This is a genomic window from Acidobacteriota bacterium, from assembly GCA_012729555.1.
In the GTDB taxonomy this organism is placed as follows: Bacteria; Acidobacteriota; UBA6911; order UBA6911; family UBA6911; genus UBA6911.
Genome location: JAAYCX010000012.1, coordinates 113186 through 168813, shown reverse-complemented (window position 1 = coordinate 168813; position 55628 = coordinate 113186). Strand labels below are relative to the sequence as shown.

Annotated in this window: 50 protein-coding genes and 1 pseudogene (2 of these 51 running past the window's edge); 27 read left to right on the top strand and 24 right to left on the bottom strand. The window is 67.2% G+C overall.

Annotation, left to right across the window (positions count from 1 at the left end):
* Both GXY47_03690 and GXY47_03685 read right to left on the bottom strand, forming a co-directional pair.
* On the bottom strand, positions 1-1183 hold the 5' portion of the coding sequence (locus GXY47_03690; GenBank protein NLV30235.1) for a TolC family protein. The gene continues 125 nt to the left of window position 1, outside the view; only the first 1183 of its 1308 coding nucleotides appear in the window; it begins with the start codon at positions 1181-1183; its stop codon lies off the left edge, out of view.
* A gap of 52 nt (positions 1184-1235) precedes the next feature.
* The gene (locus tag GXY47_03685; GenBank protein NLV30234.1) at positions 1236-2186 is read right to left on the bottom strand and encodes a tetratricopeptide repeat protein; all 951 of its coding nucleotides are present in this window, start codon (positions 2184-2186) and stop codon (positions 1236-1238) included.
* 223 nt (positions 2187-2409) lie between these two features.
* Here GXY47_03685 and GXY47_03680 point away from each other — a divergent pair, with 223 nt between their 5' ends.
* Complete coding sequence (locus GXY47_03680) at positions 2410-3138, top strand: hypothetical protein (protein ID NLV30233.1); 729 nt, start codon at positions 2410-2412, stop codon at positions 3136-3138.
* A gap of 62 nt (positions 3139-3200) precedes the next feature.
* Here GXY47_03680 and GXY47_03675 read toward each other — a convergent pair whose 3' ends face one another.
* Complete coding sequence (locus GXY47_03675; protein NLV30232.1) at positions 3201-3554, bottom strand: hypothetical protein; 354 nt, start codon at positions 3552-3554, stop codon at positions 3201-3203.
* 200 nt (positions 3555-3754) lie between these two features.
* Here GXY47_03675 and GXY47_03670 point away from each other — a divergent pair, with 200 nt between their 5' ends.
* Positions 3755-5143, top strand: coding sequence for a M23 family metallopeptidase (locus GXY47_03670; protein NLV30231.1), 1389 nt, complete (start codon positions 3755-3757; stop codon positions 5141-5143).
* Between the two features lie 11 nt (positions 5144-5154).
* On the opposite strand, the gene GXY47_03665 is transcribed toward GXY47_03670, so the two are convergent.
* From GXY47_03665 to gpmA, 4 genes are all read right to left on the bottom strand, one after another.
* A complete protein-coding gene (locus GXY47_03665; GenBank protein ID NLV30230.1) occupies positions 5155-5922 on the bottom strand; it encodes a fumarylacetoacetate hydrolase family protein in 768 nt (255 codons plus the stop codon).
* Positions 5919-7142: a pyridoxal phosphate-dependent aminotransferase gene (locus tag GXY47_03660; GenBank protein NLV30229.1), complete on the bottom strand. Its 1224-nt coding sequence runs from the start codon at positions 7140-7142 to the stop codon at positions 5919-5921. The genes GXY47_03665 and GXY47_03660 overlap by 4 nt, the downstream gene beginning before the upstream one ends.
* Positions 7143-7220: 78 nt before the next feature.
* Positions 7221-7475: a ferredoxin family protein gene (locus GXY47_03655; GenBank protein NLV30228.1), complete on the bottom strand. Its 255-nt coding sequence runs from the start codon at positions 7473-7475 to the stop codon at positions 7221-7223.
* A gap of 127 nt (positions 7476-7602) precedes the next feature.
* On the bottom strand, positions 7603-8349 hold the full coding sequence (gene gpmA / locus GXY47_03650; protein NLV30227.1) for a 2,3-diphosphoglycerate-dependent phosphoglycerate mutase: 747 nt from the start codon (positions 8347-8349) through the stop codon (positions 7603-7605).
* Between the two features lie 114 nt (positions 8350-8463).
* Here gpmA and GXY47_03645 point away from each other — a divergent pair, with 114 nt between their 5' ends.
* The gene (locus GXY47_03645; protein ID NLV30226.1) at positions 8464-9018 is read left to right on the top strand and encodes a hydrolase; all 555 of its coding nucleotides are present in this window, start codon (positions 8464-8466) and stop codon (positions 9016-9018) included.
* Here GXY47_03645 and murJ read toward each other — a convergent pair.
* Genes murJ through GXY47_03630 form a run of 3 tightly spaced genes read right to left on the bottom strand, consistent with a single transcriptional unit; the run spans position 9015 to position 13804 of the window.
* Positions 9015-10652 carry a murein biosynthesis integral membrane protein MurJ gene (gene murJ, locus GXY47_03640; GenBank protein ID NLV30225.1) on the bottom strand — a complete coding sequence of 546 codons (1638 nt, stop codon included), beginning with the start codon at positions 10650-10652 and terminating at the stop codon, positions 9015-9017. The two genes, GXY47_03645 and murJ, sit on opposite strands and share 4 nt — an antisense overlap.
* A 3-nt stretch (positions 10653-10655) precedes the next feature.
* Entirely contained in the window at positions 10656-11762 is a 1107-nt protein-coding gene (gene mraY / locus GXY47_03635; GenBank protein ID NLV30224.1) for a phospho-N-acetylmuramoyl-pentapeptide-transferase, read from the bottom strand.
* Positions 11759-13804, bottom strand: a complete 2046-nt coding sequence (locus tag GXY47_03630) for a hypothetical protein (GenBank protein ID NLV30223.1) — start codon at positions 13802-13804, stop codon at positions 11759-11761. Before GXY47_03630 ends, mraY begins: the two co-directional genes overlap by 4 nt.
* A 218-nt stretch (positions 13805-14022) precedes the next feature.
* Between GXY47_03630 and GXY47_03625 the strand changes: the two genes are divergently transcribed.
* Positions 14023-15027: a P1 family peptidase gene (locus tag GXY47_03625; protein ID NLV30222.1), complete on the top strand. Its 1005-nt coding sequence runs from the start codon at positions 14023-14025 to the stop codon at positions 15025-15027.
* On the opposite strand, the gene GXY47_03620 is transcribed toward GXY47_03625, so the two are convergent.
* Positions 15015-16160 carry a hypothetical protein gene (locus GXY47_03620; protein NLV30221.1) on the bottom strand — a complete coding sequence of 382 codons (1146 nt, stop codon included), beginning with the start codon at positions 16158-16160 and terminating at the stop codon, positions 15015-15017. The two genes, GXY47_03625 and GXY47_03620, sit on opposite strands and share 13 nt — an antisense overlap.
* Positions 16161-16356: 196 nt before the next feature.
* On the opposite strand from GXY47_03620, the gene GXY47_03615 reads away from it, so the two are divergent.
* A complete protein-coding gene (locus GXY47_03615; GenBank protein NLV30220.1) occupies positions 16357-16812 on the top strand; it encodes a GNAT family N-acetyltransferase in 456 nt (151 codons plus the stop codon).
* On the opposite strand, the gene GXY47_03610 is transcribed toward GXY47_03615, so the two are convergent.
* Together GXY47_03610 and GXY47_03605 are read right to left on the bottom strand one after the other, a co-directional pair.
* Entirely contained in the window at positions 16813-17940 is a 1128-nt protein-coding gene (locus GXY47_03610; GenBank protein NLV30219.1) for a DNA topoisomerase IV subunit A, read from the bottom strand.
* Between the two features lie 59 nt (positions 17941-17999).
* The gene (locus GXY47_03605; protein ID NLV30218.1) at positions 18000-19538 is read right to left on the bottom strand and encodes a DNA topoisomerase VI subunit B; all 1539 of its coding nucleotides are present in this window, start codon (positions 19536-19538) and stop codon (positions 18000-18002) included.
* 283 nt (positions 19539-19821) lie between these two features.
* On the opposite strand from GXY47_03605, the gene GXY47_03600 reads away from it, so the two are divergent.
* The 3 genes from GXY47_03600 to GXY47_03590 are packed head-to-tail and all read left to right on the top strand — an operon-like array spanning position 19822 to position 22808.
* Positions 19822-21423 (top strand): hypothetical protein, encoded by a 1602-nt coding sequence (locus tag GXY47_03600; protein ID NLV30217.1) that lies wholly within the window; start codon positions 19822-19824, stop codon positions 21421-21423.
* Between the two features lie 8 nt (positions 21424-21431).
* Positions 21432-21968, top strand: a complete 537-nt coding sequence (tsaA, locus tag GXY47_03595; protein NLV30216.1) for a tRNA (N6-threonylcarbamoyladenosine(37)-N6)-methyltransferase TrmO — start codon at positions 21432-21434, stop codon at positions 21966-21968.
* Positions 21969-22001: 33 nt separating this feature from the next.
* Positions 22002-22808 (top strand): 1-acyl-sn-glycerol-3-phosphate acyltransferase, encoded by an 807-nt coding sequence (locus GXY47_03590; protein ID NLV30215.1) that lies wholly within the window; start codon positions 22002-22004, stop codon positions 22806-22808.
* Here the strand turns inward: GXY47_03590 and GXY47_03585 are convergent.
* The gene (locus GXY47_03585) at positions 22805-29611 is read right to left on the bottom strand and encodes a BamA/TamA family outer membrane protein (GenBank protein ID NLV30214.1); all 6807 of its coding nucleotides are present in this window, start codon (positions 29609-29611) and stop codon (positions 22805-22807) included. The two genes, GXY47_03590 and GXY47_03585, sit on opposite strands and share 4 nt — an antisense overlap.
* An 82-nt stretch (positions 29612-29693) precedes the next feature.
* Positions 29694-29963: a hypothetical protein gene (locus tag GXY47_03580; GenBank protein ID NLV30213.1), complete on the bottom strand. Its 270-nt coding sequence runs from the start codon at positions 29961-29963 to the stop codon at positions 29694-29696.
* 137 nt (positions 29964-30100) lie between these two features.
* Between GXY47_03580 and GXY47_03575 the strand changes: the two genes are divergently transcribed.
* Both GXY47_03575 and GXY47_03570 read left to right on the top strand, forming a co-directional pair.
* Positions 30101-30625, top strand: a complete 525-nt coding sequence (locus GXY47_03575; GenBank protein ID NLV30212.1) for an N-acetyltransferase — start codon at positions 30101-30103, stop codon at positions 30623-30625.
* Positions 30626-30805: 180 nt separating this feature from the next.
* A complete protein-coding gene (locus tag GXY47_03570) occupies positions 30806-32407 on the top strand; it encodes a radical SAM protein (protein ID NLV30211.1) in 1602 nt (533 codons plus the stop codon).
* A 40-nt stretch (positions 32408-32447) separates the two neighbouring features.
* Here the strand turns inward: GXY47_03570 and GXY47_03565 are convergent, their stop codons facing one another.
* The 3 genes and pseudogenes from GXY47_03565 to GXY47_03555 all read right to left on the bottom strand — a co-directional run bounded on the left by GXY47_03565 (position 32448) and on the right by GXY47_03555 (position 34623).
* On the bottom strand, positions 32448-33899 hold the full coding sequence (locus GXY47_03565) for a diguanylate cyclase (GenBank protein ID NLV30210.1): 1452 nt from the start codon (positions 33897-33899) through the stop codon (positions 32448-32450).
* Between the two features lie 200 nt (positions 33900-34099).
* Entirely contained in the window at positions 34100-34525 is a 426-nt protein-coding gene (locus GXY47_03560; protein NLV30209.1) for an ester cyclase, read from the bottom strand.
* Positions 34522-34623, bottom strand: a pseudogene (locus tag GXY47_03555) (hypothetical protein). The gene GXY47_03560 and the pseudogene GXY47_03555 overlap by 4 nt, the downstream one beginning before the upstream one ends.
* Positions 34624-35410: 787 nt before the next feature.
* On the opposite strand from GXY47_03555, the gene GXY47_03550 reads away from it, so the two are divergent.
* Genes GXY47_03550 through GXY47_03530 form a run of 5 tightly spaced genes read left to right on the top strand, consistent with a single transcriptional unit; the run spans position 35411 to position 38347 of the window.
* The gene (locus tag GXY47_03550) at positions 35411-36049 is read left to right on the top strand and encodes a sigma-70 family RNA polymerase sigma factor (protein ID NLV30208.1); all 639 of its coding nucleotides are present in this window, start codon (positions 35411-35413) and stop codon (positions 36047-36049) included.
* The gene (locus GXY47_03545) at positions 36046-36543 is read left to right on the top strand and encodes a zf-HC2 domain-containing protein (GenBank protein NLV30207.1); all 498 of its coding nucleotides are present in this window, start codon (positions 36046-36048) and stop codon (positions 36541-36543) included. The genes GXY47_03550 and GXY47_03545 overlap by 4 nt, the downstream gene beginning before the upstream one ends.
* 10 nt (positions 36544-36553) lie before the next feature.
* Positions 36554-36811, top strand: a complete 258-nt coding sequence (locus GXY47_03540; protein ID NLV30206.1) for a hypothetical protein — start codon at positions 36554-36556, stop codon at positions 36809-36811.
* Complete coding sequence (locus GXY47_03535) at positions 36808-37332, top strand: DUF3106 domain-containing protein (GenBank protein ID NLV30205.1); 525 nt, start codon at positions 36808-36810, stop codon at positions 37330-37332. The genes GXY47_03540 and GXY47_03535 overlap by 4 nt, the downstream gene beginning before the upstream one ends.
* A gap of 28 nt (positions 37333-37360) precedes the next feature.
* Positions 37361-38347 carry a hypothetical protein gene (locus tag GXY47_03530; protein ID NLV30204.1) on the top strand — a complete coding sequence of 329 codons (987 nt, stop codon included), beginning with the start codon at positions 37361-37363 and terminating at the stop codon, positions 38345-38347.
* A gap of 9 nt (positions 38348-38356) precedes the next feature.
* Here GXY47_03530 and pepF read toward each other — a convergent pair whose 3' ends face one another.
* A complete protein-coding gene (gene pepF, locus GXY47_03525; protein ID NLV30203.1) occupies positions 38357-40192 on the bottom strand; it encodes an oligoendopeptidase F in 1836 nt (611 codons plus the stop codon).
* Positions 40193-40307: 115 nt separating this feature from the next.
* Between pepF and GXY47_03520 the strand changes: the two genes are divergently transcribed.
* Together GXY47_03520 and GXY47_03515 are read left to right on the top strand one after the other, a co-directional pair.
* Complete coding sequence (locus GXY47_03520; protein ID NLV30202.1) at positions 40308-41315, top strand: phosphotriesterase-related protein; 1008 nt, start codon at positions 40308-40310, stop codon at positions 41313-41315.
* On the top strand, positions 41312-41974 hold the full coding sequence (locus tag GXY47_03515; GenBank protein NLV30201.1) for a SagB/ThcOx family dehydrogenase: 663 nt from the start codon (positions 41312-41314) through the stop codon (positions 41972-41974). Before GXY47_03520 ends, GXY47_03515 begins: the two co-directional genes overlap by 4 nt.
* Positions 41975-42024: 50 nt before the next feature.
* Here GXY47_03515 and GXY47_03510 read toward each other — a convergent pair whose 3' ends face one another.
* Positions 42025-42600, bottom strand: coding sequence for a flavodoxin family protein (locus GXY47_03510; protein NLV30200.1), 576 nt, complete (start codon positions 42598-42600; stop codon positions 42025-42027).
* Between the two features lie 338 nt (positions 42601-42938).
* Between GXY47_03510 and GXY47_03505 the strand changes: the two genes are divergently transcribed.
* The 3 genes from GXY47_03505 to ilvD are packed head-to-tail and all read left to right on the top strand — an operon-like array spanning position 42939 to position 46987.
* Entirely contained in the window at positions 42939-44906 is a 1968-nt protein-coding gene (locus GXY47_03505) for a (Fe-S)-binding protein (protein ID NLV30199.1), read from the top strand.
* Complete coding sequence (locus GXY47_03500; GenBank protein ID NLV30198.1) at positions 44893-45108, top strand: hypothetical protein; 216 nt, start codon at positions 44893-44895, stop codon at positions 45106-45108. The genes GXY47_03505 and GXY47_03500 overlap by 14 nt, the downstream gene beginning before the upstream one ends.
* 34 nt (positions 45109-45142) lie before the next feature.
* Positions 45143-46987, top strand: a complete 1845-nt coding sequence (ilvD, locus tag GXY47_03495; GenBank protein ID NLV30197.1) for a dihydroxy-acid dehydratase — start codon at positions 45143-45145, stop codon at positions 46985-46987.
* Between the two features lie 18 nt (positions 46988-47005).
* On the opposite strand, the gene GXY47_03490 is transcribed toward ilvD, so the two are convergent.
* Complete coding sequence (locus GXY47_03490) at positions 47006-48010, bottom strand: hypothetical protein (GenBank protein NLV30196.1); 1005 nt, start codon at positions 48008-48010, stop codon at positions 47006-47008.
* Between the two features lie 199 nt (positions 48011-48209).
* Here GXY47_03490 and GXY47_03485 point away from each other — a divergent pair, with 199 nt between their 5' ends.
* The 5 genes from GXY47_03485 to GXY47_03465 all read left to right on the top strand — a co-directional run bounded on the left by GXY47_03485 (position 48210) and on the right by GXY47_03465 (position 52737).
* Positions 48210-49622, top strand: coding sequence for an MBL fold metallo-hydrolase (locus GXY47_03485; GenBank protein NLV30195.1), 1413 nt, complete (start codon positions 48210-48212; stop codon positions 49620-49622).
* A gap of 57 nt (positions 49623-49679) precedes the next feature.
* A complete protein-coding gene (locus GXY47_03480) occupies positions 49680-50207 on the top strand; it encodes a YeeE/YedE family protein (protein NLV30194.1) in 528 nt (175 codons plus the stop codon).
* Positions 50208-50218: 11 nt separating this feature from the next.
* Complete coding sequence (locus GXY47_03475; protein NLV30193.1) at positions 50219-50776, top strand: YeeE/YedE family protein; 558 nt, start codon at positions 50219-50221, stop codon at positions 50774-50776.
* Positions 50777-50778: 2 nt separating this feature from the next.
* The gene (sulP, locus tag GXY47_03470; GenBank protein NLV30192.1) at positions 50779-52458 is read left to right on the top strand and encodes a sulfate permease; all 1680 of its coding nucleotides are present in this window, start codon (positions 50779-50781) and stop codon (positions 52456-52458) included.
* 72 nt (positions 52459-52530) lie between these two features.
* Positions 52531-52737 carry a dodecin domain-containing protein gene (locus GXY47_03465; GenBank protein NLV30191.1) on the top strand — a complete coding sequence of 69 codons (207 nt, stop codon included), beginning with the start codon at positions 52531-52533 and terminating at the stop codon, positions 52735-52737.
* On the opposite strand, the gene GXY47_03460 is transcribed toward GXY47_03465, so the two are convergent.
* On the bottom strand, positions 52734-53579 hold the full coding sequence (locus tag GXY47_03460; protein NLV30190.1) for a 4Fe-4S binding protein: 846 nt from the start codon (positions 53577-53579) through the stop codon (positions 52734-52736). The genes GXY47_03465 and GXY47_03460 overlap by 4 nt on opposite strands.
* Before the next feature lie 200 nt (positions 53580-53779).
* Here GXY47_03460 and GXY47_03455 point away from each other — a divergent pair, with 200 nt between their 5' ends.
* The gene (locus GXY47_03455; GenBank protein ID NLV30189.1) at positions 53780-54193 is read left to right on the top strand and encodes a rhodanese-like domain-containing protein; all 414 of its coding nucleotides are present in this window, start codon (positions 53780-53782) and stop codon (positions 54191-54193) included.
* A gap of 5 nt (positions 54194-54198) precedes the next feature.
* Complete coding sequence (locus GXY47_03450) at positions 54199-54858, top strand: endonuclease III (protein NLV30188.1); 660 nt, start codon at positions 54199-54201, stop codon at positions 54856-54858.
* A 19-nt stretch (positions 54859-54877) separates the two neighbouring features.
* Here the strand turns inward: GXY47_03450 and GXY47_03445 are convergent, their stop codons facing one another.
* Together GXY47_03445 and GXY47_03440 are read right to left on the bottom strand one after the other, a co-directional pair.
* Positions 54878-55627, bottom strand: coding sequence for a hypothetical protein (locus GXY47_03445; protein ID NLV30187.1), 750 nt, complete (start codon positions 55625-55627; stop codon positions 54878-54880).
* Positions 55624-55628 carry the final stretch of a response regulator gene (locus GXY47_03440; GenBank protein NLV30186.1) on the bottom strand. It continues 1081 nt past the right edge of the window, so 5 of the gene's 1086 nt are visible here — the last part of the coding sequence; its start codon lies beyond the right edge, outside the window; it ends in the stop codon at positions 55624-55626. The genes GXY47_03445 and GXY47_03440 overlap by 4 nt, the downstream gene beginning before the upstream one ends.

Here is a 55628-nt window from a genome sequence, read left to right as displayed (position 1 = left end):
CCATCTCCTGGTCGCTCACCCGGCCCTCGGCGAAAAGCGCCTCGTCCAGCGCCTGCAGCTCCCTGGCCGTCTCGAGGTCCTGGCGCGCCAGGTCCGCCGCCCCGCGGGCGATTTCGAGCGCGCCGAGCGCGCGTTCGATCTCCACCTTCAGGTCCGACTTCAGCCCCTCCAGCCGGTGGCGTTCCCCCTCCTCCTCGAGCCGGCTCCGGGCGACGCGGGCGGCCGTGCGCGACCCGGTGAACAGCGGGACCTCGATCGACAGCCCCAGGAGGTAGTTGTGCCGCTCGAAGCGCCGGTAGTAATCCTCGTAGTTGTTGGAGCGGCTGAACAGGGCGTATTCGGTGACGAAGTTCATGCGCGGGTGGCGCTCCCCCTTCTCCGCGGCCGTGTGGAATTCCCTGGCCCGGACGGAGGCCTCGGCCTCGAGGATCCCGGGCGAGGAGCGGACCGCCCGCCGATAGATCTCTTCGGCCGGTTCCCCTTCGAGGGGATTTTGGACCAGGGGGTCACGGGTCTCGATGGAGACCGTGTCCGCGGTCCCGGTCAGGGCCCGCAGCTCGGCCTGGAGCACGCGCGCCTCCTCCCGGGCGACCAGCAGGTCCTGCCGCGCCGCGGCGGAGGCGGTGCGGGCGACGGCGGCGTCGACGGGGCGCGCCTTCCCCCCCTCGAGCAGCGATTCGGTGGCCTCCTGCCGCCTGAGCGCTTCCTCCAGGCGGCGCCCGGCCAGCGCCTGGACCCTGCGCGCCTGGTGCAGCCGGCCGTAGCAAAGGGCGGTTCGGGCGGCCACCTCGTTCCGGACGCGCCCGGCGGCGAACTCGCCCGCGCGCTCGGACTCCTTCGACTCCTTGACGAGGTTGGAGTTCTTGGTGCTGAAGAGGGACTGGCTCCCGATGATCTTGAATATGGAGGGGGCACTTCCTTCGATGCTGAGCGGGAAGCCGTTGTTGTAGGCCAGCCCGGTTCCCGCGGTCACCTGCGGCCGGTCGAGCGAGCGGCTCTCGCGCACCGACTCCCCCGCCTGGAGCGCCTGCGTCCGGGCGAGCAGCACCTCCGGGGAGCGCTCCAGGGCCAGGCTGACGGCCTGCTGCAGCGTCAGCGCCCGCGTCCCGGCCGGCGTTTCGGAAGGGTGGGCCCACGGCAGGCACAGGGCAAAAACAACAAGGGTTCCCGACAATCTCTTCATGACTTGACGCCTCGGATGTGTGTTCCGGAAACAGGTCCGCAATCGGGGAAGTCTATTTGATTTCCGCCAGTGCGTCCCTGGCCCTGGAATATTCGGGGTTGAACCGGAGGGCGGTCTCGAACGCCGCGCGCGCCCCGGCGGTCTCACCCCGGGCGAGGAGGCACTGGCCGATCCAGTAGTGCACCTCCTCGTGGGAGGGGTCCCCGTCGTGGAGGGGGCCGGCGGCGAGAGCCGCGAGGCTCCGCTCCGCTTCCTCGAGCTGCACGCCGAGCCTCACCCGCGCCGATGCCACCAGGAGCGCCGAGCTTGTTGATTTCGGATCCAGGCCGAGGGCCTTCAGGCCGGAATCCAGGGCCCCCCTGTAGTCCTTCCGGTCCAGCCGGTACCCGGCCAGGTCCCTGTGGGCGCTGGTATGGTGCGGGTAGTCGACGGTCGCCCGGAGCAGGGAGGTCTCCGCCTTCTCCCAGTCCTTGTTTTTTACGTGAAGGGTCGCCTCGGCGATGAATTTCTTGGCGGGGTCGATTCCGGCGATGGCTTTTGCCTCCGCCTCCGCCTTGTCCTTCCCCCCGCCCACGATTCCCGGGGCCTGGAGGTAATATTCGAGAAGATCGAACCGGACGTCGATGTCTTCGGGCGCAAGGTCCCTGGCGGTTTCGAACTCCCTCACCACCTTCCGGGCCAGCGAGAAGGCGGATGTGAAAAACGCCCGGGAGGCCCGGTCCCCGTAGGCGCGTCCGAGCCAGAGATGGTAGCGCGCGTTGCGCGGCTCGATCTTCACCGCCTCTTCCAGTTCCCGGACCGCCTCCTTCCACTCGCGGAGCCGGGTGTGGGTCCGCGAGAGCCAGAAGCGGATCTCGGCGTTTTTCGGATCGGACCGGGCCAGGTCCCGGAGCAGGGTCGAGGCCTGCCGGTACTCCCCCTTCCCGTAGTGTTCCTTCGCCTTTTCAAATCCTTCGCGTGCGACGGCCACTCCCGGAAGGAGGGCCATCAGCAGCAAAAACATGAGGGGCCTCATCGTCTCCTTCCTCTCCTCCCTTGACTTGATGGATTGCGGGACGGGGGAATTCCGCCCGTGTCCCTGTCATCATACCTATACCCCAATATTTGCGGCCGGTTCAAATATATCTTCCCCCCTCCTCTCACCGGAGGATCCCGGGCGGGAGCGGGCGGAGGAGCGGCGGAATGGCGCTTGTTTCGCGGCGCCGGCCGTCCTATCCTGAAACCCTATGCTCCTGGTGGTCGCTGCACTCGAAGAGGAACTGAAGGCGGGGATGAGGCTCTGCCGCGGGCTGGAGAGCGCGTCGGGCGGTCGACTGCGGCGCGGTACGCGGGACGGGAGGGCGGTGGGCTTCCTGCGGGCGGGCGTGGGGCCGGAAAAGGCGGCCCGGAACCTCGCGGCCGCGCTGGAAAAAGTCCGTCCCGAGCGGATCCTCGTGGTGGGCTACGCCGGGGCGCTCGATCCGGACCTGAAACTGGGGAGCCTGGTGGCCGCGACGCGGGCGATCGAACTCAGCCTCGACGGGGCGGACCCGGACTGGAGCAGGGTCCGGGCCGGGGGGACGTTCGACCTCGCCGACGCCCAGGCGCTCCTCTCCGCGGCCGCCGGAATCGGGGCGACGGCCGGGACGGTCCTCACATCTCCCCACGTTCTGGGGAACCCTGCGCACAAGGAGATCCTGTTCCGGTCGTTTCACGCCTCGATCGTGGACATGGAAACGGCCGCCCTGGCCAGGGTGGCCGCATGCGCCGGTGTGCGCCTGGGCTGCGTCCGGGCGGTCAGCGACGAGGCCCGGGACACGTTTCTGCAACCGTTCGCCTTCGATCCCTCCTCGGGGGTGGGGGACCGGGTGAAAACCCTCCTGCGCACGGGAATGGGCCGCACCTGGCGGCAGTGGAGAGAGCACGCCGCGGTGGCCGGGACGAGCCTTGAGAGGTTTCTGGATCGGTATCTGTAGCCGCTGAGGTCCGGGAAGCAGGGACAGTCTCGGGACTGTCCCCCCGTATTCGATCGCTGCGTCTATTCCATCCCCACCCTGGTCGATTCGATGAAAAACACGTTCCCCATGGCGGGGAATTCCTTCTGCTGGACGGTCCCGGTGACCCGCACCTTGAGCCCCTGGGGGGGTTCCTCGGCGTCTTCCGGGATCGAGGCCCAGACGTAGTTGTTCCCCGACGAAAGCTTGAACATCTTGAACGAGGCCATGGGAGTCCGGGTGTCCGCCATCCCCACCACCACGACCTCCTGTCCGATCCGGTCGGCGATGCTTTCCTGAAGATCCTTGACCGCCACCGTTCCCGAAGGGGTCGAAGAACAGCCCAGCGAAACCAAAATCCACAGGCCGAGAAAAACCGCCGTTGAAAGCTTTTTCATCGCACTGCCTCCTTGCATAGAACCTGATCCGAGAGCACGCTTGTGCGTTGTCGGCCCATCATACACTGATTGCAGAGCTTGGAGCAATCAACTTAACCGCGGCGGCTTTCGGGCGGGCGCTTTCGCTCCTGCGCCCCTGCAACCGGGGGCCGAGGAGTGGTACACTGGGCCGGTCAAAACAAGGGGAGGGCTGTGAAATCATGGCGGATGCGGCAATGCGAGGAGGGCGTTCCCTCAAACCGGTGGCTTTGATCGTCTGTGCGTGCCTTCTGGCCGTTCTCGCCCAGGGCATTTTCCGGGTCGGGGGAACACCCGATGTCCGTATTCAACCGGCGATGAGCGTCATCGGCAAGAGGACGCCCGTGACGGTCGAGATCGCCGAGCCGCGGAGGGGACTGTCGCGGGTCCGGATCGAACTCGTGCAGGGGGAGCATTCCGCGCCGCTGTTCGAAAAAGCCTACACCCCCGCTTCGCAGATTCCGTTCCTGGGATCCGGGACCGTGCGGGATGTGATCGGGGTCGACGCCGGCCGCGAGAGCCTTCCCGCCCTGACCGGGGGGGAAGCGACCATCCGCGTGACGAGCGAGCGGGCCCCGACCTGGCTCCGGCACCCGGATCCCCATGTCGAGGAACTGACCCTGCCGGTCCGCCTGACTCCACCGTCGCTCCAGGTCCGGTCGTCCCAGACCTACGTCCGCCAGGGGGGGTGCGAAGTCGTCGTTTACAGCGTCGGGGAATCGGCCGTGCGTGACGGCGTGCGCGCCGGCTCCTGGTGGTTCCCGGGATTCCCGCTTCCGGGCGGGGGGGCGCACGACCGGTTCGCGCTCTTTGCCGTCCCCTATGACATGGACCGGCCCGAGGTCCGGCTGGTGGCCGAGGACGCCGCGGGGAACGCGGCGGAGGCGGGTTTCATCGACCGTTTCTTCCCGAGGCCGCTGCGGACCGACACCATCCAGGTCTCCGACCCCTTCCTCGACAAGGTGGTGCCGGCGATCGTTTCCCGGACCCCCGAGTTCCGGGAGCGGGGGACCCTGCTCGAGAGCTACCTGGCCATAAACCGCGAGATGCGCGACGCGAACCAGGAGACGATCCTGGCCCTGGCGCGGAAGACCACCCCCGGTTTCCTCTGGCGCGGGGAATTCGTGATGATGCCCAACAGCAAGACGACGGCCTCGTTCGCCCAGCGGAGGTCCTATCTCTACGAGGGGCGGGAGGTGGACGTCCAGACCCACCTGGGTTATGACCTGGCTTCGGTCAGGCGGTCACCGGTTCCCGCGGCCAACTCGGGAGTGGTGCTCTTCGCCGGCTACCTGGGGATTTACGGCAACGCCATCGTCATCGACCACGGGTACGGTCTCCAGAGCATCTACGCGCACCTTTCGTCCATGGATGCCGGGGAGGGGCAGGAGGTGTCGCGGGGAGACGTCATCGGCAGGACGGGGGAAACCGGGCTGGCCGGAGGCGACCATCTCCACTTCAGCGTGCTCCTGCAGGGGCTTCCCGTGGATTCGATCGAATGGTGCGACAGCCACTGGATCGAGAACCGGATCGCGCGCAAGCTGGGCGCCGCCCTCCCCGGCGAACGGTAGGCGCGGCTTTTTCAGGCGCCTGCGGCGACGCTGCTGCACAGCGTCCCGATTCCGGGGATCTCCACCTCCACCCGGTCCCCCGGGTGGAGCGCCCCGGTGCCGCCGGGGGTCCCGGTATAGATGAGGTCTCCCGGCATCAGCGTCAGGTACCGGCTGGCATAGCTCACGATCATCGGCGGGTCGAAGAGGAACTCGCTGAACCGGCCCGACTGCACCACACCGCCGTTGACCCGGGTCTCGATCCCCCCGTTTCTCCAGTCGAAGTTGGCCGCCACGACCGGTCCCGCGGGGGCGAAGGTGTCACACCCCTTGGCGCGCCACCACTGCAGGTCGTTTTTCTGCCAGATCCGGGCGCTGACATCGATGCCGCAGCTGTAGCCCAGGATGTAATTTTCCGCCTCCCCGGGGGAGACCTGCCGGGCCATCCCCCCGATGACTATCACGAGTTCCCCCTCGTAGTGCACGTCGTGGGCGTCGGGGGGGATCCGGATCACCCCGCCGTGGGGGAGGAGGGCCGAAGGGGGTTTGAAAAAGATCTCGGGACTGGCGGGTGCCGAGGTCCCCGGGGCATGGTGGTCGAGGTGGCTGCCGTAATTCAGCCCCACGGCGAGGATCTTGGTCGGTTCGGAGGGGCACAGGATCTCGACCTGGTCCAGGCCGACCGGTGGGTCCGTCTCCACGCATTCGTCGCACGGCCCCATGCGCAGGGCCCGGACCGCGCCGCTCTCCTCGACGCCGGTCATGACTTTTCCCCTGTACCGGTAGCGCAGATAGTTCATGGTTCCGGCTCCGACCGTCCCGGGCCGCCGGCCGCCGGGGGGTCCGCTTCGAACAGCCCGGGGATGGAATCCTCGAGCACTTCCGGTTTCTGCACGAAACAGAAAACCAGGTGGTGCGGGTCCATATCGTAAAACCATCCCGGATGGACCAGGAGGCCCCTTTCGCGAAGGAGCCTTTCCGCGGCCCGTTCCTCGTCCATGTCGCCGATGCCGAGCGCGACGTAAAACCCTCCCCGCGGCCGGACATAGCTGCAGCGGCCGGAACAGGCGGCAAGCAACGCCTCCGTCCGGCGCCAGCAGTCCCGGATGCGCATTCCGAATTCGAATCTCACCGCGTTGCCCAGCTGGAAGATGCCGGGCGCCGCCGCCTGGACGGTTTCGTTGACGGGGAGGAAGGTGTCGGAGATGAGCTCCAGGGAGCGGAGCGCCTGGCGCACCTTCTCCCGGTCCCCCGACAGGGCCATCCACCCGAATTTCATCCCCGGCAGGGCGAACATCTTGGAGAAGCCGTTGAGGGTGATCACCAGCGGCGCACCGCTCGAGGCGGGGCGGGGGAGCGGCGCCGGCGCCAGTGATCGCTTTTCCGGAAGGAGGGCCTCGCTGAACACCTCGTCGCTGATGATGGCCAGGTCGTGCCGGCGGGCGATTTCGGCGAGCCCCGCGATCTCCCCGGCCGATGCCACGTGGCCGGTGGGATTGTGGGGGGAGATCAGCACCACCGCCCGGCTCCTCGTGGAGATGCTGGCTTCCAGGTGCTCCAGGTCGATGCCCCACCCCTCCTCTTCCCGCATGCGATAAGGGACCAGGTTCACGCCGCCCATCAGGGCGATGTAGTCGAAGAGCGGATAGGAGGGGCGGGGACAGAGGATTTCGTCCCCTTCGTCCGCCAGGAGTTTGAAGCAGTACCAGTAGGCGAGGCTGGTCCCGGGGGTGACGAGGATCGAGTCGGGCGGGAGGGCGCAGCCGCTCCTCTGGTAGAACTCCGAGACCGCTTCACGCGCCGCCGCCTGCCCGAAGGAGTCGGGCCGGTAGACGGCGGAGCGGCGTGACGCCTCCACGAGGATCTCCTCCAGCAGGTTCTGGGGGAAGACGTAGCCGCATTCGTTGAGGTTGCCCGACACCAGGTCCACGACGGGCCGGCCCGAGGCCCGTACCTCGTCCCGGACCCTGTAGAGGGCGTTGGATTCCCCGCGGATCCTGCGCGCGATGGTGGAGAACATTTCAGGGATCCAGAAAAGGGATCTTCCCGTTTCCGAGAGACAAGGGAAGACCCCTGACGGCCGGCCGGAGCCCGGGGGCTATTTCTTGAAATGGTCGCGGTTGGCGGCGATGGAGGCCTGAGAAGGCTCCGGGACTTCCTCTTCCGGGAAGATCGCGTTGACCGGGCAGACGGCTTCACAGGCTCCGCAATCGATGCATTCGTCGGGATTGATGTAGAGCTGGGTGCACTCGTCAAACCCCCCCTCGTCCTTGAGGGGATGAATGCAGTCCACCGGACAGACATCCACGCAGGCCAGGTGTTTGTCGCAGATCTCGATGATTACACGACTCATAAATTTTCTCTCCTTGTTGTTTTGCCGCCGGTTGGAACCTCAAGGCCGGGCATGGGGGTCTCGGCCCCGCCCGCGGCCTCCGTTGTCCGCGAAATGATATTACACAATTTTCGCCACCGGTAAATCGTCAATTCTTCTTCGCCTGGTTGGCCACCGCCTCGGCCGCCTTCCTGGCGGCTTCCGGGTCTCCCAGGTAGTAACGGCGGATGGGCGTCATGTCGTCGGTGAACTCGTATACCATCGGGATCCCGGTGGGGATGTTCAGCCCCACGATCTCGGCCTCCGGTATGTCGTCCAGGTATTTGACCAGGGCGCGCAGGCTGTTGCCGTGCGCCGACACCAGCACGCGCCGTCCGGAGCGGACGGCCGGAACGATCGTCTCGTGCCAGAAGGGGAGGACGCGTTCGACCGTGTCCTTGAGGCACTCGGCCATGGGGATTTCCCCCGGGCCCAGCCCGGCGTAGCGCGGGTCGCGCGCCGGGGAGCGCTCGTCCCCCGGATCGAGCGCCGGGGGACGGATGTCGTAGGAGCGACGCCACACGTGGACCTGTTCCGCCCCGAACTTCTCCGCCGTGGCCACCTTGTTGAGCCCCTGCAGGGCGCCGTAGTGCCGCTCGTTCAACCGCCAGCTGTTGAAGACCGGGATCCAGCAGAGGTCCATTTCCTCCAGCGCCAGCCAGAGCGTCCGGATCGCCCGCTTCAGCACGGAGGTGAACGCCTGGTCGAAGACGTAACCTTCGGCACGGAGCAGGCGGCCTGCTTCGACGGCCTCCCGGGTCCCCTGCTGGCTCAGGTCCACGTCCGTCCAGCCGGTGAAAAGGTTCTCGCGGTTCCAGACGCTCTCTCCATGCCTCAGCAGTACGATTTTTTTCACGGGCATCCTCCTTGTACAGGGACAGATTAATCGATCCCTCCCCTTTTGTCACCCGCCGCCGGGCATATGTGGTATTTTCGATGGAAACGGGGCGATAAAAAAAGGGGGGAGGCGATGTCGGAACTTCTGGACCGCGGGCGCAGCGTACTGGTGGTCATCGATGTTCAGGAAAAGCTCTTTCCCGCCGTCTTCGACCACGAGCGGGTGCTGCGGAAGATCGATCTGCTGATCGCGGCGGCGAACACGTTCGAAATCCCGGTCGTTCTCACCGAGCAGTACCCCGCGGGGCTCGGTCCCACCATCGGGGAGATCCGGGACCTGCTCCCCGGGACGCGGGCGCTGGAAAAGACTCATTTCAGCTGCGTCTCCAGCCCGGGGTTCAGCGAGCATATCTACGGGCTCGGGCGCAACCAGATCGTGCTGGCGGGGATCGAAACCCACGTGTGCGTGGCCCAGACGGCGCTGGAGCTCGATTTCCAGGGGGAGAGCGTTTTTCTCGCGGCCGACGCCACCTCCTCCCGGAGGCCGATGGACTTCGAAATCGGCCTGCGGAGGCTGGGCCGTTCCGGCATCGCCGTGACGACGGCCGAGTCGGTGGTGTACGAGTGGCTGCGCCGCGCCGGTACCGAGGAGTTCCGGCGGCTGCGGAGCAGGCTCAAGGAGGGTTAGCCGGCCCGGAACGGCATCCTCTTTCGCACCGCCCGGACGATCCGGACCGCGTCCGGCGTGCCCAGCGCGGCCGCCGCGGCCAGGTAGAGGGACCCGAAAACGGCCAGGACCAGGGAGCCCGAAATATAGGGCGGCAGCTCCCGGAGCCACAATTTGAGGGCGTACGCCGCGGCGGCGGCGGCCAGCGCGGCCCCCGACAGCCGGGCGGCATGGGGGAGAGCCAGGCTGGCCCGGCCGATACGCCGGATGAGGGCCCGGCGCAGCAGCGAGAATTCCACCCAGGCCGCGAGCCCCGCCGCCGCCGTCAGCCCCACGAGCCCCACCCGGGCGGGGAGGCCGAGCCATGCGGGGACCGGGAAGGCCAGAAGCCATCCCACCCCCGCCGCCGTCGAGATCCGGATCGCGGCGTAGCGAAACGGCGTCCGGGTGTCCCCCAGCGCCCAGAAGGCCGAGGTGTACAGGCGCCCCAGGGTCGCCGCCAGCAGCCCCGTGGTGTACCCGGCCAGCACGGCCCAGACGAAGCGCGTGTCCTCGAGGGTGAATTCCCCGGTCTGGTAGAGGAGCCCGATCACGCTGTCGCCGAGCGCCAGGAAGGCCGCGGCCGAGGGGACCACGAAAAAGGCTACGCGCTGGAGCGCCCGGTCCAGGCGGAGGCGCAAACCCTCCGCGACGGTATCCCGGGCGCCCAGCTGGCTGGACATTTCGGGCAGTTCGGCGCTCGAAATGGACATGCCGAACAGGCTGACCGGGATGAGGTAGAGGGTCTGGGTGTAGGCCAGCGCGGCCACGGCCCCCGTCGGCAGGAAGCTGGCCAGGACGGTGTCTATGGCGCCGCTCACCTGGTTGACCCCCCGCGTGGCCATGCCGGGGATGAAGTTGCGGATGACGGTGCGCACCTGGGCCGATGCGACGTCCCACTGGAAATGGATTTCCCCGGCGAGGCGCAAAACCGCCGGAAGCTGCACGCCGAACTGCAGGAGGCTTCCGGCGACCGAACCCCAGGCCAGGTATTCCGCCAGGCGGTAGGGGGCCTCCCGCCCGCCGAATCCGACCAGGGTCCCGATCATCGCCAGGTTCCAGAGCACCGGCGCCGCGTAGGGGAGGAAGAAGCGGCGGTGGCTGTTGAGGATTCCCAGGCACCAGGCCGAGAGCACGAGCAGGCCGATTCCCGGGAAAACGATGCGCACCATGCGGATCGTGGCCTCCCGCTTTTCACCCGAGAACCCCGGGGCGATGAGGTCGATCAGCAGCGGGGTCGCCAGCATCCCTGCCAGCACCAGCAGCGACATGGCGAGCGCGAGGAGCGACCCGACGACGCGCGCTACGCGGGCGGCCTCGCGGCGGTCCCCGGAGGCCAGCAGGCGGGCGTAGACCGGGATGAAGGAGGAGGAGAGCGCCCCTTCCCCGAAAAGGTTCTGCAGGATGTTGGGGATCTTGAGCGCGGCCTTGAACGCGTCGGCGGCGGCCGAGTTGCCGAAGTAGTGGGCGAAGATGCGCTCCCGCACCAGGCCGACGACGCGGCTCGACAGGATCCCGGACCCCACCAGGAGGGCGTTTCGGCCCGAACCCGCCTGTCCCGGGGGGGGGAGGTCCGGCGGGGAAGGGGGCTGCGAGGGGGATCTGTCGGTCGGCATGGGTCAGCGCAGTTTCAGGGTGGCAAGGGCGGCCAGGGCCAGGATCCCCGATACGATCCAGAGCCGGATCACCACCTTGGTTTCGGCCAGCCCGTTGTGCTGCATGGCGTGGTGCAGCGGCGCCCGCATGAATATCCGGCGGCCGAGCCACCGGATCCCGATCTTGTCCTGGATCTGCGAGGTGGCGGCCTCGGCCACGAAGAGGCCGCCGAGGATCAGGAAAAGGGCCTCCTGCTTGAGCATCACCGAAAGCACCGCGATCGAGCCGCCGATGGCCATCGACCCGGTGTCCCCCATGAAGATCTGGGCCGGGTAGGCGTTAAACCAGAGAAAGCCTATCCCCGCCCCGGCGAAGGCGGAAGCGAAGACCGCGAGTTCCCCCGTCCCCGGGTAAAAGGGGTAGTTGAGGTACCGGGCCCAGATGGCGTTGCCGAGGAGGTAGCCGAAAAAGCCCAGCACCCCGATGGCGAAGACCGAGGGGACGATGGCCAGGCCGTCCATCCCGTCGGCGATGTTCACGGCGTTCCCCACCACGACCACGAAAAAGAAGACGATGGGGAGGTACAGCCAGAGGGAAGCGAACAAGGGGGCCTTGAGGAACGGGACGTAAAAGGCGCCCGCCTGGCCGGCCGGCAGCGGTGACCACGGGCTGGCGAGAAAGAGGGCCAGCCCCGCGGCGAACCCCGCCTGCAACAGCAGTTTCCTGGTTTCGCTCATCCCCCCGTCGCCCGAGCGCGCCCTCGTTTTGGCGATGTCGTCCGCCAGCCCGATCCCGCCGAACCAGACCATTCCCGCAAGCACCGCCAGGAGATACAGGTTGGACATGTTGCACCAGAGGAGGCAGGAGACCAGGACGCACCCGGCGACGATGGCCCCCCCCATCGCCGGGGTCCCCGTCTTGTCGAAAGCGGAGGAGACCCCCGTGTTCCGCCACTGGTCCACCATGCCCCTGCGGTGCAGGTACCGGATCACGAGCGGCGTCAGCGCGAGCGTCAGGATGATGGCCGTCAGGGCGGCGCCGATGGCCCTGGCCGAGATGTATTCCACCAGGCGCAGGAAGGAGAACGGTTCGAAGTTGGGGTGGAGGTATTTTCCGAGAAGATAGATCATGGCCTGAGCCCCTTCTCTCTTGCCCTGGAAAGGGATTCCATGAGGCGGCGGTAGGTCGATTTTATCTCAAAATGGGGCCGGAAGTCGGTGGAGGTCAGGATGAACCTGGGGATCTCCGTTTCAAGCGCCTCGGGGTCGGATACCTCCCCCCGCTCGACCAGGAGATAGAGGCCGCGGAGCGCCGCCGCCCGCATCTTCCAGAACCGGGTGTCCCACAGCCTGAGGAGCTCGGGGAGGGCGTCCCTCTCGCCGCCGATGACGCCGAGGGCTTCCGCGGCGGCCGTGCAGACGTCCAGGTTCCGGTTCCTGAGATTTCCCAGCAGCGCGCGCACGAAGCGCTCGCGGCTCGAGAGGCGGCCCGCGAAGTGGGCGGCGGCACGGGCGGCTTCGGCCTGGACCTCGAAGTAGGGGTCTCCCAGGGCCTCGAGCAGGGCCGCCTCGATTTCGGAGTCGAGCGCGTCCATGCGGATCAGGGCGGTGACGATGTTGCGCCGGATGAAGCCCACCTGTTCGAAATCCCCCCCGAAGCAGCGCTTCAGGAAAGAGACCGGCTTCCTTTCCCTGAGCAGGGTCACGAGCGCCGGCGCTTTTTCCCGCGCGTGCAGCAGTCCCAGGAGTTTGACCCCCAGGTTGCGTTCGGGCCAGGAGGGGTGGATCAGCAGCGCGCTGGCCCGGTTCCCGTAAAATTCCAGGTCCTGCGGGCGCCCGACGACGGTTTCCGGGTTGTAGAGATGGGGGCGGGAGCGCTCCGCCTTTTCCAGCATCAGCAGCAGCGCGCGATTGCCGGGAAGGTGCTCCTCCGCTGGCCCGATTCCGGGAAGGGGGGCGCCGGACGCGGCTTCGGCCGCCCCGCCGTCTTCGGCGCGGATCATCCGGGCGATCCTGGCGAGCGCATCCCGGTTGAGGAACTCCCGGCTCCGGTGCCGCAGCCGTTCCAGCCTCTCGTCGTCCAGCGCAAGCGAGGAGATCGCCTGCGCCAGGGCCCTGCCGTCGAGCCATTCATCGAGCCTGCCGTCGACCGGAGCGATCTGTTCGTAGAGGATTTCGGCCCCCCCCGCCCTCTCCATGCTGCGCGCGTTCATCACCTGGTGGTTCCCGGGGAGATTGGACTTGGGGATGATGAGGGCCGGGAGCCCCATGGCCGAGATCTCGTTGAGGCTTCCGGCGCCGGCGCGGGCGATCACGAGATCGCTCGCCGCGTACAGGTTTTCGATATTGTAAAAATAGGGGCGATGAAGGTAGAAGGACTCGATCTGCCCGAGTTCCTCGCCGTCGTACAGGCGGCGCAGCCTCGCTTCGGTGTCCGCGGCGGCGTCGTATTGACGGCTCTTCATCAACCCGGTGCCGTGGATGATGAAGAGGCGGTCCCTGTAGGGGAGGAGGTGACGGAGCGCGTCGACGAGGGCCCGGTTGATGGTCCGCGACCCCTGGCTCCCCCCGAAGACCAGGACCACCTTGCGGTTTTCGGGAATGGCGAAATCGATCTTCTGCAGCGCCTCCTCCCGGCCGACCGCGGTGATGCGCCTCCGCAGCGGGTAGCCCGCCAGCGCCGCCTTGGCGGGAAAGAAGGAGAGGGTCTCGGGGAAGGTGACCAGGATGCGGTCGGCGAAGCGTCCCATCAGCTGGTTCAGTTTGCCCGGGACAGCGTTCTGCTCGTGGATGAAGACGCGGGAGCGGCCGAGGCGCAGTTTTCGGAGCACCGCGGCGGCCATGACGATGGGGGCGGAGACGTAGCCCCCGGTCCCCACGATGACGTCGGGGCGGAACCGGCAGAGGATCCAGAGGGACTGCAGGACGCCGATCGACAGGTTGGCCAGAAAGGGGAGGAGGGAGGGGGAGAGCGTGCCGGGGAAACCGGATGCCCGGACGTACTTTATCGGCATCCCCTCGCGCGGGACGACCTGCTCCTCGACCCTTCCCCTGACCCCGACAAAAAGGAAACGGGTGTTCCCGGAATCGAGGGCCGATCCGATGGCCAGCGCCGGATTGACATGACCCGCGGTCCCGCCGCCGGTCAGAAGAATGCGTCTGATTTCCTGCATTCCGTCCATGCCTGATGATTGGAAAAGGGTCCCCCGCCCGCGTCCCGCACGCCGACTTGTGATGGAACCCCAGTAATCTACCAAAAACGGCGGGTCAAATCACCGTGCAACCTTAAAAAACTAAGGGAATTATGCATAATAGGGTGTGGCCGGCGTCACACCGTTCCGAATATCGTTTTCGGGGTGGTCCCGGACCTTCGGCCGGCCGGGAGGCATCCATGAACCAGAGGGTTCGTTCGCTGACCGACATCGACGGCCTCAGGGTGGGGCACCACACCTGCGCCGGCCGTCCCACGGGCTGCACCGTCATCCTGTCGGACCGGCCGTTTACGGCCGGGGTCGATGTCAGGGGGGGCGCCCCCGGCAGCCGTGAGTTGGAGCTGCTGCGCCCCGAAAACAGCGTCGGGCAAATCGACGCGATCTTCCTGGCGGGGGGGAGCGCGTTCGGGCTCGAGGCGGCGGCCGGAATCATGCGCGGGCTCGAGGAACGGGGGCGCGGTTTCGCCGCCGGAGAGATCCGGGTCCCCATCGTCTGCGGCGCCATTCTCTTCGATCTCCAGCTGGGGGACGGCGGGATCCGCCCGGACGCCGCGGCGGGATACGCCGCCATGCAGTCAGCCGATACTGATCCGGTCGGGGAGGGGAATGTGGGCGCGGGCGCCGGCGCCACGGTGGGGAAGATGTTCGGCCCCGGCCGGGCCATGCGCGGGGGGCTCGGGTCGTGGTCGATCGAGCGCCCGGACGGGCTGAAGGCGGGCGCCCTGGCGGCCGTCAATTCCTTCGGGGATGTCGTCGACCCCGGCTCGGGCCGGATCCTCGCCGGGGCCCGGACGCCCGACGGCAGGGGACTGGCCGACAGCATGGAGGCGCTGCGCCGGGGGGAGGAGCCGCCTCCCCCCTTTGCCGGGAACACGCTGCTGGCGGTCGTCGCCACCAACGCGGACCTGTCCAAATCGGGCTGCACCCGCGTCGCCCGGATGGCCCAGGACGCCCTGGCGCGCTGCATCCGCCCCGCGCACATGCCCTGGGACGGGGACACCGTCTTCGCCCTCGCTACCGGGACCCTGGGGCGCACCGCCGATGCCGGCACTGTCGGAGCGCTGGCCGCCGACGCCCTGGCCACCGCGATCCTCCGCGGCGTGCGCGCCGCGAGCTCATGGGGCGGCTGTCCCAGCGCGAGCGATTTTGGGGACAGTGGTGACTGTCCCCTTCAATACCGGTAGATGGCGGCCGCGCCGGTCCTGGTGGGCATCTCCTCCCCGGGGATGACGACCACCTCTCCCTTCGTCCGGAGAACGTGTTCGGCCAGGTCGTCCAGGACGTCGTCGGTATCCGGGTCGGACATCGCGCTCGCCCTGATTTCGCCGGTGCCGGAGAGGATCCGGCCCGGCACCTGGAGGTGCGCCTCGACCAGCAGCGTGGCGATGCGCCCCTCGGCGGCCGCCGCTGCCAGCGCCGGCAGGTCGTCCGATCCCTGCCTGCGGGACTTCGCCTCCTGGTAATCGCGGATCAGGGCATCGATCCGCTTCTGGTAGAGTGGCTCCATCCTGCGCAACGATTCGGTCCGCAGCTGTTCCGGGGTCAGGGCGTCCGGGTTGGTCGTGATTCCCGCCTGCAGGAGCTGGGGGTTGCGGCTGACCGACCGGAACAGCGTGTGATACTCGGGGAGCGCGGCCAGCATCAGCGGCAGGCCGGAAGGCTGCGAGTAATGCTCCAGGATGCCCCTGTCGATGACGCGGAAGAACCGCTCCGTGTCGGTGTCGACCTCGTCCTTCCTCGAGCCATGCCCGTGGCGCATGGGCGTGCCGCCGCTTCCCTGTCCGTAGGAGGCGACCGTCTGGTGCGGTTCGGTCAACTCCTCCCCCAGCGCCTCGGTAAGGGTCGAGGGCACGTTTTTCAGTTCCACCGCATCCAGCGCGTCCCGGTTTCCCTCGTAGAGGCTGGCCTCCCGCCGCGTCAGGCACAGGACCTGGTAGCGGTCGGCCGACTGCGCGATCCGCAGCAGCGGCTTGATGTGAAAGCTGTCGGCCACGATGAGAAGATCGGGGACCGGCTGCTGCAGGTCCAGCGCCTGGAACATTCCGGGCGCGGCGAAGAGCGCTATTCCCTCGGTCCTTCCGCTCCAGAAATCATCGTCACGGGAGAGTTTCTCGAACGGCTCCATGATCGGTTTCACGTCCCTGGCGGGGTACAGCCGGCACAGCGAGGCGTCCATCTCCCGGAGCAGGTTCCGGTACCGGACCGGGTCCTGCTGGTTCAGGGGCCGATGCCGGTGAGTGGACTGATAGAGGGAGACGCAGGGGGATTCGTGCCGCGCCGTCAGAAGGTTCAGGTGCTGCGGGGTGAAACGATGCATGATGCCTCCTTTGTGTGGACCGCACGCTTCGGGCGAAGCCGGGGGCGACATTGCCGTTGACTGTATTCTACCAAAGATGGCGCTGCGTACCCCGTGCAAAAGGAGGGGGCGCACGGGCGCGGATTCGGGCATAATAGCCGTCCAGACCCGGGCCGGGGCGCCGGCCGCACCGGGTGTGCAATGGAGGTGGCCATCGATGGAATTCGAGGTTCGCAGGGCCGGGCCCGGTGACGCCGGGACCCTGGCGGCGTTTCAGGCCGCCATGGCGCTCGAGACCGAAAGGAAGGTTCTGGACCCGGAGCGGGTGGAAAAGGGGGTCGGGCATATCCTCGATCACCCCGAACGGGGGTATTACCTGGTGGCGGAAGCGGGCGGGCGTCCCGTCGGCTGCCTGATGGTGCTCTACGAATGGAGCGACTGGCGCGACGGCGAGGTGCTCTGGGTCCACTCGGTGTACGTGGTCCCCGGTTTCCGGGGCGCGGGCGCATTCAGGGAGATGTTCGGCCGGGTGAAGCGGGAGGCCGGGCGGCGGGCGGACGTCCACGGGATCCGGCTCTACGTGGAGCGCGACAACCGCACTGCCGCCGCCGTTTACCGGCACTGCGGCATGGACGACGGGCACTACCGGCTGTTCGAATGGATGAAGGAATAGCTACGGCAGAAAACGTTCCGGGTGGCTGAGCTTCTGGGGCAGGTACTCGTCGATGACGTAGTTGAGCCCGTGCTTGGCCAGCGCCTGCTGTTCGGCGCGCACCCCCATCTTGAGCATCTGCTCCATCGCCTTGATCCAGGGCCGGTAGTGTTTGATGAAGGGGTCGTTCTTGATGGCGTCCCGGGCGCGCTTGATATCCACGTCCTTCAGCGGGTGCGTGGGGAGCTTGTAGTCGAGGACGTCCTGCGGCGTGATCCCCAGGAAAGTGGCCTGGGGAACGCAGAAGAACTCGTTGAGGTGCGCGGCGTTGCCGCTCCCCACCTTGAGGGTGCGGTAGATATTGGTGATCCCGTAGGGGTCGCCGTCGACGAAGACGTAGACCGGGATCCGCTTGAAGTCGGCCAGGCGGCGGATGAAGCGGCGGCAGGCGCGCGTGGGCACCCCCCCCATGCTCACCAGGACGCAGTTGGCCTGCTTCCAGTAGTTGTGCTTCACCAGGCGCTGGAACATCCCCGCGGTCTCGATGGCGAGGATGAAATCGGCCTGGGTCTCGAACTCGAGGTCCTCCACGGAAATGGGGATGCTGTAGGCGCCCGACCCGAACCGGGTGCAGTCGATCCGCAGCGTCTGCCCCGTGTCGCGGTCGCGGTCGATCACGACCAGGCGGCCGGCGACGTCCCCCCCCTTCTCCTCGGGGATGAAGCCGAGCTGCTCGCGGTTGACGCCGAAAAAGGCTTCGACGTCGTCCATGACGGTGTCCGATTCCGGCTGCTCGGTAAAACGCGCCTCCTCCCAGTTCTTGGAGACGTAATAGGCCTCCCGCTTGGTCGCGATGTCGTCGTTTTCCACCAGCTCCTTCGAGAGCGCCACCATGCGCAGGGTCTGGGCGAAGGTCTTGACGGTGTTCACCGTGAGCGTCCGTTCCTTCTTCTGCCCCTTCATTTCGAAGAATCCGCGTTCGGGCTGGTAGCGGACGTTCGAAAGGGAGCGGACCGGGAGCTTCATGGTCGGTTTTTTGCGCGCCAGGACCTTGCGGCGGATATCCTCCGCGGAGGTTACGATCGCCTTGAGGACCTGCCTGCCCGACGCCGATGCCGGTTTCTTCCCGGTTTCGGATTTCTTCGCCATGATGTGGACTCCAGACAACGTTCGTGTTTTCGGCTTCCGGTTGCGGAAAGGCCCGGCCTTCACCGTTCCTTGGAACGGCTCCGCTCGAGGACGTCGACCAGGGTGGTGACGACCTCCCGCTCTTCGTTCTCCGAGAGCGCCAGGATTTCCCGCAGGGCGATGCCGATATGCGGGATGTATTTTTCGATGTACGACTTCTTCTTTTCCTCTTCGGCCGCCCGCCGGTGGGCGCGGATGTGGGTGGCGAGCTTCCGCCCGCATTCCTGCAGCGCCAGGCGCAGCTCGCGCAGGATTTCGGGATAGGGGGCCACCGATTCCTTGCTCTCCGAAGTGAAAGGGACCCAGACGGAAGCCATGTGCACGAACAGCGCCACGGGCCCCGTCGGGAGCGCCCCCTTGGACTGCGGCAGGCCGTAGCTGCGCCAGTCGATGCCGAGGACGGCCTTGGTGATGGCGCAGGCCGACTGCTGGTATTGCAGGGGGACGCGGTTGGCGAAGCGAAGCAGGTCCACCAGCTCGTCCCCCGGGAGGCGCCCGCCGTAGGCGAGCCCGACCTCGATCTGGAAGGGGTTGCCCCGGTAGACCGCCGGCGCGCGCGTGATGGCGGTGAAGAAGTCGGCGTCGATCTCCTTCCGGAGGCCCGCCAGGATCTGCTCCTCCCCGATGGGGGAGAGGCAGTTGGTCGCCGGGCTCATGATCTTCACCCCGTTGATCGCCTTGTAGAGCCGCTCGGTCTCCTGCCCCTGGAGGGTGTGGGGGTTGGCGCTGGGCCGCAGCCCGGCCGCCTTGCAGATCTCCGCCGCGATTTTGGCGCTCACGCGCGAAAAATCCTTCTGCAGGGCGGCGCCCAGCTGGCGGGCGGAGGTTTCCTTCATCATCCGGATGAGCACGCCGAGTTCCACCCCGTAGGGGTGGGGCCTGATTTCGCGCGGCTCCGGCGGCAGCAGGTCCGAGCCCCGGACCAGGTGCATCGGTTCGTCCGCGTCGGGGGGGGTGTAGAAGATTTCGCAGTGGGGGTTGGCGATGGCCGTCTGGCGCACGTAGTCCTCGACCGAGTGCCGCCCTTTCTTGTAGGTCCCGATCAGCTCGATTTCCACCCGGGTCCCGTGCGGGGGCTCCCAGTCGATGATCCGGTCGGTGATGATCTGGGGCGTGTTCTTCCGGGTGTCGATCTGGATCTCGTAGTAGTGGGCGGGCTTGCCCGCGCCGGTGCGGGAGGTGATGACGATCGATTTCCCGGTGGTGAGCAGCCCGTACATTCCGGCCGCCGAAATGCCGATCCCCTGCTGCCCCCGCGCCTGCTTGAGAGTGTGAAACTTCGATCCGTACAGGAGCTTGCCGAAGATCTTCGGGATCTGCGCCTTGACGATCCCGGGCCCGTTGTCCTCCACCGACACGCGGAAGCGGTCCTCTCCGACCTGCCGGATGGCGATGCGGATCGAGGGGAGGAAGCCCGCTTCCTCGCAGGCGTCGAGCGAGTTGTCCACGGCCTCCTTGACGGCGGTCAGCAGCGCCTTCTGCGGGTTGTCGAATCCCAGCAGGTGCCGGTTCTTGCTGAAAAATTCCGATATCGAAATTTCACGCTGGCGCTCGGCCATGCTTTCCGCGGTCTGGCGCTTGCGGGTCCCCGCGGCGGCGGCTTGAGTCTCGGTCACGGCAACTCCCCGGTTTGGAAAGGCACATCATAGAGAATCCGATCCTTCATTGCAACCTCGCCCGGGGCGATCCCCGCTCCCGGACGCGGCCCGATTTTGCCCTGCCCGGGAAGTCGGGATGAGGTATGCTGGAGGCATGAACAAGTCGACTCTTGCGCTGGCGGCCGCCGGCGTTTTCGTGACTTTCCTGGAGGGGTCCATGCCCGATCTCGAAAAATTCCAGGCCATGACCGACCGATTCGCCCCGGTGGAGATTTCGGCCGACCTGTCCCCCCTGCCCGAGGGGGAACGCCGGGCCCTCGGCCGGCTGGTGGAGGCCGCCAGGGTCATGGACTCCCTTTTCCTGCGCCAGGTCTGGGCCGGGAACGAAACCCTGCTGCTCGACCTGCTCCGCGACCCGACCCCGCTCGGGAAGGCCCGGCTGGACCATTTTCTGCTCAACAAGGGGCCCTGGTCCCGCCTGGACCACAATGCGGGCTTCATCGCGGGGGTCCCCCCGAAGCCCGCCGGGGGCGGCTTCTATCCCGTGGGCTCGACCAGGGAGGAGGTGGAGGCGTGGCTCCGGTCGCTGCCGCCGGGGGAGGAGTCGGAGGCCAGGGGCTTCTTCACCGTGATCCGGCGTGCGCCGGGCGGGGGACCTTTTACGGCCGTTCCCTACAGCCTGGAGTACCAGGGGGAACTGGCGCTCTGCGCCGGGCTGCTCCGGGAGGCCGCGGCGCTTACGGCCGAGCCCACCCTCAGGGCATTCCTGGAAAAGCGCGCGCAGGCTTTTCTGGACAACGATTACTACGCGAGCGACCTCGCCTGGATGGAAATCGAGGGGGCGATCGAACCGACCATCGGACCCTACGAGGTCTACGAAGACGAGTGGTTCAACGCCAAGGCCGCCTTCGAGGCCTTCATCGCCGTGCGCGACGAGGAGGAGACGCGGAAGCTGGGGCGCCTCGGGGCCGAACTGCAGGGGATCGAGGACCACCTCCCCGTCGATCCCCGCTACCGGAACCCGAAGCTCGGGGCGATGGCCCCCATCAGGGTGGTGAACCTGGTCTTCGCCTCCGGGGACGGCAACCGCGGGGTGCAGACGGCGGCCTTCAACCTTCCCAACGACGAGCGCGTCATCCGGGAAAAAGGGGCCAAGCGCGTCATGCTCCGGAACGTGCAGCGGGCGAAATTCGACAAGGTGCTGGCCCCCATCGCCGCCGTCGTGCTTGCTCCCGAGGACGCCAAAAGGGTCCGTTTCGAGGCCTTTTTCACCCACACCGTCCTGCACGAGCTGATGCACGGCCTCGGCCCGCACCGGGCGGTGGTGGACGGCGAGGAGATCAGCGTGCGCCAGGCCCTGTCGGACGCCTACAGCGCGATCGAGGAGGCCAAGGCCGACGTCTCCGGCCTGTTCGCCCTCGGGCATCTCGCCGACAAGGGGGTGCTCGGCCGGGGGCTCGAGGAGAGCGTTTACGACACCTTCCTCGCTTCCGCCTTCCGCTCGATCCGCTTCGGGATCAACGAGGCGCACGGGCGGGGGATCGCCGTCCAGCTCAACTTCCTCCTCGATTACGGCGCGTTCGAGACCGCGGGGGACGGCACCTTCCGGGTGAACCGCGAAAAGATCCGGGATGGGGTGCGGGCGCTCACGCGCGAGATCCTCACGATCGAAGCGGAAGGGGACGCCGCCCGGGCGCGCGACCTGCTCGGGCGGCTGGGGGTCCTCCGGCCCGAAGTCGGGAGGATGCTGGATCGGCTGAAATCGATCCCGGTGGACGTCGCGCCGGAATTCGTTACGGCCCGGCGGCTCGAGGAGGAGTACGGGCGGGAGGGGAGGAAGGAATGAGACGGCCTGTGGAAGAGTACACTATGCGCCCGATCGGGCATATCCGGAGCGCTTACACCGAAACGAGCCAGGTGCCGAAGGGGCTGGGGGCCGAGCACACCATGGAGGGGGTCCTCGAGCTCCTGCCCGAATTCGCCGCGGGCCTCGAGGATATCGAGGGTTTCTCCCACCTCTGGATCCTCTGGGTCTTCCACCGGGCGGACGGGTACTCGCTCGTGGGGGGGACGCCCACCGACGGGAGGGAGCACGGGGTGTTCGCCACGCGTTCCCCCCACCGGCCGAACGCGATCGGGCTTACGGCGGTGCAGCTGATCCGGCGCGAAGGGGCGCGTCTCGTGCTGGGGGGGGTCGACATGCTCGACGGCACGCCGGTGCTCGACATCAAGCCCTACACCTCCAGCATCCCCATGGAGCGGCTGCGCCGCGGGTGGCTGGAGGAGGCGGAGAAGGCACGCGAGGCGGAGAAGGCGCGCGAGGCGGAGAAGGCGCGCGAGGCGGAGAAGGCGCGGGAAGAGGAGCGGGCCGGGGCCGGGTCGGCGCCATAGGAGCGCGCCGGCGGCTGTGATACATTCTTCCGGATGAAAAAGGCAAGGGCGAGGACGTATACGATCTGGTGCTGGACCGGCTGCGGGCTCAGCACCGCCTTCTGGGCGACGGTGTCGCTTCTGGGGAGCCTCCTGTCCCGGGGCGGCCGCATCCAGCACTTCTGCATGCGGCGCTGGTCCCGCGACAACCTCTGGCTCAGCCGCGCCCGCGTGGAGATCGAGGGGCTGGAACACGTCGATCGCCGCCGGCCGCAGATCTTCGTGGCCAACCACAGCGGGCTGCACGACATCCTGTCGCTCGCGGCGCATCTGCCGATCCAGTTCCGCTGGATCGCCAAAAAGCAGCTTTTCAGCGTCCCGTTCATGGGATGGCACATGCGGCGTTCGGGCTACATCCCCATCGACCGGGAAAATCCCCGCGAGGCGGCCAGGAGCATCGTGGCCGCGGCCGGGACGATCGCCGGGGGGGTCAGCGCCATCGCCTTCCCGGAAGGGACGCGGAGCCGGACGGGGGAACTGGGCCCCTTCCACGGCGGGGCCTTCGCCCTGGCCCTGCGCGCGGGCGTCCCTCTGGTCCCGGTGACGCTCGACGGCAGCAGCCGCGTGATCGTGCCCGGGACCCTCGAGGTGAACCCCGGCACCGTCATCCGTATCCGGATCGACCGCCCGATCGACCTGGCATCCTACTCGAGGGGGGGAAAGCGCCGTCTCATGGAGGACGTCCACTCGATCATGGGGCGCAACCTCGCGGACCTCAGGCGCCGGCGCGCTCCCGGGGAGGAGGGGCACGACCCCGTCTTCCGCTGGGTCCACCGCGGCCGGGGAAAGGATGCCGGCTAGAACGCCTGCCCGATGCTGAAGAAGAATTCGCCCCCGCTCTCGCCCGTTTTCCGGTCGAGCTTGAACCCGTAGTCGAACCTCAGGGGGATCGACCGGATCTTCAGCCGGAGCCCCGCCCCGGCCGTCTTGCGCAGGGTGAAATCGAAGTCGGTCAGTTTCCTGTAGACGTTGCCGATGTCGAGGAACGCCACCCCCTGGAGGATGCCCACGATCGGGAAGCGGAGTTCGTTGTTGAGCAGGAACATGGCTTCCCCCCCGCTCGGCCGCAGGCTGCCGTCCGGCTGCTCCTCCACCGGCCCCATCAGGTCCTGCTCGAACCCCCTCATGGTGGTGCCGCCCCCGGCGAAGAAGCGCTCGGGCGCGATCAGCGATTTTTTCCCGAAGGGGGACGTCAGCCCCAGGCGCAGCGCCGCGGCGTAGACGAAGTTCGTCGGCAGCGGTTCCCCCTTTCGGTCCACGATCGGTTTCCCCAGGTACTTGTCCAGGGGGAAGTAGCGGAAATACTGCCCCGAGTAACGGGCGAAACCGACCTCGGACCCGAGCCAGCGGGGGCCGAATTCGAACGTCTGGGAGGTGAACTCGCCGCGCGTGGGGTCGAGCACGCTGTCGCGCGTGTCGCGGGTCAGGGTCCCGGTCAGCCGGGCGACGGGGTCGCTGGCCTGGAAGAGGATCGGGTCGGGCGGCAGTCCGTTCCAGCGGACATGGTCGTAGCGGTAGCCGTAATCGAGGCGGAACTCCCGAGGAAGCTCCCGCTCCTGCATCAGGGAGAACCCGATCCGCTTCGCCGAGAAGAAGGAGCGGGTCTCCTGCTGCCAGAACGCGCTGGCGTCCATCTTGAGGTGGAGCCGGGTCACGAAGGGCTGGTGATAGTACAGCCGCCCCTCCTTGAGGTCGGAGTCGTAGCGGAGGCGGAGGCCGAGGTTGGTCGCCCGCCCCAGGAGGTTCAGGTGCTGCGCCTCCACCAGGCCGCCGACGCCGCGGTCGGTATCGTAGAAGAGCCCGTACTGCAGGCGGTAGGGTTGGGTCTCGCGCAGCCGGACCCGCACCCGCATCTCCTTTCGCTCCGGGGCCGGCGCCTCGGAGGGGAGTTCCTCCATCTGGAAATCGACGGTCGTGTACACCCCCGTGGAGTACAGCCGCCTCCGGGCTTCGTTGATCTTTTCGTAATCCAGGGGGTCGCCGACCCGGAAGTCGATCTGCCGGGTGACGAATCCCGGCCGGGTGTCCCGGTTCCCCTCGATCACGATATCGCGGATGACCGACTGCCGCCGTTCGGTGATCTGGAAGTTCACGTCGGCCCGGGTCCTGGAGGTGTCCTGGACTACCCGGAAGGTGATGGTGACGTCGTTGTACCCCCGGCCGTGGTAGAGGTTCTCCATCTCCCGGACCGATTCCCTCAGCGAGTCCGGGTTGTAGACGCTGCCGCTCGAGGTGGGGATGACCATCCAGAGTTCGTCGTAGCTGAAGACCTTGTTGCCGGAGAACTCGAGCTCGCCGATCACGAACAGCGGCCCCTCGGTAACCGCGATCACCGTTTCCCGTGCGGCCGGCCGGAACTGCGGCGGGGAGACCTCCGCCTGGAGGTACCCGCGGTTGCGGTAGTAGCGCCGGAGAAAATCGGCCACCTTTTTCGGGTTGACGTAGATCTCGCGCTCCAGGTCGGCGTCCTCCACGAGTTCGCCGAGGGCGCCGGGGGAAATCCCCTTTGCCCCCGGGAAGGAGAGGGGAATCTCGGCGTACCGGGGGCCGGAGTCGATGGTGAACCGGACCTGCTTCCGCCCGTCCGCCTCCGCCATTTCAGCAGCGACCGTGGCCTGGAGGAAGCCGCTTTCGGTCAGGGAGCGGCGGATGACGAGCGCCGCCTCGTCCAGTCTTTCGGCCTCGAAAACCCCGTCCGCCCACGCCCTGGCGACCTGCTCGCGTACATCCTTGCCTAGGGGGAAGGAGCCGTAGTCGAACTGCACCACCGGCCCGGGGTCGATGCCGACCTTCAGGTCGACGGTCCTGTCCCCGGTTTCGCGCTGGAGCCGGATATCGGCTTCCAGGCGGTCCTGGCTGAAGTAGAAGTCGTGCAGGCGGTCCAGCCCTTTCTGGACTTTCTGAAACTCGTACCGGTCGCCCGCCTTGTTCTTGAACCGGTCCATAAGGTCCTTTTCGGAGTGCGCCTCCTCCCCCTGGAAATGGACCGATCCGATCTCGAACCGGGCCGCCTGCCGCCGCGCCCCGCGGCGCGCCCCCGCGCCCCCGAAGCGGAGGTCATGGCGGAACTCGAAGCGGTAGCTGTTGTCCTGCTGCTTGGTGGCCTGGGTCGAGAGGCGCCGGCCGATATCGTACTCGGCCGCCCAGATCTGGTCCCCCCCGTTGACGAGGTTCATGGAATAGACGAGGCTGAGGTCGCGCGTGACGTCCTCCCCGATCGTCAGGCGGGCCCCCGGGTTGGATTCCGAGGCGATCAGCCCCGGGTCGATCCGGAAGGTGCTCAGGTGGAGCGCCTTGCGCGCCTCGTTGGTGACTCCCGCACCCGCCTGTCCGGCGATCAGCGACAGCGCCTGGGTCCGGGCCATCTGCATTTCGCGCCCCTGGGTCTCGGCGATGGTCTTGCCCGTGAGGAGGAGCGAGAGGATGTCCCTCTCCGAAAGCGGCGGGTCGGAAGAGAGCAGGGTGGACATCCGTTCGGGGTTCCCGATCAGCTGGAGCGTGATCTCGTAGATGTCGATCTTCGTCTGCGCCTGGATGTTGAATTCCGGTTCGATGCGGCTCTGGTTCACCAGGGTGATCACCCCCCGGTTGATGTAGTAGCTTTGCTGGTTCAGGACGATCTCCCCCCCCTCGCCGAGGGTGACGCGGCCGACGACCGAGGGGTCGGCATAACTTCCGACAAGGCGGAGATTGGTGGCGGAGGCTTCGACCCTGGCGATGTTGTTCTGCACCAGCAGCGGGGTCGAGGTGCGGACGGCGATGTCGAACCGGAGCCGGTCCAGGAAGGGATTGGGTTCCTCGTCGAGGGTCACCACCTGCTGCGATTTCAGGTAGTTGATCAGCTGCCCCCCGACTTCGATCGATTCCCGGTAGGCGCTTTCCATGATCCGCAGGCTGCCGCCGACGACGATGGTGTCTTCCCCCGATTTCATGGTCAGGTTCCCGCTCGACGCCGATTTCAGCCCCTCGGGGAATTCGAGGAAGACGTCCTGCACGCGCGCCTCGAGATCTATGCCGTTGAGGATTCCGTCACGGTACCCGATCGAACCCTCGACCGACATGGCGCCGCCGTTGAGGACGCCGGTGAGTTCGCGCACGATGATGGAATCGGAGGTGAGGTCCAGCCGCATCTTCAGGTCGTCGGCCGCGATCCGGGGGGATTGGAGGGCCAGCTTCCCGTTGTCCATTTCCGCCCGGCCCGAAAGCACCGGGGCGTCGAGCGAGCCCGCGACCCGCGCGTCGATCCGCAGTTCGCCCGCCGTTTTCACCCCCTCGCTGAAAACGCCGAGCAGCCCGGCGTCGAGGGAGCCTTCGACGGCGAGGTCCAGCGGCCCCCGCGGGTACACTCCCGCCGTTCCGGACGCCTCGATACGGGTTTCCGGCCCGGAGAGCGCCAGTCGGGCGATGGTGGCGACGCCGCGGCGGATTTCGATCAGGACCGGTTCCGCCTGGCTGAAGCCGATGGTGTCGACCTTGAGGTCCAGGGCGCCGAACCGGATTTCGCCGTCCAGGGCCTGGAGGTCCGGATGGTCGGCGCGCCCCGTGGCGCGGAGCGAAACCAGGCCCGAAATTCCCTCGGGAAGGAACCCCGTCGCTTCCGGGGCGAAATCTTCAACGTCGAGGACGAACTCGGCCGGCCCTGTCCCGCGCGCAAATTCCAGGGGAAGGTCTTCGGGCAGCAACCCGAGGGGGACGGTGCCCGAGAGCCCGATGCGGCCTCTCCCCCATTTCGCGCCCGCCCGCTCGAGGACCAGCACCCCGCTCTCGATCTTTCCCCGGACGGAGGCTTCCGTCATGGGTGCGGCGGCCCTGGGAATGCGTATCGTTCCGTCGTCCAGGCCGAATCCGCCCGTGACGGCAAAATCCCCGTAGGCGCCGGAGAGCACCAGGTCGAGATCGAGGACTCCTTCGAGCCCGAACCCTTCTGGGGGGGTGAAGACTGTTCCGGTGTCCGCCAGGTCGAGCCGCCCTTTCAGGTCGACGGTTCCGGCCGGCGCCCCCGCCCGGACGGGGAGGCGGCCGCCGAGCTCGATCGCCGAACGGCCGACGGCCAGGGCGAGGGGCGGTGCGAACTCCAGGGAGCGGCCCCGATAGTGGATTCCGGCCGGCGCCCCGGTGCGCACCTCGAGTTCGCCCGCCCGCGCCGTCACCTCTTCGATCAGCGCCTCGATCCGGGACGCCTCCAGGTCGCCCAACTCTCCGGAACCCGAGATGTCCGCCCTGAGCGACCCGGTCACCGGCCGGCCGCGCCACTCGAGTCCGGCGGCGGCCAGGTCGGAGTCCCGCGCCTCGACGGTGACCCGGAAGGGCCAGGGGGCCCTCAGTGTCAGGGTGGCGTCGGAGGAAAGATCCAGATCGGGTGCCAGCGCCCGGATGCCGGCTTCCTTCCCCCGGATCCGGGCCGTGACCGAAACCGGGCCCAGGGGTTGGCGCCATGCGTGCAGGTCGTTCGATCCGATTTCGAGGTCGAAGGAAGGATTTTCGATCGTCCCCGTTCCCGAAGCCTCGAGCGAGAGGGTCCCGTTGATTTGGGCTCCGCCGGGAAGGTGCGCGGGGACGAGGGCCAGCCCCGTCCCCTCCGCCTCGAGTTCGTAGCGGCCGCTGTCCAGGGCGTAGGAAACGCGGGCCGCCAGCAGATCGCTCGATGGATGCTCGGGACTCCGCGACAACCGTATGCGGCTGGACCGGATCTCCCGGTCGGCCAGGCCGAGGAGGATGTCCAGCCGTCCCAGGGGCAGTGCGTACAGGGAGAGGGCTTCTCCGGTGATGGAGAGATCCCCGGCGAGGTTGTCGACGGGGCCGTCCAGGCGCAGCGAGGTCTCCAGGGTGCCCGACATCGGAATCGAGCGCCCGAGCAGGGAGTTGAGGACCTCGAGCGGCACCGGGGCCGCGGATTTGGCCGCGAGGCGCAAGCGGGGCTCCTCCCCTCCGAAATCGAGCGTGCCCTGGGTCTCCAGCAGGCTCTCGCCGGGAAGACGCAGGTTGTTCTGAAACGAGAGGACCCCGTTTCGGTAGACGGCGCGCGCCTCGGTCCCCATCCCCCCGAGGCCCGCGACCGCGAGCGACGGGGCGTCCAGCCTGGCCTCGATCTCCAGGTCGTCCAGTTCCCCCGAGGCCCGGACGTCAAAGTCCAGGTTGCCGGCCAGGCTGACCCCCGCGCGGGATCCCGGCTTTCCCAGAAAGCGCGCGAGCTGCTGCGCGGAATCGTCCAGGTCGGCGGCCTCCCCCTGGAGGCGCCCCTCGAGGGTGCGAAAAGACCGGAGGGAAAACTCGCCGGCCGCGCGCGCACCCAGGACCGAGAGCGAGCGTATCCGTCCCCGCAGCCGGCCGGATGCGTACTCCGCGTCGACCGTCGCGGAGACAGGGAGAAGATCGGCTTCCGGCGCCGGGCGGGTGCTCCCGAGTTCGAGGGAGGCGTCGGCGCGGAGGTTTGCAGGTACGGGCTTCCCCCTCCACTCGACGGAGACCGTCCCCCCCGCCCGGCCGGCCAGGCGGAAGGGGAGCCCGAGGCTGTGCGAGAAGGGGAGGAGATCGATGTCACGGAGCCGCGCCCTCAGGACACTGGCCGCGCACTCCTCCCCGGTGCAGAGCGTCCCCTCGGCGCGGAGCGATCCTTCCGGGGAAGCGAGGTCCAGGCTTTGGATCGACACCCTGTCCCCGGCCGCGTCCCACTCCAGGTCCGCGGCAAGCCGGAGGTCGAGCGGAGGCGCCCCCTCCAGCTGCACCCCATCTCCCGCGAGCCGGCCCTCTATCCGCAGGTTGTCGAGCGGGCCGTGAACCCTGATTGTTCCGGAGACCCGGCCGGCGATCCTGCCCCCGTGACCCGCGGCTTCGGCGATCGCTCCGGTATCCAGCCCGGGCGCCAGTTCCAGGTCCAGTTCCCGGAGGTTCCGTACCGATCCCCCGAACTCGAGCGTGGACCGGGCGGCAACGACCCGGGCCGAGTCTATGCGCCATAGGGGGCCGTCCAGAACGCCTGAGAAGCCGAGGGAATCGACGGGGATCGAAAGGTCCCCCAGGGTGAAGGTCGAAACCGGGCCGCCGGTGAAGGTGATACGGTGCGCGCGCGACCCCCGGTTTCCCTCGACGGCAAGATCCCAGCCGGGCAGTTCGATCCACAGTCCGCGCCGGCGGTCTTCCCATTGCAGGGCGCCGTCGGTGATGCCGGCCTGGAGAATCCGCAGATCCAGGGAGGCGTCCCCGGAGGCGTCCGTCTCGGGCAGGTTCGTTTCCCCGTCCGGGCCCACGAAATAATGCACCCTGGGCTCGTGGACCCGCACGGTTTCCACCGTCCACACCCCCCTGACGGCATCGAGCAGGCCGAGGTCGGCGTAGGCGTGATCGGCCCGCAGCAGGGGGGGGAGCCCCGGGGCGCGCGCGGCCGCGAGCGACAGGTTTTCCAGCCGGACCGATCCGGTGAACAGGTTCAACCGGACCCGGTCCGCCCGCAGTTCGATCTTCGCGCTGCGCCGGAGATATCCGCCCGCCTTGTGGAACGCCCAGTTTCCGACCGGCGGCGCCAGCAGCAGAAGCGGAATGAGGGCAACGAGGACGGCCAGTGCCGCCAGCGCCTTGGTTATGCGTCCGATCCAGCGCTTCTTCATCGCTCTCCCCACCCGCCAACGCGGTCGAGGTATGCATTGTATCTCATTTGACGATGGGGGGGAACCGTTGCAATCAGGGAATTTATGGGCTATCGGCCGACGCTCCTCCCCCGTCGGGTCCGGGGGTCCTGGAAAACAGCGAACGGAGGTTCAGCCTTTCGGCTCCTTTTTCCGCCGATTCCTTCATGACGCGCAGCCACTGCCGGGCCCAGGCGTATTCCGTGGCCAGGATGGCCAGCCCGACGGGAATGACGACGAAGGCGGGCCCCGGGAGGAAGACCAGTGCGATTCCGAAAAGAAATACCGTCATGCCGACCATGAACACGACGACGCGTCTTGCGTATCTGACCATTGGCTCATTTTACTCCGCGGAGCGGCCGGTCAACATGAAAATGAATTTGGGAGACTGCGGCCTGTCGACGGGTGTATACCCATAGGGTGAACCCGGCGACCGCGGGCGTCGGTCGCCGTGACCCGGAGGGGTAAAAGGTGCGCATCCGTCCCATCCTTGCTGAAGACGCGGCCGCCGTGGCCGGGATATACAACCACTTCGTGCGCCGTACCATCGTTACCTTCGAAGAGGAGGAGGTGACCGTCGAGGAGATGGCGCGGCGCGTCGACCGCGTCGCCGCCCGCTACCCCTGGTTCGTGGGGGAAGCGGGGGGGGAGGTCATCGGCTACGCCTACGCCGACCTATTCAAGGATCGCTCCGCCTACCGGTTCAGCGCGGAAACCACCATCTACCTGAGGCCGGATGCGACCGGCAAAGGGTATGGCCGGCGGTTGTACGCCCATCTCCTTTCGGACCTCCTGCAGCGGGGGATCGTCAATGCCGTAGCGATCATCGCCCTCCCGAACCCGGCCAGTGTCCGGCTGCACGAACGGGCGGGCTTCCGGCGTGCCGGGCGCCTCCACGGGGTGGGGCGGAAGTTCGGGCGGTGGCTGGACGTGGAGTACTGGCAGTGCGTCCTGGGGACTCCGGCCGCCGGCTCCCCTTTCGGGACCGACAGATAATTTCTTGTTTCTCCCGTCTCGTTGACGGTAGAATCCAGGGTTTACGGCCCCTGGCCCCCGGCCGGTTCGCGGGGACGGCGTACGGGCGGGATTGCCCGCCTGCGGGGGGCGTGAAGTGGAGATAACTCATGGGTGGGGCGCCTGCCGCGCCCGGCCCCTGATTTCGACGAGGGAATGTGAATGGCTACCAAGGTTCCGTCTCAAAAGAAAACCCTGACCGGTGCTCCCATCAATCCGTTGCCCGGTGACGTGCCGTATACGACGGTTTCCCTTTGCCCCGAATGCGGGGTTCACGTGGAGGCCCGGGTGTTCGAAGAGGACGGCAAGATCATCATGGAGAAGACCTGTCCCGAGCATGGTTCCTTCAGGGACACCCTCCTGTCGCATGCCGAATATTTTCATCGCATGATGGCGTGGAACCGCGATGTCGGTTGCGGCGTGTCCAACCCGGCCATTCCCGACGCGAAATCGTGTCCCGAAGACTGCGGCATGTGCAACCTGCACGCCAGCCACACGGTGCTGGCCAACGTGGATCTGACCAACCGCTGCAACCTCGCCTGCCCGATCTGTTTCGCCAACGCGAGCGTCCAGGACTACATCTACGAGCCCTCCTTCGAGCAGATCGTGGACACGCTGCAGACCCTGCGTGATTCCCGCCCGGTCGCGGGCCGCGTCGTGCAGTTCGCCGGCGGCGAACCCACCCTGCACCCCGACTGGTTCCGTATCCTGGCCAAGGCCAACGAGATGGGTTTCTCCCACGTGCAGTGCGCCACCAACGGCCTGAAGTTCGCCGAGGATTCCTTCGCGGAAAAATCGCGCGAGGCGGGGCTCCACACCCTCTACCTGCAGTTCGACGGGCTCGACCCCGAACTGTACGGGAAGATCCGGGGGCGCAAGGACCTGCTCGACATCAAGATGAAGGCGATCGACAACGTCCGCAAGGCGGGGCTCAAGATCGTCTACGTCCCGACCATCGTCAAGGGGGTCAACGACGACCAGGTCCCGAAGATCGTCCAGTTCGCGCTGGACACCATCGACGTCTGTTCCGGGATCAGCTTCCAGCCCGTGGCGATCACCGGCCGGATCGACCAGGCGGAGCGGGACCGGATGCGCTACACGCTCTCCGACCTGGCGGAAGGGGTGAACACCCTGGGGTACACCTCCAGGGAGGACTGGTTCCCCCTCTCCTGCACCACGCCGATCACCGAACTGATCCAGGCCCTCAGAAACGAACCCAACGTCATGGTCTCCTGCCACCCGCTCTGCGGGATCGGGACCTACTTCTTCGTGGACCAGAACCGGAAGCCGACGCCCGTCACCCGTTTCCTCGACATAAAGGGGCTTTTCGACGACATCCAGAAACAGGCGGACAAGCTCAAGAACCGGACCACCTTCAAGTCGCTCTACAACAACCTGAGCAAGTTCAGCCTCTTCTCGAGCGCCAACAAGCATTTCGATGCGAGCCAGGCGCCGGAAGGCCTGACGCTGACCAAGCTCGGGCAGACGATCGAAGGGTTGCTCGACAAGAAGGCGGGGCGCGGGGCCAACGACGGCACCTACACCTACAAGACCCTCATGGTGGCCGGCATGCATTTCATGGACGGCTACAACTACGACGTGGAGCGGGTGAAGCGCTGCGTCATCCACTACTCCACGCCGGACAAGCGCCTCTACCCGTTCTGCACCTATAATTCCGGGCCCGTGTTCCGCGAGCAGATCGAGAAGCAGTTCTCATGCTCCAAGGAGGAATACCGCCAGAAGCAGAAGGCGTCGGCGGAGTAGCCGCCCTCCGGAAGCCGGGGGGGTCGTCGATCCCCCCGGTTCAGCCCGCGGCCGGGAGTATGCGGTTGCGTCCCTCCTTCTTGGCCCGGTACAGGGCCGCGTCCGCCGCCCCGATGAGAGCCCCCATATCCCGGCCGTGGTCCGGGTAGACGGCGACTCCCATCGACAGGGTCACAGGGGGAAGCGTCAGTCCCATGTGGGAGATCCGGAGGCTCCCGATCCCCTTCCTGATCCGCTCCATGTTCCGGCGGGCCCCCTCCAGGGAGGTGTCGGGCAGGAACAGGATGAATTCCTCCCCGCCGTAGCGGCAGGCGGCGTCCCCTCCCCGGAGGTTCGTTTTCAGGAAAGCGCCCAGGCTCTCGAGCAGCGCATCTCCGGCCGGGTGACCGTACCGGTCGTTGAAGGGCTTGAAATGGTCGATGTCCATCATGACGAGGGCGACGGGGGTGCGGTTTCTCTCGGCCCGGCTGATCTCCCTCGCGAGCGCTTCTTCCATGTAACGGCGATTGTACAGCCCCGTCAGCGGGTCCCGGATCGACTGTTCGGCCAGCCGCTCGCGCAACCGGAGGTTGGCGATGGAAAGGGACAGGTATTCGCCGATCGTCGTCGCCAGCCTGCCGATCTGTCCGGTGGTTCGGGCCTGGATTCCGTCAGGGGCGCCCTCCTCCACCCGCAGGTGAAGGATCCCAAGGACCTCACCCTTGGCCGCGAGCGGCACGCAGGCCGAGGGGGCCCGGGGTCCCTTTCGCAGGTGGGCGCACACGGGACCCATACCGGGTTCGTCCACCAGGTGGAGGCGCCCGCGCCGCAGCGCCCAGCAATCGTCCGTCGGGAAACTCCGCGGTCCTGCAACATCGGCGCCCGGACCCCAGGCATCGACGGCTTCGAGCTCCCGGCCTGATTCGGCCATCATGTACAGGGCCCCGGATGCATGCGGGAACAGCTTCAGCATCGATCTCCGCACGATCGACCCGACTTCCGAGGTGGAGTCGCAGGCCTGCAATATTTCGCGCATCTCGCTCAGGATGCCGCTCTGTTTTTTCTGTTCCTTCAGCTGGCTCACCGTGGCGCGCAGGCGCTCGTTGGCCTGCCGGATCCGCTCCGCCGCCCTCTTCTGGGCGGTGATGTCGCGGAAATACCACACCCGCCCGTAGAAGCGGCCGTCGGCCGCCTCCAGGGGGGCGGAGTACCGGTCCAGCACCCTGCCGTCCCGAAGCTGAACCTCGTCATGGCTGCTGCTGCTGCGGTTTTCGTACAGGCCGCGCACCACGGCGTTGGCGGCCTCGCAGTTCAGCACCAGCCGGGAGGCGTACTCGAGGGCCCGTTCGTTCGAGCGCGAGGCCAGGATCTCCTCGGGGAGCTTCCAGATATCCACAAACTGCCGATTGTACGAAACGATCCTCCCGTCCTCGCTCACCACCAGGATGCCGTCCAGGGCGCATTCCTGCTGGGTCCGCATCAGGGTGTTGGAATACTCCAGCTCCTCCTTCATCCGGCGCCATTCCGCTTCGCCGAAAGGAGCGGACGGTCCACCCTCCCGTGCCGCCGGCGGGCGTTTTTCCCTTTTAGCGCCGGAATTGTCTCTTTCAGAACCTGTCATGGGGCTGATGGTTCCCGCGTGGTTCCGGGCGACATCGCCCGGAGCTCTGCATATCGGCAGGACCGGGTGGATTCTGAAAACAAAAACGGGGGTCAGGGCCCGGGGACCGGGGGGAGGGCGCCGAGCTGGGTGAAAATGGCGCGAGTGTCGGCCACGTCCCAGTGCTCGGCCAGTTTGCCGTCCCGCACCCGGAAGATGTCGACGACGTCGTAGCACACCCGGTTCCCGGTGGGGGGGAGATCCAGGAACCCCTTGCCGGTGTGGGTGCCGGTGTAGGTGCCGTAAACGAACACCAGGTCGCCTTCCGCCGCCACCATGTTGACGGCGACCCGCGCATCGGGAATGGCGGAGAAAAACCCTCTATGGAACTCCAGGAAGCCGGCGATCCCCTGCGCCGCGTAAGGATTGTGCTGCACGTAGACCTCGTGCAGAAAGCGCGGGGCCGCCTCCAGGTTGCGGCCGCACAGGACCTCTTCGTAGAAATCCAGGACCAGGCGTTTGTTGGTTTCAGGGTTCAATGGCTCGTTCTCCCGCAGCATTTTTTGTATTTTTTCCCGCTGCCGCAGGGGCAGGGGTCGTTACGCCCGATGCGCGGTTCCTCCCGCCGGAACGTTTCCACCTTGCCCGGCAGGATCCCCTGGCCGTCCTCGAGGACTTCGGCCGGGGTCCTGCCGTCGAAGGCGTCGCGCGGGGTGCTTTTCCATTCCTCCTGCAGCTTCTCCGTCCGGGGGTCGGTCATGGCCCTTTCGTTCATCTCGATCCCCCGCTCCTGACAGAAGAGGAGGAAGTCGGACATGACCTTCGCCTGCGGCGATTCCATCAGTTCCTTGATCTTGCCGAGGCTCATCCCGGGGGGGAGTTTCACGCCCGGGGGGAGCGAATCGAGCAATTGACCGAAATCGAGCGTGGAAAGGTCCGCGCCGTCCGCCGGGGGGGGCGCCTCGGGACCGGCCGTGCCCGGGAGGGGGTCCTCCCCTTCGGCGGCGGATCCGGGATCGGGCGCCGGTCCGACGAGCGAGCGGAGCTCCGTCAGCAGCGCCGCCGCCTCTTCCCGGTCCATCCCGGGGTTGCCGCTCCCGAGCCGGTCGAGGATCCAGCCGGGGTCTTCCCCCTCCTCGACCAGTTCGATGATGTCCTCACTCTCGAAGCCGTCGATGGCCGACCGCTCGATGAAGGCCTGCAGCCTGCCTTTCAGCTCCCTCAATTCCCTTTCGTTCCCACCCTCGGCCTGGTCCATCGGCATCCTTTCCCGAAATAAGGCGACGGTATCCCTCCTCCCGTCCCGGCGTCCCCATTATGATACCCGTTTCGTCGTTCCGTGAAGACCCTTTATTCCGGAACTTTCCCCCCCGGGCGGTGTTTAAGATTCCGTAGAGGCGACAGTGCTATGATTGAGGCGTGAAATGGAATGGGCCCTCGACTGGGACGATGATTTCCTCATGACGGAAGAAGCGCCGGCGGGAGACCGTGATACCGAACTGATGCTCCTGTTCCAGGCGGGGGACGAGGGGGCGTTCGAGGCCCTGTTTGCGCGCCATTCGAGGCCCCTGATCCGTTTCGCCTCCCGCTTCGTCCATAACCGCGAAAGGGCGGAGGAACTGGCGCAGGAGATCCTGCTGAAGGTGTACGAAGGAGCGGACCGGTACCGGCCGACGGCGAAGTTCACCACCTGGCTCTACCGGATCGCCACCAATGTGTGCCTGAACGAGATCCGGAGACCCTGGTTCCGCGCCGCCCGCCGGTCGATCGACGCTTCTCCCGAAGCGGCCGTGGCGACACACCGGGAGTTGCGGACGGATCCCGATCCGGTCCGGGACCTCGAGCGGCAGGCGATCGCCCGCGCGCTCGCCGAGGCCCTGTCCCTGATCCCCGACAGGCAGCGTGCGGCCTTCATCCTGAACAAGTACCAGGAACTGTCGTACGCCGAGGTGGGCGAGGTGATGAAGACGAGTGAGAAGGCGGTGAAATCGATGATCCACCGGGCGAGGGAGGCCCTGGCGGCGCGGCTGGCCCCGATGCTGCCGGAGTACAGAAAACCATGAACTGCAAACTGGCCGTGGACAACCTGAAGGCCCTCATGGAAGGGGAACTCCCCGCCGGCGAGGCGCGGGAGACCCGCAGGCATCTCCTGTCCTGCCCCTCCTGCTCCGCCAGGCTTACGCCCGAGGAATGGGTGGAGGTCCTCCCCGGGATGGCGGAGGAGGTCGAGCCCTCCGCGGACTTCGCCCGGGGGTTTTACCGGAAACTGGACCGCCGGCGGGAGGCCGGGCGGGCTCCCTGGTGGAGCGTGACGTGGGCGCGGCCCGGGCACCTGGCCGGTGCGGGCGCCCTCGTCCTGGTCGTGCTCCTGGGCGTGATTCTCGGCCGGCTCCCCTGGGGCGCGAGGACGATGTCCGGTCCAGCCGTCGAGCCGGGGATGGAGGAGACCGTGGCCATCCTTAAGGATATGGGGGTGCTCCACCACCTGGACCTGCTCGAGGACTTCGAGACGATAGCCGATCTCGGAGCCCTCGCGCAGGATGAAGCCATCAACTAGGCGGGTGTTTATGGGCAAGAGCGGGCTTTGGGTTCTGCTGCTGGTCCTCGGCGCGGAGGTGGCGCTGGCAGGGGAGAGGGAAGAGGCGAAAAATCCCGGCAATCCGCCCCCGCTCACGGCGGAGCAGAGGGAGATCCTGCGCAACCGCGCGATCCTCGAGGACCTCGAACTGCTGGAGAACCTGGACAAGTGCCGGCTTTTGGATCTGTTCCTGGGGGATCCGGACACGTCCGGAGAACCCGAAGAAGAGGGGCGGGAAAAGAAATGAAAAATCACGCGATTACGTGGGTTCTCGGGTTTTTGCTGGCGCTGGGCGCCGCGCCCCTGCTTCGGGGCCAGGAGCCGTCCCCGGCTCCGCAGACCCAGGCGGGTGAGGAAGCCGAATGGAACCGCCTGAGCCCGGAACAGAAGGCGGAGCTCACCGAGCGCTACCGCCGCTACAGCCGCATGACGGCGGAAGAGAAGGAGCGGCTCGCGGAGCTCCAGAAACAGGTCCGGGACATGGACCCGCAGGAGCGGAAGCTCATCCTCGAGAATTATGAACGCTTCCGGAACCTCGGCCCCGAAGAGCGCGAGAGGCTCGAGAAGAACTACGAGCGGTTCAGGGAGCTTCCCCCCGAACGGCAGCAGCAGCTGCGCAAGACCTACCGCGAGTTCCAGAAGATGGCGCCCGAAGAGCGTACCCGGGTGCTCCGGAACCTCGACAAGTGGCGGCGGATGACGAACGAACAACGCAACAGGATGCGGCGGGAGTCGATCCAGCGCCGCAACGAACGAAACCGCCGATAACGGGGTCCGTCCCGTTGGAAGGAGAAGCATGAGCCGGATCTTCCTCAGCGCGGCCGGCGCCCTGGCGCTGGTCCTCTCTTTTGGCGCGAACGTTTTCGGACAGGAGCGCGGCCCGCTCGTGAACCTGGGCTTTTCGGGCAGCAGCATGGACCCGTCATGGGTCTTCCGGCTCGACCCGTCGGCCGGCTACCGCTTCAATCCGCATTTCGAGGTGGAAGCCGGGGTGCCCGTCTATTTCGTGCATGCCCCGTCGGACGATCTGGAGCTTTCAGGCGCCGGCGGCGGGATCGGCAACGCCTGGGTCGGGGTGCGGGGGATGGTGCGCCGGTCGAGCGTCTATTTCAGCAGCGGCGTCCGGGCCTCGGCGCCCACGGGGGACGTCGATCGGGGCCTCAGCACCGGCCGCGTGACGGTCGACTGGAGCAACTATGTCGATGTCGCCCTCGGCGACTGGAACCCGTTCGGCCGGGCCGGGATCGCCAACACCGTTTCCGACACCCATTTCTTCACCCGCCCCTTTTCCTCCCTCGGCCTGGTCGGCCACTTCGAGGGGGGGATCGGCTGGCACCCGGTACACTGGGCCGGTGTCGGCGCCTCCGGCTACGCGGTGGTCCCGAGCGGGGAGCAGAAGATCTACAGCCGACTGGTGGAGCGGGCGGGAGCGGGGTCCGGGTCCGGCCCCGGAGCGGTGACCGGGATGGTTTCGCTCATGGCCGCGGGGAGCGGCCCGGGCGGCTCCGATTCCGGCAACGGCACCACGGCGGGAGACGGAGGCGCGGGGGGCGGTCCCACGGCCGGTGCGGGGGGGAACCGGCCCTTCGAGACCGAAAGCGTCATCATCGGGGAGAGCGACCTGGCCCGGGACCACGGTTTTTCCGCCTGGGTCGATTTCTACCCGGGCCGCAACGTGATGCTCGAAATCGGCTACAGCCGCAGCGTCTCCTACGACTCCGACTCGCTCTTCTTTTCCGTGAACCTGGACCTTATGGGCATGATGCGGAAACCCGGGCCCTGACCGCCTCCGCTACTTCAGCTTTCCCAGCCGCCGGGCGATCGTCTCGATCTCGTCCATGACCCGGCCGAGGTGCGCCATCATGGCCGTGAGCGGTTCGGGGGAGGTCATGTCCACCCCCGCCCGGGCCATCAGGGCGATCGGATAGTCGGAGCCGCCGGCCGAGAGGAGTTCCAGGTACGACTCGACCGCGCCCGGCTCCCCCGCCAGGACCCGTTCGGACAGGGCCGCGGAGGCGATGAAGGACGTGGCGTACTGGTAGACGTAGAAATTATAGTAGAAGTGGGGGATGTAGGCCCACTCCGCCTTCACCTCGTCGTCCACCACGCAGGCCCCGACCTCCTGGCCGTAGTACTCGCGCGCGATTGTAGCGTACAGTTCGCCGAGCGCGTCCCCCGTCAGCGCCTCCCCCCCCTCGGCCAGCTCGTGGATCCGGAGCTCGAATTCGGCGAACTGGGTCTGGCGGAACACCGTCGCCCGGGCGTTGTCGAGGTAGTTGCCCAGCAGCGAGAGCCGGACCTCGTCCCGGGTTTCGCGCTGCAGCATGTAATGGAGCAGCAGCGCCTCGTTGAAGGTGGAGGCGACCTCGGCCACGAAGATCGAGTAGTGCGACAGGGCGTAGGGCTGCGCCCGGTTGGCCAGGTAGCTGTGCATCGTGTGCCCCAGCTCGTGGGCCAGGGTGCTCACGTCGTCGTGCTTGCCGTTGAAGTTGAGCAGGATGTAGGGGTGGGCGTCGTAGACGGAGCCGTTCGAGTAGGCGCCCGAGCGCTTCCCGTCGCTCGGGTAGACGTCGACCCAGCGCTCGGAGAGGGCGCGCCGGGCGACCTCTGCGTACTCCGGCCCGAGGGGCGCGAGCGAGTCGAGCACGCGCGCCGCAGCCTCGTCATAGGTGTAGTCCAGGTCGAGGTCGGCCACGATCGGGGCGTAGAGGTCGTAGTAGTGGAGGGAGTCGAGTCCCAGCAGCCGCCGGCGCAGGTCGAGATAGCGGTAGAGGGTCCTCCGGTGGGCCCGAACCCCCGCGATCAGGTTGCGGTAAACGGCTACGGGAATGTTGTAGTTGTTCAGGGCGCGCTCGAGGCAGGAGCCGAAGGAGCGCGTGCGGGAGAAAAACATGTTTTTGCGCACCTCGGCGGCGAGCTGGGCCCCGAAGGTCCGGCGGAAGTCGTGCATCTTCCCGAGGTACGCCGCGAAGACTTTTTTCCTGCTCTCGCGGTCGTGCGAGCGGCGGTGCAGGTTGAAGGCGGCCGGGTCGAGCCGCACCGTCCCCTCCTCCAGGGCCACCTCCGGGTAGGGGAAGTCGGCGTTGGTGAAGATGCCGTTGATGGTACCGGGGGCGTCGGCCATCAGGCCGGCCGTGGCCAGGATCTTCTCCCCGCCTTCGCCCAGGGTGTGGGGCCGGTTGCGCACGATGTCGTCGAGGACGTGCCGGTAGGGGGCCAGAAGGGGCTCGCGCTCGGTGAAGTCCTCGATCCGCGCGGGATCCATGCGCAGGATTTCGGGCTCGATGAAGGCCGCCAGGGTGGAAAATTCCGACGCGATCCGCGTCATCTCCTGGTCCATGGCGAGGTAGCGGGAGTCGCGCGTGTCCAGGTCCGACTTCATGCCGGCGTAGCAGGCCAGGCGGGTGAGCTCCTTGTGAAGGAGGTTCTGACGCTCGAGGCAGCCGAGCAGCCGCTCCGGGGACTCGGCCAGGGTCCCCTCCCAGGAGGCGATCGAGGGGAGTTCGGCCAGCAGCTTCCGCTTGGCCGCTTCCCAGGCGTCGTCCCCGGCATAGACCTGGGAGAGGTCCCACTGGAATTGTTCCGGGATCCGGCTCCGGTCGCGCTCCTTGACATACGAATCTTTCATCGCGCCTCCTGGGTGTCAGGGTGAAACCCAAGTCTAGCGAAAAACGGGGCCGCGTTCACCCTTTTTGCCGTGTTTTCCGGTTGCGCCCCGGTCCTTTTTGGGGTGAGATCGGTCCATGGCATGGGTGGATACGGTCAGGGGGCCGGTGGATGCGGCGGAGCTGGGGGCCGTGCTGATGCACGAGCACCTCTTTCTCCTCTCCTCCCCCGCCGGCCTCAGGCATCCCGAGAGCATTCCGGACGAGGAGCGGCGGGTGGGCGAGGCCGTCGACCGCCTCGGCCGGCTCAAGGAGCGGGGGATCGACGCCCTGGTGGACCTGACCGTCGTGGGAGCCGGGCGGTACCTTCCGAGGATCCAGGAGGTCGCCGCCCGGGTCGACCTTCACATCATCGTTGCGGCCGGGGTCTTCGTGCTCGACCGGCTGCCCCCGGAGCTCGGGGCGCACCCCGATCCGGGCCGGGCGCTCGTCGAGACCTTCATCGGGGAGGTCCGGGAGGGGATCGGGGGGACGGGGGTGAGGGCGGCGGTGCTCAAGTGCGCCACCGGGCGGCGCGGGCTGACCCCGGACGTGGAGCTGGTCCTGCGGGCGACGGCACGGGCGCAGCTGGCCACGGGGGTGCCGATCTGTACCCACACCCATGCCCGCAGCCGCAACGGGCTCGACCAGCTCCGCGTCTTCGCCGGGGAGGGGGTGGACCCCGCGCGCGTCGTCATCGGCCACTCGGGCGACACGACCGATCTCGACTACCTCCGGGAGATGATGGAGAAGGGGGCCTGCATCGGGATGGACCGGTTCGGCATCGACCCCCTTCTCGGGTTCGAGAGGCGGGTCGACACCGTGGCCCGGCTCTGCCGGATGGGGTACGCGGCGAAAATGGTCCTCTCGCACGACGCCTCCTGCTACAATGATGCATTCCCGGAAGAACGGGCGGCGGAGGTGCCGAACTGGCATTATGGCCACCTTTCCGACGACGTGATTCCGGCGCTCCTGTCCCGCGGGGTCGACCGGGCCCAGATCCGGGCGATGCTGGTCGGCAACCCGCGCGCGATTTTCGCGGGCGGCTCGGGCCGCCGGGAGCGACACGATCCGAATTTGTTATGCAGCCAGGAGGAGGAGCGATGAGAAGGACATTGATAGCCTGTGCCGTTGTCGGGTTGATGCTGTGGGTGGCCCCGGGGCCGGCCTCGGCCCAGGGGGAGGACGTGATCAAGCTGCCGCCGGCCCAGACCGACGGGGGGATGCCCCTGATGCAGGCGCTCAAGCTGCGCAAGAGCACGCGGGGGGGCTTCGGACCGGACAAGCCCCTGTCGATGCAGGTGGTCTCCAACCTGCTCTGGGCGGCGGACGGGGTGAACCGGGAAGGGGGTCACCGAACGGCCCCGTCGGCGGCCGACTGGCAGAACATCGACATCTACCTGACCACGGCCGACGGGCTCTATCTCTATGACCCGAAGAAGCACGAGCTCAAGGTGCTGGGGCGCGAGGACGTGCGGGCCGTCGCGGGTCAGCAGCCGTTCGTCACGGAGGCGCCGCTGAACCTGATCTATGTCGCCGACATGGCCCGGGCTTCCTTCGGGGGGAAGCGGATGCCGGAGGTGGAGGAGACCTGGTCTTTCGCCAATACCGGGTTCATCGCCCAGAACGTGTACCTCTTCTGCGCGAGCGAGAACCTCGCCTGCATCGTGCGGGCGATGATCGACCCGGCCGCCATCGCGAAAACGCTGAAGCTGCGGCCGGAGCAGAAGGCGATCCTGGCCCAGACGGTGGCCCATTTCAAATAGGGGAACCGGCGGCGGCCGGCGGAAACCCGCCGGCCGCCGAAGCACGGGGTTCAGGCCAGGCGCTTGAGGAGCCAGGCCATGTTGACCCCCAGCGTCTTCATCGTGGCCACCCCCTCGGCGTCGGCCAGGACTTCGCCCGGCATCCGTCCGACCCCCGCGTTCCAGTAGTTCGAGCCGGGAATGATCATCTCGTTGATGAGAAAGAGATGGTTCAGGCTGGCCAGGGAGTGGTTCGACCCCGCACGGCGGACGGCCAGGACCCCCGCCCCCACCTTGCGCCTCAGGACGTTGCCGTTGGCCCGCGCCACGAAGCCGCAGCGCTCGATGAGGGCTTTCATCCCGGCGGTGATGTCGGCGAAATAGACGGGCGAGCCGAGCAGCAGCCCGTCCGCCCTGCCGATCTTCTCGAAGTACTCGTTGAACGGGTCGGAGTCGACCGCGCACTTCAGGTTCTTCCTCTCCAGGCATTTCATGCAGGCGGTGCACCCCTGAATGGGGGCGCCCTCGGCGAGCTGGATCAGGTCCGTTTCGATCCCCTCGGCCCGAAGCTCCTGCATGACGATGTTCAGCAGGAGGAAGGTATTCCCGTCCTTCTTCCCGCTGCCGTTGACCGCGACGACCTTCATGGTATGGGCTCCTCTCGGGTGACAATATCCGCGGGGCGACGGCCCCGGACTGAGTTAACCAGAAATGCCCGGGGGATTCCACCGCCGATTCCTCCTTTTCGGACGGGCTCCGGGTGGGTATACTCCCCTGATTTACCGGAAGCGGTCTTCCTGAAGGCCGTGGATTAGGGTAAAATGGATCATTTTGTAACGGGATGGAAGTGCGTTCGACCCATGCTCACGGTGCCATGACCCTCGGGACAAAGAACAGAAAAGAAAGAGAGGTTTGAAGTATGCCCCCCCTTTCCGAAGCTACCCGCCCCCTGATGTGGAATGTCTCCCAGGCCTGGGTGATGTATGTGCTGTTTGCCGCTGCCGTCGCCGTCTTTGCCTGGGGAATGTGCCGGCGCGTGCGGTCCTGGCGCCGGGGGAAGGAGGACGGCGAGAGATTTTCCGACTGGGGAAAGCGCCTGAAGATCCTCCTGGGCGAGACGCTGCTCCAGAACCGGGTGCGCCGGAATTTCTACCCGGGACTCCTGCACGGCCTGCTCTTCTACTCCTTCCTCGTTCTTTTCATCACCACCCTGATCGTCATGGTCCAGTATGATGGGAACCTCCTGTTCGGCCTGGATCTCGAGATCTTCAAGGGGGGGGTCTACGTCTTCTTTTCCGTGGCGAGCGAGCTGGCCGGGCTCTTGATCCTGGCCGGCCTGGGCATGGCCGCCTGGCGCCGGTATGTCGCCAGGCCGGGGACGCTCCCCGTCGCCCGTGAAGACGGGTTGGTGCTCCTCCTGGTCGCCGCCCTGGTCGTGACCGGCTACCTGGTCGAGGGGGCGAGGATCGGGGCCAACGGGGATCCCTGGAAGGAGCTCTCGTTCGTGGGGTGGGGCCTCAGCCCGATTTTTGCGGGGATGGCCGGGGAAACCGCCCGGGGGGCGCATGCGGCGCTATGGTGGCTCCACACCGTCCTGGTCATGGGCTGGATCGCCCTCATTCCCTACACCAAGTTCTTTCACATGCTGGCGCTGCCGACCAACGCCTTCCTCTCCAAGCTCGGGCCGCGGGGGGAGCTCCGGCGCCAGGACATCGAGAAGCTGATGGAGAGCGCCGAAAGCGAGGAGATCCGGATCGGGATCCAGAAACCGGAGGAGTTCAGCTGGAAGCAGCGCCTGGACCTGGACGCCTGCATCCTGTGCGGACGCTGCGACGAGGTCTGCCCCGCCTACATGGCGGACCGGGACTATTTTTCCCCGCGGCAGCTGATCGCGCGCATGAAGGCCCAGCTCGACGAGGCGGCGGGCGCGGAGGAGGGGGAGAAGGCCGATATCGTGGGCAGGGCGTTCGACGAGGAGTTCATCTGGCACTGCCGGACCTGCGCCGCCTGCGTGGAGGTCTGCCCCGCCATGATCGAGCACGTGGATACCCTGATGGAGCTGCGGCGCAACGAGGTGCTGATCCAGGGGCGCATTCCTGAGGAAGCGGGCCGCGCCCTGCGCCTGTTCGAGACCGGAGGCAACCCCTTCGGCCCGCAGTCGGAACGGACCGACTGGATCGAACGGGCCGGGCTGCGCGTGGTCAAGCCGGGGGAGTCGGTCGATGTCCTGTACTGGATCGGCTGCTGCGTGACGTTCGATCCCCAGAAGCACAGGATCGCCGAGGACCTTTGCCGCCTGCTAGAGCGCTGCGGCGTGGATTACGGCGTTCTCGGCGCGGACGAGAGGTGCTGCGGCGACCCCGCCCGTATCCTGGGGCAGGAGATGGTGTTTCAGCAGGCGGCCCGGGAACAGATCGAGCTGCTCGGACAGCGCGGGTTCCACACGCTCCTGACCGGGTGTCCCCATTGCTATAACGTTTTCAAGAACGAATACCCCCAGTTCGGGGCCTCGTACAATGTCGTTCACCACACCGAGTACATCGAGAGGCTGATGGCGTCCGGCAGGATCCGGCCGGGGAGCGGGAGGGGGCGGATGGTGTACCATGACCCCTGTTACCTCGGCCGCTACCAGGGGATCTACGACGCCCCCCGCTCGGTGCTCCGGGCGATCCCGGGCGCGGAGCTCGCCGAAATGAAAAACAGGCGCGAAAAGAGCCTCTGCTGCGGCGCGGGGGGAGGGCATTATTTCATGGACCTGAAGCGGGGGGAGCGGATCAACAACCTGCGCGTCCGGCAGGCGCATGAAGCGGGTGCGGATACGATCGTGACCGGCTGCGCCTACTGCATGCACATGCTCGGGGATTCGCTGAAGCTGCTCAATGTCGACGAGAGCATGCGTGTCATCGATATCGCGTCGCTGACCGCGGAAAGCCTGGACGATGCCCGAAAGTGACCGGCCGTCGCGGCGGATGAGGGGATCCCGCCGCCGGGTGATCGCGGCCCTGGCGTGCTACGCCGTGCTGATCGGGATCGCCCTGTACGCGTTTTTGCCCGTGAGGACCGGGGACGACCGGTTCCTCCTTGGGATGCTGCTGGCGGTCTTCGCCCTCTTCATCGTCAAGACCCTGGCGCACGCGGGCGACGGGGAACCGTAACCGCCCGGCCGGCCGCCGGGGAGAAAGGACCATCATGGCAATCAGACTCAGAAGCGCGACGTCCACGGAGGGGAGAAGAATGGCGGGAGCCCGCAGCCTCTGGCGCGCCAACGGCATGCGCGAGGAGCAGATCGGCAGGCCCGTCATCGCCGTCGTCAACTCCTTCACCCAGTTCGTCCCCGGCCATGTCCACCTCCACGAAATCGGGCAGCGGGTCAAGGGCATCATCGAGGCCCAGGGGTGCTTTGCCGCCGAATTCAACACCATCGCCATCGATGACGGGATCGCCATGGGGCACGGGGGCATGCTCTACTCCCTCCCCTCGAGGGAACTGATCGCCGACAGCGTCGAATACATGGTGAACGCCCACACGGCCGACGCCATGATCTGCATCACGAATTGCGACAAGATCACCCCCGGCATGCTGATGGCGGCGATGCGGCTCAACATCCCCGCCATCTTCGTCTCCGGCGGCCCCATGGAGGCGGGGGTGATGGGGGACCGGCGCTACGACCTGATCGACGCCATGGTGATGGCGGCCGACCCGGCCGTTCCCGACCGGGAGGTGGCCGAGCTGGAAACCGTCGCCTGTCCCACCTGCGGGTCCTGTTCGGGCATGTTCACGGCCAATTCCATGAACTGCCTCACCGAGGCGCTCGGCCTGGCGCTTCCGGGCAACGGCACCCTGGTGGCCACCCACCGAAACCGGATGGGGCTGTTCGAGCAGGGAGCCCGGCGCATCGTCGAGATGGCCGAGGCCTACTACGGGGACGGGGATACCTCGGTCCTCCCGCGTTCGATCGCGACTCGGCAGGCGTTTTTGAACGCGATGGCCCTGGATATCGCCATGGGGGGGTCGACCAACACCGTGCTCCACCTCCTGGCCGTCGCCCGGGCCGCGGAGGTCGATTTCACCCTCGCCGACATCGATGCGCTTTCGCGCCGGATCCCGGTCCTGTGCAAGGTGGCGCCCAGTTCCTCCTACCACCTCGAGGATGTCAGCCGCGCGGGAGGGATCATGGCCATCCTGGGCGAACTCGACCGGGCGGGCCTCGTCGACCCGGCCGTCGGCCGGGTCGACGCCCCGAGCCTCGGGGCCGTCCTCGACCGGTACGACATCGCGCGGCCCACGGCGGGCGACGAGGCCCGCACTCTCTACCTGAGCGCGCCGGGCGCCCGGGGGCGCAACCTGGTGCTGGCCTCACAGGACAACGCCTACCCGGAGCTCGACCTGGACCGGGAAAACGGGTGCATCCGGGACACGGAACACTCCTATTCCAGGGACGGCGGGCTCGCGGTGCTCACCGGCAACCTGGCACCCAGCGGCTGCATCGTCAAGACCGCGGGGGTGGACCCGTCGATCTACCGCTTCACGGGCACCGCCCGCGTGTACGATTCGCAGGAAGCGGCGTGCGAAGGGATCCTGGGCGGGGAGGTACAGGCGGGCAACGTGGTGGTCATCCGCTACGAGGGGCCCCGCGGCGGCCCCGGCATGCAGGAGATGCTCTACCCCACCTCCTATATCAAGTCACGGCACCTGGGGACGGAATGCGCCCTCATCACCGACGGCAGGTTTTCCGGGGGGACCTCCGGGCTCAGCATCGGGCACGTGTCGCCCGAAGCCGCCTCCGGAGGGGCGATCGCCCTGGTGAGGGACGGGGACACGATCGCCGTCGACATCCCCGCCAGGACCATCGAAGTCCGGGTCGGCGAAGGGGAACTCGAGGCGCGCAGGAGGGAGGAGCTGGCCAGGGGGAAGGCGGCTTTCAAGCCGAGGCGCGACCGGAAGGTGTCCGAGGCGCTGCGGGCCTACGCCCTGTTTGCGGCCTCGGCCGACCAGGGGGCGGTGCGCGTCCTCCCGGGAGAGGACGGGGATTGATCCCCGGCCGGGCGGCCCCTACTCCACGGGGTGCCGCCGGGCGAATTCCTCGCGGGTCATGAAGGACTCGATCCTGGCCCCGGCCTTCAGCCCGTCGAGGAACGCCTTCGTGGCCTCCTGTTGCGAGAGCTGGTCCAGGTGCTTTTTAATGGCCGGACGGGCTTCTTCCAGCGACGCCTGTCCCGCGGGCCTCAGCTCGATCGTCCGGATGAGGTGATAGCCGATCTGGGTTTCCACGACCGGGGAGAGGGCCCCGGGACGGGCGGCAAAGGCGGCGTCTTCGAACGGCTTCGGCATCTGGCCCCGGATGAAGACCCCCAGGTCCCCCCCCCGGGAGGCCGTGACCGTGTCCTCGGAGTGTTTCGCCGCCGCGTCGGCGAAGGCGACGGCGCCCGATTCGATTTCCGCACGGAGCGCTTCGAGCTTCTTCCGGATCGCGAGCTTCCGCTCCGGCGTATCCCCGGCCCCTGCCCGCAACAGGATATGGGCCGCGTGCACCCGTTCCGGCAGGGAGAACTTGTCGGGATTGTCGGCGTAGAAGGTTTCCACCTCGGCCCCGGTCGCCTCGGGCACGCCGCGGATGACGCCTTCGAGCACCTGCTGCACCGCCAGGCTCTGTTCGATGTTCGACCTCAGCGCCGCATCCGTGATCCCCTGCTGCTCGAGGGCGGCGGCGAAAGCCTCGGGGGACGTGTAGCGCTTCTGCAGTTCCCCCATGGCCGCGTCCACCTTCGACGGGTCCACCGTTACCTTCCCCCTGCCGGCCTGTTCCTTCAAAAGGGTGACGGTGACGATGCTGTCGATCGCGTCGTCGAACAGGAGCGAGTTGCGCTGCCGGAGCTGTTCGAGCGTCATCTCCTGCTGCCGCGCCAGGTCGTCGATGACCTCCAGCAGCCGGCCTTCCGTAATCGGTTCGCCCGCCACCCGGAGCACGACGAGGCCGCCGTCCCGCGCTTCCGTCTGGGCCGGGGCGGGCGCCGCCGTGAGAAACAGGGCCAACAGGGTCAATGTGAATCGGCTCATGGGGGATGCTCTCCTTGTCCTGTGCGCGCTCCCCGAAGCGGGGGCCGATGGCATTGTCCATCGGCCCGCGGGACGTGTCAACCCCCCCGCGGCCGGGCCGCCGGCGCCGATTTGCGATGACAGGGGGCTCGGATTTAGGGTAAAAGAACGAGATGATCGATCGGCATCTTTCCCACGCACCTCAGACAGGAGATGAGATATGTATGTAGAACAGTTTTTCGTGAAAGGCCTTGCGCACAGTTCCTACCTCCTCGGCGGGACGGACACCTGTGCCATCGTGGACCCGCAGCGCGACATCGAAGTGTACCTGCACGCCGCGGAGGAGATGGGGATGAAGATCACCCATATCCTGGAAACCCATCTGCATGCCGATTTCATTTCCGGGCACCTGGACCTGGCGGACGCCACCGGGGCGGTGATCTACGCCCCCAAATCGGCCAAATGCCGCTTCAGGCACCGCGCGGTCGCGGAAGGGGACAGTTTCCGGATCGAAAACATGAGCATCCGGGTGCTGGAGACCCCGGGCCATACCCCGGAGCATATCAGCTATGTCGTCACCGACCGCAGCCGCGGAAAGGAGCCGGCGGCCGTTTTCTGCGGGGACACCCTGTTCGTCGGCGACGTCGGCCGGCCCGACCTCTTCCCCGGCAAGGCGCGCGATCTGGCCCATAAGCTCTACGACAGCCTCCACGGCAAGCTCATGGCGCTTCCCGATTTCTGCGACGTCTATCCCGCCCACGGCGCCGGCAGCCTTTGCGGGCGCGCCATGGGGGCGAAACGCTGGACGACGATCGGGTACGAGCGGCGCTGCAACCCGGCGCTGCAGATCCCGGACCGCGAGCAGTTCATCCGCTCGCTGACCACCGACATGCCGGCAGCCCCGGACCATTTCAGCCGCTGCAGCGCCATCAACGGCAAGGGGCCCGCCAGGGTCCACACCCTCCCCGGCATTCTCCTGATGGACCCCGCGCGGTTCAGCAAGGCCGCGGGAAAGAAGAACACGATCGTGCTCGACATCCGGAGCTACGACGCCTTCGGCGGGCAGCATGTCCCCGGCGCGTACAACATCGACATCAGCGGGAATTTCTCCACCTTCGCCGGCTGGGTCCTCCCGCCCGACCACGACATCCTGCTCGTGGCCGGATCGGGCGAGGAGGCCTACGAGGCCGGCGTCCTGCTCCGGCGCGTCGGCCTGGACCGCGTCGTGGGGTATCTCGACGGCGGCATGTTCGAGTGGTCGCGCCAAGGGCTCCCGACCGGGCACGTGCCGCAGGTTTCGGTCCGGGAATTGAACCAGCTCATGAAAGGGCGGTCGGAACTCACGCTGGTCGATGTGCGGGCCGCCGGCGAGTACGAAGCCGTTCATATCGAGGGCGCCGTCAATATTCCCGCTCCCGACCTGCGTACCCGGCACGGTTCCCTGAAGAAGAGCCGGCCGGTGGCCGTGATCTGCAGCACGGGGCACCGCTCCAGCCTTTCGGCCTCCCTGCTCAAGCAGGCGGGTTTTGCGAACGTGTGCAACGTCGCCGGCGGCATGACGGGATACAGCGCCGCGGGGTTCAGCCCCGAATGTCCCATGTGCGTGGCGCCGCACGTCCCGAGGACCTCGTAGGAACATCGCCTCGGGGAGGGGGGAGACGAAAACCGTTATCGGGTTCGGGAGGTTGCCATGGATTGGCTGCATTGGCTGACGATGGAACGCTGGTCGCCCTACGCCGTCGGGGCCGGCATCGGCGTTTTGAGCTGGCTCGCTTTCCTGCTCTCGGACAAGCCCATCGGCTGTTCGACCGCGTTCGCGCGCAGCAGCGGGATGATCGAAAAGGCCTTCAGGGGAAAAGGGGTCGTCGAGAAGCCCTATTACCGGCAGTTCGCCCCGGTGATCGACTGGGAGTGGATGCTCGTCGTGGGCATCGTCCTGGGGGCGCTGCTCTCCTCCCTCCTTTCGGGGGGGTTCGGACTGGCCTGGGTCCCGCCGCTGTGGCGCGAGGCGGCGGGAGACAGCGGCCTCCTCCGCTGGGGCGTCGCCTTGGCGGGCGGGGTTCTGATGGGAATCGGCGCCCGCTGGGCCGGGGGGTGCACGAGCGGGCACGGCATCAGCGGGACGCTGCAGCTGGCGGCGAGCAGCTGGCTCGCCGTCGTCTGCTTCTTCGCCGGCGGCATCGCCACCGCGATGCTGATCTACCGGGTTCTGCTCTGAAAGGGGGGCGCATGCTCGAGGCGATACATGGCAGGAAAGGGCTGCAGCTGACTTTGGGCTTCCTCCTGGGGATCGGTTTCGGCTTCCTGCTCCAAAGGGGGGGGGCGACCCGGTTCGACGTCATCATCGGGCAGCTGCTCTTCGAGGATTTTACGGTGGTCAAGATCATGCTGAGCGCCGTCCTGACCGGGATGATCGGGGTCCACGCCCTCCGAAGCCTGGGCCTGGCCCGGCTCCACCCCAAGCCGGGGTCCATGGGCGCCATCGTCCCGGGCGGGCTGATCTTCGGACTCGGCTTCGGCATCCTGGGCTACTGTCCGGGGACGGCGGCGGGGGCGGTGGGGCAGGGGTCGCTCGACGCCCTGTTCGGCGGCGTTCTCGGCATCCTGATCGGGGCCGGGATATTCGCCGCAGCCTATCCCGCCCTGCAGAAACCGGTCCTGGAGCGGGGGGATTTCGGCGCCCGGACGATTCCCGAGATCCTCAAGCTCAACGCCTGGGTGGTGGTGGCGGTCGTGGCCGCAGCGATTTTCGCGCTTCTCTGCTTCCTGGAGAAATCTGGAGTGTGACCATGGCGCGTTCCACCCGCAGGCGCCGGGGATGGCTGCCGGGCTATGACCGGGGGGATCTCTCCGCCGACGCCGCCGCCGGGCTGACGATCGCGGTGATGCTGGTGCCGCAGGGGATGGCCTACGCCATGCTTGCGGGACTGCCCCCGGTCATCGGGCTCTATGCCTCGGTGATCCCGCTCGCCGTCTACGCGTTTCTGGGAAGTTCGCGCCATCTCGCCGTCGGCCCGGTCGCGATGGCCTCGCTCCTCACCCTGTCCGCCTGCTCGCGCCTCGCGCCCCCGGGCTCCCCCGAATACGTGCGCCTGGTGCTGCTGCTGGCCCTGATGGTGGGCGTCCTCCAGCTCGCGGCCGGCCTGCTCCGGTTCGGTTTCCTGATCAATTTCTTCTCCCACGCCGTCATCGGGGGATTCACGGCCGCCGCCGCCCTGGTCATCGCGCTGAGCCAGGTCCGGCATTTGATGGGAGTGGAAGGGGGCGGGGGGCATTCGGTCTTCGAACTGCTGGAGCAAATCGTTCGCGGGGCGGGGGACATCCACGCGCCGACCCTGGTTCTCGGCCTCGCCTCGATCGCCGGGATGGTAGTGCTCCGGAAGATGTATCCACGGCTCCCCTCGGCCATCCTCTTCGTCATCGCGGGCTCCCTGCTGACCTGGACCTGGGGGGAGCTCGGCATCCGGACCGTGGGGGAGGTGCCGCGCGGCCTCCCGCCCCTGTCGCTCCCCTCGTTCAACCCGCTGGCGATCCAGGAGCTCTTCCTGGACGCCTTGGCCATCGTCTTCGTGAGTTTCATGGAATCGATATCGGTGGCCAAGTACATGGCGGCGAAGTCGGGGTACAAGGTGGACCCCAACCGCGAACTGATCGGCCTGGGCGCGGCCAACATGGCGGCCGCGTTTTCCTCCGGCTACCCGGTGACCGGGGGGTTCTCCCGGACGGCGGTCAATCACCAGTCGGGCGCGCGCACCCAGGTGGCGTCGCTGGTCACGGCCGCCCTCATCCTGCTCACCCTCATCTTTCTGACTCCGCTGTTCTATCACCTCCCCAACGCGGTCCTTGCCGCCGTCATCATCGTGGCCGTCGTCGGCCTCATCGACGCCCGCGACGCCATCCGCCTTTTCCGGATCAAGAAATCGGACGGGGCGATCCTCCTGATCACCTTCGCCTGCACCCTGGGCGTGGGGCTCGATCGGGGGCTCCTGATCGGGATGGTCTTCTCCCTGGGGCTTTTCATCTGGCGCAGTTCGCACCCGCACACCGCCGAGCTCGGGTACCTCGAGAGCGAGGGGGTGTTCCGCAACGTCCTCCGTTACCCGGAGGTGAAGCGCCACCCCGAGGTCCTGATTCTCCGGCCGGACGCGTCCCTCTTTTTCGCCAACATGAAATTCCTGGAGGACCGCCTGGCCGGGGACCTCTCCGGGCGTCCGGGGGTGAAACTGATCCTGCTCGATCTTTCGGGCGTCAACGACATCGACGCCGTCTCGATCGACGAACTGGAGGAACTCATGGAGGCGTACGCCCACCAGGGGATCCGCTTCGCGTTCGCCGGGATGAAGGGGCCGGTGCGGGACCTGGTCGAGCACGCCGGGTGGGGGGAAAAATACGGCGAGACCTATCGATACCTCTCGATCCCGCACGCGCTGGCCGCTCTGGGCTACCCGGCCGCGCCACCCCGATCCTGACGCGCGCGCGGGCTTTGTGGTACAATGGGATCCATAGCTTTTCCCTCAATCCTCTATCAAAAGGAGCCTCTCATGGCCATCGCACGCGTTACCGAAATCAAATCATCGTCCGCCAAGAGCTTTGAAGACGCCATCAGGGAAGGGGTCGCCCGCGCTTCCAAGACCCTCAAGAACGTCAAATCCGCCTGGATCGAAAACCAGGAAGTGGTCGTCGACGACGGCGGCCGGGTGACCGAATTCCGGGTTCAGCTGAAGGTCACCTTCATCCTCGAGGATTAGGCCGCACCCGCCTCCACGGGGGTGTCGCGGAGGATTTCCCCTTCCAGCCCTACGACGACGCAGCTCATGGGAGGCTTGCGCCCGGCCCGCGCGGCGGCTTGGAGCACCTGGTTGAGAAGGCCGCCGCAGCAGGGGACCTGCATGATGGCAATCCGGACCGAGCGGGCCTGCTCGATCAGGGCCGTCAGTTTTTCGGCGTAGGCCTCCTGGCGCGCGTCCAGCTTGGGGCAGGCGATGACCAGGGCGCGCCCCTCGAGAAAGTCCCGGTGGAAGTCTCCGTGGGAGAAGGCGACGCAATCGGCCGCGATCAGCAGGTCGGCGTCGCGGTACTGCGGGGCCGCCGGGGAGATCAGGTGGAGCTGGATCGGCCAGTGGGTCAACCTCGAGGGGTGTTTCGCCCCGTCGTTTTCCCCCTCTCTCCTGGGTGCGAAGGTTACGCTCCGGGACCCGGGGCACCCGGCGGCGGGCGCGGCGGGGGCGTTGTCGGCGGGAGGGTCGAACGGGATCCCGTTTTCCTCGAGGTAGGCGACGGCCTGGCGGAGGTACTCCTCCTGACGATGGTCCTTCAGGTGCTTGAGATGGGCGGCGAGGACGTTCGGCCCCTGGGGGACGATGTTGCCCAGCGCCCGGATTTCGTCGTACGCCTCCGCCTCCCGTACCTCCACCGTCAGCGCCCCCTCGGGGCATTGGCCGATACAGGCGCCGAGGCCGTCGCAGAGCAGGTCTCCCACCAGCCTCGCCTTGCCGTCGATGAGCTGCAGCGCGCCTTCGGGACACCCCGACACGCACAGGCCGCACCCGGTGCATTTTTCCTGGTCGATCCGGATTATGTTGCGCTTCATTTTCGCCCCTCCTTTTTCATGTTATCGCGCATCCTCAACCCGCGGGTTTATTTTGCGCCCTACACCTGCAATAATGAAGACAGGGGGGACGGATGGGATTGATCCAGGTCAAGAATGCGGTTTTTGAGGGACATTTCATGAAAAAGATCCTGCTTTTGATTCTTTTTGCGGTTGCGGCGGGCCACGCGGCCGTCAGCCCGATGGCGCAGGGCCAGCTGGCGGGGTTCCTGTCCGGCGGGGCGGCTTTCGACTTCATCCTTATCGACCTGAGGACGATCGAGGAAATCGACGCCGTCATCGGCAACGACTCCTGCCGTCCCTACCACCTCGCCTGGCCCGAGCCCTTCATGCGGGAATCGGCCCGGATCCCGAAGGACCGGGCCGTCGTCGTTTACTGCCGGACCGGCGGCCGCGCGGCCTTCGCGGCGAACTACCTGGCGTCCGAAGGCTACGAGCGGGTGTACAACGCCGGTGGCATGATGACCTGGAACGGCCCCACCCTCCCCCCGTCGGGGATCAAACCCCTGGAACTCCTCCCGGAGCCTTCCATGCGCGCCCTTGCCCCGAAACGCTCGGCCCTCGGTCCGGTCTTCCAGATCCCGGCGCTTCCTTGAAAGGGATGGATACGCGGACGCTGGGCAGGGTGCTGGCCCGGCTCAAGCGGGAACTCCCTCTATGGAAAGTCCCGGCGGTGGGGGTGATCGCCGACGGGGCGGTCGACCGCCCCTACGAAACCCTGGTCAGCACCGTCCTTTCGCTGCGCACGAGGGACAAGGTGACCGAGGCCGCCTCGCGCCGCCTGCTCGGGCGGGCGCCGACTCCACGGGCGCTCTCCGGACTCGCTCGGGAGGAGGTGGAGCGGCTGATCTACCCCGTCGGCTTCTATCGTACCAAGGCGGCGCACCTCGTCGCGATCGGGCTCCGCCTCGAACGGGAGCATTCGGGACGGGTGCCCCGGTCCATGGACGGGCTGCTCGCGCTGCCCGGCGTCGGGAGGAAAACGGCCAACCTGGTGCTCACCGTGGGGTTCGGGGACTACGGCATCTGCGTGGACACCCATGTCCACCGCATCTGCAACCTGTGGGGCTACGTGGCGACCCGGACCCCGGACGAGACCGAGTCCGCCCTGCGCCGGAAGCTCCCCCGGCGCCATTGGATCAGCCTCAACGACATCCTGGTCACCTTCGGCCAGAACCTCTGCGTCCCCTCCTCCCCCTGGTGCAGCCGCTGCCCGGTCGCCCGCTTCTGCCCCCGGATCGGCCTCAAACGCTCGAGATAGGTGAGGAATCGCCGGTGGGTCACTGTCCCCCGAGCCCGGCGGGAGCCGTCGCCGCACCGATCTCCTTGAGCCGGCGGGAGGCCAGAGCCATGATTTCCAGGGCATAGTCCAGGTTATGCGCCCCGGCGGAGCCGTCCCGCTCGATGATCGCGAGGTTGCGCCGGACGCCGGAGAGTTTCCGCTGGGCCTCGTCGGTGAAGAGATCGGGACGATCTTTCATCCGCGCTTCGATTTCGGCCAGGCCCGCCTGGAGGGGTTCCATGGTTTCCCGATACCATGCCTGCCAGTCCCGGAGCTGGCGCGCGCGCGTATTCCGGTTGTTGTCCTTGTGGCACGCGGTGCAGCTGTCGACCCGGTCCTCGGGCAGGGCGGGGTCGTCGGGACGGAGCAGCTTCATGCCGTGGCCGCCGCCCGTCATGTGACAGGAGACGCAGGCGACGCCGGAGTGAAAGCTGCGGGTCTCCTCGATCCCCTCGGCCCCCGTTCCCCTGAGCACGGCCCGCTGGGAATGGCAGGAGGAGCAGAGGGCCTCCGGCTCCGCGGCCAGCCTGCCCGGAGAATTCGCCGCCGGTTCGTGGCACCGCAGGCAGCCGGTGGCCGGGTTGTGGGCGGACGACCGCCAGGCGGCGTCCTGCTGCGCGTGGCACTCGGCGCACTCCCGGAACCCGGCGTGGTCCGGCCCGCGCGCCCCCTCCTCCACGGCCCGGCCCCATCCGGCAAAAAACAGGGCGAGCCCCGCCGCCAGGCGCACTGCTTCTTTTCCTGTCATG

What these genes read in the sequence shown, in the direction of transcription:
- GXY47_03685 (NLV30234.1), bottom strand. Translation starts at nt 2,186, where the DNA reads ATGTTTTTGCTGCTGATGGCCCTCCTTCCGGGAGTGGCCGTCGCACGC.
- GXY47_03680 (NLV30233.1), top strand. Translation starts at nt 2,410, where the DNA reads ATGCTCCTGGTGGTCGCTGCACTCGAAGAGGAACTGAAGGCGGGGATG.
- GXY47_03675 (NLV30232.1), bottom strand. Translation starts at nt 3,554, where the DNA reads ATGAAAAAGCTTTCAACGGCGGTTTTTCTCGGCCTGTGGATTTTGGTT.
- GXY47_03670 (NLV30231.1), top strand. Translation starts at nt 3,755, where the DNA reads ATGGCGGATGCGGCAATGCGAGGAGGGCGTTCCCTCAAACCGGTGGCT.
- GXY47_03665 (NLV30230.1), bottom strand. Translation starts at nt 5,922, where the DNA reads ATGAACTATCTGCGCTACCGGTACAGGGGAAAAGTCATGACCGGCGTC.
- GXY47_03660 (NLV30229.1), bottom strand. Translation starts at nt 7,142, where the DNA reads ATGTTCTCCACCATCGCGCGCAGGATCCGCGGGGAATCCAACGCCCTC.
- GXY47_03655 (NLV30228.1), bottom strand. Translation starts at nt 7,475, where the DNA reads ATGAGTCGTGTAATCATCGAGATCTGCGACAAACACCTGGCCTGCGTG.
- GXY47_03645 (NLV30226.1), top strand. Translation starts at nt 8,464, where the DNA reads ATGTCGGAACTTCTGGACCGCGGGCGCAGCGTACTGGTGGTCATCGAT.
- murJ (NLV30225.1), bottom strand. Translation starts at nt 10,652, where the DNA reads ATGCCGACCGACAGATCCCCCTCGCAGCCCCCTTCCCCGCCGGACCTC.
- mraY (NLV30224.1), bottom strand. Translation starts at nt 11,762, where the DNA reads ATGATCTATCTTCTCGGAAAATACCTCCACCCCAACTTCGAACCGTTC.
- GXY47_03630 (NLV30223.1), bottom strand. Translation starts at nt 13,804, where the DNA reads ATGCAGGAAATCAGACGCATTCTTCTGACCGGCGGCGGGACCGCGGGT.
- GXY47_03625 (NLV30222.1), top strand. Translation starts at nt 14,023, where the DNA reads ATGAACCAGAGGGTTCGTTCGCTGACCGACATCGACGGCCTCAGGGTG.
- GXY47_03620 (NLV30221.1), bottom strand. Translation starts at nt 16,160, where the DNA reads ATGCATCGTTTCACCCCGCAGCACCTGAACCTTCTGACGGCGCGGCAC.
- GXY47_03615 (NLV30220.1), top strand. Translation starts at nt 16,357, where the DNA reads ATGGAATTCGAGGTTCGCAGGGCCGGGCCCGGTGACGCCGGGACCCTG.
- GXY47_03610 (NLV30219.1), bottom strand. Translation starts at nt 17,940, where the DNA reads ATGGCGAAGAAATCCGAAACCGGGAAGAAACCGGCATCGGCGTCGGGC.
- GXY47_03605 (NLV30218.1), bottom strand. Translation starts at nt 19,538, where the DNA reads ATGGCCGAGCGCCAGCGTGAAATTTCGATATCGGAATTTTTCAGCAAG.
- GXY47_03600 (NLV30217.1), top strand. Translation starts at nt 19,822, where the DNA reads ATGACCGACCGATTCGCCCCGGTGGAGATTTCGGCCGACCTGTCCCCC.
- GXY47_03590 (NLV30215.1), top strand. Translation starts at nt 22,002, where the DNA reads ATGAAAAAGGCAAGGGCGAGGACGTATACGATCTGGTGCTGGACCGGC.
- GXY47_03585 (NLV30214.1), bottom strand. Translation starts at nt 29,611, where the DNA reads ATGAAGAAGCGCTGGATCGGACGCATAACCAAGGCGCTGGCGGCACTG.
- GXY47_03580 (NLV30213.1), bottom strand. Translation starts at nt 29,963, where the DNA reads ATGGTCAGATACGCAAGACGCGTCGTCGTGTTCATGGTCGGCATGACG.
- GXY47_03570 (NLV30211.1), top strand. Translation starts at nt 30,806, where the DNA reads ATGGCTACCAAGGTTCCGTCTCAAAAGAAAACCCTGACCGGTGCTCCC.
- GXY47_03565 (NLV30210.1), bottom strand. Translation starts at nt 33,899, where the DNA reads ATGAAGGAGGAGCTGGAGTATTCCAACACCCTGATGCGGACCCAGCAG.
- GXY47_03550 (NLV30208.1), top strand. Translation starts at nt 35,411, where the DNA reads ATGGAATGGGCCCTCGACTGGGACGATGATTTCCTCATGACGGAAGAA.
- GXY47_03545 (NLV30207.1), top strand. Translation starts at nt 36,046, where the DNA reads ATGAACTGCAAACTGGCCGTGGACAACCTGAAGGCCCTCATGGAAGGG.
- GXY47_03540 (NLV30206.1), top strand. Translation starts at nt 36,554, where the DNA reads ATGGGCAAGAGCGGGCTTTGGGTTCTGCTGCTGGTCCTCGGCGCGGAG.
- GXY47_03535 (NLV30205.1), top strand. Translation starts at nt 36,808, where the DNA reads ATGAAAAATCACGCGATTACGTGGGTTCTCGGGTTTTTGCTGGCGCTG.
- GXY47_03530 (NLV30204.1), top strand. Translation starts at nt 37,361, where the DNA reads ATGAGCCGGATCTTCCTCAGCGCGGCCGGCGCCCTGGCGCTGGTCCTC.
- pepF (NLV30203.1), bottom strand. Translation starts at nt 40,192, where the DNA reads ATGAAAGATTCGTATGTCAAGGAGCGCGACCGGAGCCGGATCCCGGAA.
- GXY47_03520 (NLV30202.1), top strand. Translation starts at nt 40,308, where the DNA reads ATGGCATGGGTGGATACGGTCAGGGGGCCGGTGGATGCGGCGGAGCTG.
- GXY47_03515 (NLV30201.1), top strand. Translation starts at nt 41,312, where the DNA reads ATGAGAAGGACATTGATAGCCTGTGCCGTTGTCGGGTTGATGCTGTGG.
- GXY47_03510 (NLV30200.1), bottom strand. Translation starts at nt 42,600, where the DNA reads ATGAAGGTCGTCGCGGTCAACGGCAGCGGGAAGAAGGACGGGAATACC.
- GXY47_03500 (NLV30198.1), top strand. Translation starts at nt 44,893, where the DNA reads ATGCCCGAAAGTGACCGGCCGTCGCGGCGGATGAGGGGATCCCGCCGC.
- ilvD (NLV30197.1), top strand. Translation starts at nt 45,143, where the DNA reads ATGGCAATCAGACTCAGAAGCGCGACGTCCACGGAGGGGAGAAGAATG.
- GXY47_03490 (NLV30196.1), bottom strand. Translation starts at nt 48,010, where the DNA reads ATGAGCCGATTCACATTGACCCTGTTGGCCCTGTTTCTCACGGCGGCG.
- GXY47_03485 (NLV30195.1), top strand. Translation starts at nt 48,210, where the DNA reads ATGTATGTAGAACAGTTTTTCGTGAAAGGCCTTGCGCACAGTTCCTAC.
- GXY47_03480 (NLV30194.1), top strand. Translation starts at nt 49,680, where the DNA reads ATGGATTGGCTGCATTGGCTGACGATGGAACGCTGGTCGCCCTACGCC.
- GXY47_03475 (NLV30193.1), top strand. Translation starts at nt 50,219, where the DNA reads ATGCTCGAGGCGATACATGGCAGGAAAGGGCTGCAGCTGACTTTGGGC.
- sulP (NLV30192.1), top strand. Translation starts at nt 50,779, where the DNA reads ATGGCGCGTTCCACCCGCAGGCGCCGGGGATGGCTGCCGGGCTATGAC.
- GXY47_03465 (NLV30191.1), top strand. Translation starts at nt 52,531, where the DNA reads ATGGCCATCGCACGCGTTACCGAAATCAAATCATCGTCCGCCAAGAGC.
- GXY47_03460 (NLV30190.1), bottom strand. Translation starts at nt 53,579, where the DNA reads ATGAAGCGCAACATAATCCGGATCGACCAGGAAAAATGCACCGGGTGC.
- GXY47_03455 (NLV30189.1), top strand. Translation starts at nt 53,780, where the DNA reads ATGGCGCAGGGCCAGCTGGCGGGGTTCCTGTCCGGCGGGGCGGCTTTC.
- GXY47_03450 (NLV30188.1), top strand. Translation starts at nt 54,199, where the DNA reads ATGGATACGCGGACGCTGGGCAGGGTGCTGGCCCGGCTCAAGCGGGAA.
- GXY47_03445 (NLV30187.1), bottom strand. Translation starts at nt 55,627, where the DNA reads ATGACAGGAAAAGAAGCAGTGCGCCTGGCGGCGGGGCTCGCCCTGTTT.